The following is a 57,671-nucleotide window of genomic DNA, read 5'->3' as shown; positions in this document are numbered from 1 at the left end:
TCTGCATGATTTAATTGCAAATAGTGGTCCACATTTAGAAAGTTCTGGTTCAGGTCCGATTAAGAAAGTACAAGCTGGGGAAGTTGCTGCTGGTTTTGGGCTCCGCCATCAAGCGGTAGCGGCGAAAGAGGCTGGTGCACCAATTGATTTTATTGATCCAATTGAAGGGAACTTTTCACTAACTGAATCAATTGCTGTTGTGAATAAAGACGATAAAACAACGAAGCTTGCGATGGAAATGGCAGAAGTGATTATAAAAAATGCTAGAAAAGATTTAGTAACAAACTATCCTGTCGCACTTTATGAGGGTGAATCTGTTACTTCTATTAATAAGCCAGCACATATTAAGAAATTTGACCAACCATTAACAGTTGAACTATTAGAGCAACATCAACAATTTTTCAATTCAGTAAAATAGATCATGAGGGAGTGGAAGGAAATGAATACTTATAAACTTTTAACACCAGGTCCATTAACAACTACAAGTGCAGTTAAAGAGGAAATGCTCTTAGACCGATGTACTTGGGATCATGACTATAAAGAGATTACACAAAAAATTAGAGCACAGCTTCTTGAAATTGCGTCTGCTACAAAAGAGGAATATACCGTTGTTCTTATGCAAGGAAGCGGATCATTCGCTGTTGAATCTGTCATGACTACGTCTATAGGAATGAATGATAAAGTCCTTATTGTAACGAACGGTGCATATGGTGAACGCGTTGTGAAAATGGCCAAATATATTGGATTAAATCATATGGAATATCGTGTAGAATACAATGATTATCCAAATGAAAATGAAATAAGAGACATTTTAGAAGAAGATAGAAAGATTACACATATTGTTATGGTTCATTGTGAAACAACGACAGGAATTTTAAATCCGATTGAAATGATTGCAAAACTATCGAAGGAATATGGAAAAACGCTGATTATCGATGCGATGAGTAGCTTTGGTGGAATGGATATTAATGTATCTAAACTAGAAATCGACTATTTAATCAGCAGTGCAAATAAATGTATTCAAGGAGTTCCTGGGTTTGGGTTTGTTATTGCTAGATTAGAGAAACTTTTAGGTTGTGAAGGAAATGCGCGTAGTTTGTCATTAGATTTGTTTGATCAATGGAAGGAAATGGACAAGGATGGGAAATGGCGCTACACTTCTCCGACACATGTAGTAGCGGCATTTTCTAAAGCGATCGATGAATTAATTGAAGAAGGTGGTGTTTCAGCCCGATTTGCTCGCTATCAAAATAGTAATCGTATAGTAAGAGAAAAACTTGAAAAAATAGGGATTCATGCGTATATCTCGGCTGAAAAGCAATCACCAATTATTACAACATTCCTTTTTCCGAATGAGCGATTTAACTTTGAAGACTTTTATTCCTTTGTCAAAGAGAGAGGATATGTCATCTATCCAGGGAAGCTAACGGATGCAGATACATTCCGAATTGGAAATATTGGTGAAATTTATGAAGACGATATACAGGAATTATGCAATATTATCGAAGAATATATGAAAGTGGTGGCAAAATGAATAAAGTTGAAGGTGTAATTTTTGATTGGGCAGGGACAGCAGTTGATTTTGGATGTTTTGCACCGGTAAATGTGTTTATTGATATTTTTAAGAATGCTGGTATTGACGTGACGATGGAAGAAGCACGTGCTCCGATGGGGATGCTGAAAATTGATCATATTCGTGAGATGCTTTCGATGCCTAGAATTTCTGCATTATGGGAAGAGAAATACGGAAGAGCTTTTAACGAACAAGATGTGGAAAAATTGTATGCTAAATTTGAACCAGCACTTATGGCTTCCTTATCAGAGTATACAGATCCAATTCCGGAGGTCATTGAGACCGTACAAGTATTGAGAAATCAAGGGTTGAAAATTGGTTCGACAACAGGATATACAAAAACGATGATGGATGTCGTCGTTCCTAATGCTTTGAAAAAAGGCTATAGTCCGGATTTTTATGTTACACCTGATGAAACAAATTCTTATGGAAGACCATATCCTTATATGATTTATCGAAATATGGAGCAACTCAAGCTTTCGGCATCATGGAAGGTCGTAAAAGTAGGTGACACGACTTCTGATATTAAAGAAGGAGTTAATGCGGGCGTTTGGTCAGTTGGCGTTATTATTGGCAGCTCTGAAATGGGTTTAAGTTTAGATGAATTTAATGCTCTATCAGAATCAGAGCAAGAAGCCGCGATCTCCAAAACAGATCATTCCTTTAAGCAGAGTGGGGCAGACTTTACGATTCAATCGATGAGTGAATTTTCACAATTAATAGAGAAAATCAATCATCTTTTATCAGAAGGTAAGAGACCGAATGTAAGATGAACAAATTGATATTCACACTGAAATCCGTCTATGATAAGGTAGGCGGATTTTTTCATTTACAAAGGAAGAGGTAGACTGGGCATATGAAGTGTGGGATCAATTGGTGGAAGGGTTAACCAATTCTGATAATCATAAACGATCAAGATATGCACAATTCCTTTCTCATTTAGCAAAAAGTGATCCAGAGAAGAGGATACTACAAGATTTTCCTGCATTATGGGAAGTAACAAAAGATAAAAAATTTGTTACCGCAAGACATAGTTTGCAATCGATTTGGAAAGTAGGTCTTGCAGGACCTGAGCAAAAGGAAATGGTAATCAATCATCTTGTTAATCGCTTTATGAATTGCTTGGATGAGAAAAATTATACGTTAGTTCGTTTTGATATTATTCAAGGCCTAAGAAACCTTTATGATGAAGTAAAAGATGAAGAAATCAAACTAAAGGCATTAAGCTTAATTGAAGAAGTGGACGACCCTAAGTATCAAAAGAAATATGCAAAGGTATGGAAAAATCTATAAGTTTGCTAAGCAGATTTATTTGAAATGCTCGGGGAACAGGAATGCTATTGAAAAGGGAGACGAGAGTTCGGTGTTCAATCGTTTCCCTTTTCTTATTGTTTAGCGTAAAGTATAAAATTCTTGACTGCCTCTTGGGTCTACAGCCACTTTTGAATTGAAGGCAAAAAACACCTTCTATTCAAAAGCGTCTTATTTGCCCGAGGCTGATCAAGGCGCTTGCGCTTTTGTTCTGAATGTATTTCCCCTCAGTATTTATTCATTCAGTTTATGAGGTGAAATGGAAAGCGTCTCTTTATTGTTCACTTTAAGCATACAAGCTAGTGCCAAGAGCATACTCACTGCAGCAGCATAAAATAAAATTCCAAACCCAAATAAATCAATTAATAAACCTAAAGCTGGTGGGGAAATGATAGCTGCTAATGAGGAAGCGAAATAATATAAGCCGGTCCGTGTTCCAAAACTTTGTTCACTCCCCGTAGAAACGATAAATGGGTATGCATTGATATTAATACATGCCCAAAACATGCCGCCTGCTAAGAGAATAGCGCGTAAATAAAAGACTGATTCTACCCAATTTAAGAGAATAAATGAGAAAGCTAAACCAATGATACCGATCAATATCATTTTTTTCTTACCGAATTTTGCACCCAATAAGCCACATGGTATGGAAGATAGTACAAAACTTAAGGAAAAGAACGCTAGTGAGAATGCGGAGGCACTCTTTGATAAGCCAAGCTCATTTACCCCATACAAAGTAAATAAGGCTTCCATTCCTTGAATAGCAATAAACCAAAAGAAAATGGCAGCTAATAGGAAAACAGTTGTTGAATTTAATTCCCTTTTGTAGTCAATTTTTGGCGAAGTAGTCATCGAATAGGGGATTGCATCTCGGTTTTCCTTAATATTTGTAAAGATAACGAATAGAGCCACTAAGAAAACCGCTGAAACTACTAGAAATGGCAGTGATTCTTCTACACTATATAAATAGGAGCCTAAGGTAAATGCTAAAATTGCACCGCAGCCTCCCATGAAATTAATTACCCCGTTCGCTTTTGTTCGCTTCGTATCTGGAGTAATATCTGGCATTAAGGCAATTGTCGGTGATCGGAAAATAGCCATAGATAAGTTCATACATACCATTAAAATGATTAATGTAGCTAAACTGGTGTGGAATGGAATAAGGGTAAAGAATAGAGCGGCGATTGGCATACCAATTAACAAATAAGGCATTCGGCGACCAAAGCGTGTATTTGTACGGTCACTGCGGTTTCCGATGTAAGGTTGTAGAAAAAGGGCAATATAATTATCAATCGTCATCAGAAAGCCTATTAATGCCGTACTCGTAAGATAATGATCAAGAAAGAATGGTACAAATCCATTATATAATGACCATCCGATACTAATGCTGAAAAAGCCAAATCCTAACAACCATGTTTTTTTCATCAAAAATCTCCTTAAAATTGATTTTATAAATAAGTCGTATAGGAATTTTGTTAATGGATCAATCATCAGAATGAAAGTACTCACTTGCACCTGAAGAGCGATTATCCATGTAAAGGATATAACAGAATATAAAAATGGTGGCACTTATCAAGATATGAAAAAAGGTGACCCTATTATAGTATGCTGTTTTGCATGCTAATTTGCTTATATCCTTTTTCTTTCTGTTAATGTGGGATAAAACTCACGCTTTTATCTAATGATAATGATAATACCACTAAGAAAAGCGCAAGCGCCTTGTTTAGTTTGGGGTAAATAAGGCGCTCAGGAATAGAGGGTGTTCTCTGCCTGCAATTCCTGAGTGACTGTAGACCCAAGGGGCTAGACACTGGAGCTAGATAGGAAAATTAAGTCGACATTTTTGTGCTTTTTTACCATTTGAAAGTTGTTGCATGGATAACTAACTATCGATAGTAGTGTTGATTTATTTTGTGAACGGTTAATACATCGCTTACAAAACGGTTGACCAACTAATTAAATGGTGCTAAACTACTACTATAGTAATTAATTAGTTTATCAAACTAATTACTAAGTATTTCGAGATACAATAATAGATTCTAAGGTTTTATAAAGATCATTATTAAAGCAAGGTTACTTTGTAAGCGATTAATATATCGCTTGAGGAAACTGGAAAAGAAACCAACTAATTAAATTTCTATCCAATCGTGAAAGGGATTTTGAATAATTTAGATTAGATAGGTATTTTGTAAACGGTTAATAGAGCGTTTGCATTGGGAATCAACAAGCTTAATCAATTAATGATAAGGGTTATGAATGAAACAAACCTTATATCTAACTGTACAAGGAATAAATAATAAAGCTTTTCCCATTTATGAAAAGGGTTTCAGAAATGGGAAATCAGAATGATAAACACATTTACGGTGGATCATCCTCTTGTTGTTTTAGCGGAGAGTCACTAAATTACAATTTCAAAGTAATGGAGGGATAATAATGGGTATTGCAAATCTAAAAGCTACAGAACCAGTAGCTAAAAACCCGGAGTTTAGAAAGTTTGGTATGAAAGATAAACTTGGTTATATGTTTGGTGATTTTGGGAATGACTTCTTCTTCATCCTAGTAAGTTCATTCTTAATGGTTTATTATACAGACGTGTATGGCCTTAGTGCAGCGTTTGTAGGAATGCTCTTTTTAATTGCTAGATTATGGGATGCTGTTGCGGATATTACGTGGGGGCGTTTCATTGACACAAGAAAGTCTGGTAAGCATGGTAAATTTAAACCATGGATTTTCAGAATGTCATTTCCACTTGTTATTTCGGGTGTATTAATGTTTGTGCATATTCCAGGAATGTCTAATGGGTTTTATGCAGCATACGCATTTGTTACGTATATCATATGGGGGACTTTATATAGTACAGTAAATATTCCTTATGGTTCAATGGCATCTGTTATTACAAGCGATCCAGTTGAACGTACGACTTTATCAACGTTCAGAACAATGGGAGCAATGTTAGCGAGTTTAATTATTAATGCAGTTGGACCATTGATTGTATTTGTTGACAATAAGGCAGATGCAAACGGATTCTTAATGGCAGCGATTATGTTTGGTATCCTTTCAATCGCTTGTTATATGGCGTGTGTTAAATTATCAACTGAACGTATTGTGGCACCTGAACGTAAAGCGACAGATAAAAAAGGTGGCATGGGTACAACAGTCAAAGGTCTTATGAAAAACAAACCATTAATCTCAATTCTTTTTGCATCACTCCTTTTCATGATGTGTATGATGCTGATTGGTGCAGTTAACGTATATTTATTTAAAGATTATTTTGGTAACGCTACAGCATTAAGCTTAGTAGGGATCATCCAAACAGTTGCGACATTTGTTGCGATTCCATTAGTAAAACCACTTGTTTCGAAATTTGGTAAAAAAGAAATTGCATCAGTAGGGATGCTATTTGCAGCTCTTATCTATGGTCTTTTATACTTCTTACCAAACATCACGACAACTCAATTTATTATCGTCGGTGCTTTAGGAATGTTTGGAATGGCATTTTTCAATATCGTCGTTTGGGCATTTGTTACAGACGTAATTGATTACCACGAATATTTAACAGGTTTACGTGAAGATGGAACAGTTTATTCTGTTTATTCATTCGCACGTAAAGTAGGACAAGCACTTGCTGGTGGTATTGGTGGGTTTGCGATTGCTGCAGTTGGATATGATGCAACGCGTGAGGCACAAACTCAAGGTGCACTTGATGGGATTTATGCGCTAGGTACTTTAGTACCTGCAATCACCTACTTGATTGTTTTCCTAATTTTAGTATTCATCTATCCATTGACGAAGCAACGTCTTAACCAACTTACAAGTGATTTAGCTGAAAAAAGAAAAGGCAATAATTAAGTCCTTTGATTAATAAATTAAAAAGGGAGTTCAATTCGTAAATGAATTGGACTCCCTTTTTTTTCTTATAGCGTATAAGAAAAGCATCGGTCAATAACCGATGCCTTTTCTTGTCTTATATACAATGCTAACTATTGTGATTACGGATGTTACACATATCCTTTATGATTACCCTTATTTTTTCAATAACAAATACATAAAATACGGTGCACCAATCAATGCAACCATAAGACCAGCGGGAATGCCGTCTGGCTCAATTATATTACGTCCAATCGTATCTGCAAGTAATAATAACCATCCACCATTCAAAATGGCGACAGGAATAAATAACTGATTTCTAGGCCCTACAAGAGCCTTTGCAATATGTGGAGCCATTAGTCCGATAAATGAAATGCCTCCTGTGACGGAAACTGCAGAAGCAGCTAACGCGACAGCTGTTAGCAGTAATACGATCCGTTCCTTTTCGATTGATACACCTACGCCAATTGCTACAGGTTCGCTTAGCCCTAGAAGATTCAATCGATTGGCTTTGTATAAAGTAAAGGGAATGAGAATCGCTAACCATGGGAGGAGCGCCCAAATAAAGGGCCAATCGGCACCCCAAATATTCCCGGCTAACCATTTTGCTATAAAATCTACCTTTGAACGTTCAGCGGATGAAATAAGTACAATCATTAACCCAGAAAGCGCCATTGAAAAACCGACTCCAACTAGCACTAATGTTACTGGTTGAAGACCTTGATTTCTTTTATACGCAAAAATATAGATTAGGCACGCTGTTAGTAAAGCACCGATAAAAGCGACAAGTGGAAGGTAATAAACAAATGAAGCTGCATTATTTATAGGGACAAACAAAAAGAAAATTGCAATTGCAACTCCTGCTCCAGAGTTAATCCCAATAATACCAGGATCAGCTAAATCATTACGTGTGATTCCTTGTAAAATTGCGCCTGATAAAGCGAGTGCCATGCCTGCTAACAGGGTAATTATGATTCGTGGTAGCCGAATAGAAAATAGAACAAATTCCTCTTTAAACGTACCTTGTCCAAATAGGGTTGGAAGTAGTCTGTCATAAGAAAGTGATGAGTATCCCATTCCCGTCCCAATGATGATTGTAATTGTAATAAGTGCTAATAAACTAAATAGTATAAGCCGCTGTTTTTTTACTAAGGCTGGTTGAATCATGAGAATGCCTTTCCTCCTTTACGCACGATAAACAGGAAGAAGGGTAATCCTATTATCGAGACAATAGCTACCACAGGTGTTTCATATGGAGAATTGATTACTCGTCCAATTGTATCGGCAAATAGCATAAACGTGGCTCCAGATATTGCTGACATTGGGATAATGAACCGATAATCAGTTCCAACAATTCCACGAACAATATGAGGAACGAGTAAACCAACGAATGCCATATTTCCGACAAGGGCAACAGCAGCACCGGCGAGTAGTATGATAATGATAAAAAGAACTGTTTTTATCCGTGTTGTCTTTTGTCCTAATCCAACCGCGACTTCTTCACTTAAACTAAGGATAGTAAGTTGTCTTGAAAGGAATAGCGAAAGTACGATACCTATTGTAATAAATGGAACAATGACTTGAAGTTGATTCCAAGAAGTTCCGATCAATCCTCCTGCTGTCCACATTGATACATCTTTTGATATTTTGAAGTAAATACCGGTTCCCTCCGCGATTGCGTATAAGAAGGCAGAGACTGCAGCGCCAGCTAATACAATTCGAAGTGGAGAAAAGCCACCCTTTTTCATTGCACCAATCCCAAAAACCATCATTGTTCCGATAGCCGCCCCGATAAAGCAAGCGATCATAATTACGAAGTAATTCGCTGAAGGGATAAATACTAGCGTTATGGCCAGTGCTGCATTTGCGCCTGCAGTTAAGCCAAGTAAGCCTGGATCAGCAAGTGGATTTCTTGTAATTCCTTGCATAATCGCACCAGAAACCGCTAGTGCAGCCCCAACAAAAATCCCCGCAATTTCACGAGGTAAACGAATTTCACGGATGATTGAAATATTATCGCTCATAGCATCAGAAGTAAATGCGAGCCAGACATCTTTAATTGTGGTGTCTGCTGCCCCAAAAATCATTGCAGCAACAAACATACCAGCAAACACAAGTAATCCGACAATCAATTTAAATACAAATGGAATAGAATGTTGATTTTTTTTTGTCATCAGTCACTCATCTTTCTTTCGTAAAATATAGAAAAGAGGATGACACATAAGGAAATGTCACTCCAATCGGATAAATATAGATTGTTTCTCAGGGGGAGAAGCAATCTATATTTGGTTAGAGTGGAGATCCTTAGTGTCCTCCTCGTCAGTTTAATTACCTAGAAAGCTATCGATAAAGAAGTCTAGTTGGAAATCTAATGTAATTGGGTCATTAAAATAGAACTCTTTCATGTTTACTTCAAATACTTGATTGTTTTTTACAGCTGGAATATTTTTGTACGTATCTGTTTCTTGGAATGAATTATCTGTATCTTTGTCTTTACTAAAAATGACGTAGTCTCCAGCAAACTCAGGTAGAACTTCTAATGATAATGCATAGTATCCATCTTTTAATGCCGTTTCTTTTACTTTTTTAGGCATTGGTAATTTCATTTCTTGATATAAAATTTCTGTGCCACGACCCCAGTTGTCGCCATATACGTAAAGCTGTTTATCAAAGTTTTCAATGACTGAAACAGTGGAGTCTGCACCGATTTTTGCTTTAATATCCTCTCCGGCTGCATGGGCACGCTTTTTGAAATCGTCTACCCAAGCTTGAGCTTCTTCTTCTTTATTCAAAAGTTTCCCAATTTCTAAGTGCTGTGTTAAATAATCTACTTTTCCGTATGTATACGTTACCGTAGGAGCAATTTCATTTAATTTATCAATGTTTTTAATTGTTGATAATCCGATGATTAAATCTGGTTCTAATTCAATGATTTTTTCTAAGCTTTCGTCTGAAACTTCCTCAACATCTTTTAATGTTCCATCAAAACGTGGATTCATTTTCGACCATGAATCAACTCCAACGAGATTTACATCTAAAGCCATAACATTACCTGCGAAGGAAGAAAGAACGACAACACGCTGTGGGTCAGCGGGAACTTCGATAGGGCCATTTTCAGACTGATATGTAATCGTTTCTGATTTGCCTTTATCTTCTGTAGTGGATTTATTTTCATTTCCGGTTGATTCGTTGCCACAAGCACTAATAATTAGAAAGAATAGTAGGGTAAATGGGATTAATAGCTTTTTCATTTTTACTGTCTCCTTTTATTAAATTGTATGTCATACACATTGGTTTGTTTGTGCGGGGATCACGCCCGATTTCTGCATCAATTTGAAACACCTTTTTTAGCACATCATGTGTTATCACATTTTCACAGTTCCCAGCTTTTATGATTTCGCCCTCTTTTAGGGCGATAATATAGTCAGCGAAACGAGCAGCTTGGTTTAAATCATGGAGAACCATAACAATTGTACGTTCCTGTTCTATATTCAGTTGTTGCAAAAGCTCTAAAACTTCTAGTTGATGGGCCATATCTAAATAGGTTGTCGGTTCATCTAGAAAGATCATTTCCGTTTCTTGTGCAAGAGCCATTGCAATCCAAACACGTTGGCGTTGACCTCCGGAAAGGGCATCGACTGGACGGAACTTAAAGTCCTTTGTTCCTGTGACTTCAAGTGCCCAGTCAATGACTTCATAATCTCTTTTCGATAAGCGTCCAAACCCCTTTTGATAGGGAAAGCGGCCATATGATACAAGCTCACCGACTGTTAATCCACTTGCAGTTTCAGGTGTTTGCGGAAGAATTGCCATTTTTTTAGCAAGTAGCTTGGTACTTTCCTTTGAAATATTCTCTCCATCTAGAACGACTGCTCCAGATTGATAAGGAATGATCCGCGTGATTGCTTTCAATAATGTCGATTTTCCACAGCCATTTGAACCGATAATTGTGGTGATTTTTTTTGTGGGAATTTCTATATTTAGATCTTTCACAATTAAATGTTCTCCATAGCCAATGTTTAAGTTATCTGTATACAGGTGAGCCATTTTATAACCTCCAATCGCTAAAAAGTAAAGCATCCAAATTATTGATAACGATTATCATTTTCATATTATGCAACTAAATATAATTCTAACCTTTATTAATGTCAATCATTATTTTTGTTGTAAAACGGAAGAAAAGAGTGTATGTTTTAGTGAGAATGATAATCAATAACATTTTGATATCTAGGGGTGAACGAAAATGGATCAGCAGGAATTATTTGATGTGACAGTTATTGGAGGAGGTCCAGCAGGGCTTTATTCAACTTTTTATAGTGGACTTAGAGAAATGAAAACAAAGCTTATTGAGTATCAACCACAATTAGGTGGGAAAGTTCATGTCTATCCAGAGAAAATGATTTGGGATGTTGGTGGGTTAACGCCAATACCAGGGGAAAAATTAATTGAACAGCTCGTCGCACAAGGATTAACGTTCAACCCTGAAGTAGTGCTGAATGAAAAGGTTGAATCGATAACACGTAATGAAGAGAATCTATTTGTATTACATACTGCCTCTGGTCAAAAGCATTTTTCGAAAACAGTCATTGTGGCTGTGGGTGGAGGGATATTAAATCCTCAAAAGCTCGAGATAGAAGGTGCTGAAAGATTCGAAGTATCTAACTTAAATTACACAGTGAAGTCATTAAGACGTTTTAAGGATAAAACAGTCATCATTTCAGGTGGAGGGAACTCGGCAATCGATTGGGCAAATGAATTAGAGCCGATCGCCAAAAGAGTTTATTTAACATATAGAAAAGCTGAATTAGCAGGTCATGAAGCACAAGCGACACAGCTAATGGACAGTTCTGCTGTTTGTTTCTTTCAAACGACAATTACGAAATTAATTGCTAGTCCTAATCATGAAGTGATTGAAAAAGTGGAATTGACAAATCATGAAACAGGGGAGATTACGTACTTACCAATTGATGAAGTCATTATTAATCATGGGTATGAACGCGATACAACATTATTGAAAAATAGTGATTTGAATCTTGAAATGGTCGATGACTATTATATTTCAGGCAATCCGATGAGTGAAACGTCAATAGCTGGACTTTACGCTGCTGGTGATATTCTCATGCATGATGGCAAATTACATTTAATCGCTGGTGCTTTCCAAGATGCGGCCAACGCTGTAAACAAAGCAAAACAATTTATTCAGCCAGATGCATATAAAAGTGGTATGGTCTCTTCGCATAATGAAATCTTTAAAAAACGTAATAAGGAACTAGTGAAACAAATGATGAAGTAAACCTCTTCTTGTTCACTGTTGACTCATTAATTAAATACAGACGACTCAAAAGGGTCAGACTCCACAAGGAGTCTGACCCTTTGTTCTTGTTTAGCATAACTATAAAATTCTTGTACTGTGGATAAACGCATGACATCCAGCTCTAGAGCTTTTGTTCTTAAGTGTCTTTTAATCTCCTCAATTATTTGAATTTAAAGATTAATATTAGGATGAAAATTCATCTGCACGAATACATTAGGCAATTCCAAATTTATCTAATGTTAATGAAATGTAAATTATGTAAATTGAAGACGCTCTCTTTATGCCTTGTTTAACTTTGTGTAATGATTTTGTAAATATGGAATATATTGTGTCGATTTATGTTTAAATTGAGTTTGATTAAAGCAGGAGGTTGAGATATGAAGCAAGTTGAATTGATTGATATTTCAAAGTCATACGACAAGCAAACAAATGTATTAAATGAAATGAATCTATCGATTAACAAAGGAGAGTTCTTTGTATTAGTCGGTCCTTCTGGATGTGGGAAAAGTACTTTATTAAGAATGATTGCAGGGTTAGAAGAAATTACTGGGGGCGTGCTAAAGCTAAATGGTGAAGTAGCAAATCACTTACCTCCTAAAAATAGAAATTTATCTATGGTTTTTCAAAATTATGCGCTCTACCCTCATTTAACAGTGGAACAAAATATTCTTTTTGGACTAGATGTTAAGAAGGTTAATAAAAAGGAACAAAAGAGAAGGCTATTGGAAACGGCAGAAATGATTGGCTTAAGTGAATTATTAAAAAGGAAGCCAAAAGAATTATCTGGTGGTCAAAGACAAAGGGTGGCACTGGCTAGATCAGTAGTAAGTGAAGCACCGCTTTGCCTAATGGATGAGCCACTCTCAAATTTAGATGCAAAATTGCGTGCCCATATGCGTGTAGAGATTCGTAGATTACAAAGAAAATTGGGTCTGACAATGATCTATGTGACACACGATCAAGTAGAAGCAATGACAATGGGTGATAGAATTATGGTGCTAAATGATGGCAAAGTACAACAGGTTGGCGAACCTATTACTTTATATAATGAACCAGCAAATACATTTGTTGCTTCCTTTATTGGTTCTCCGAAGATGAATATGGGAAAAGCAGAGCTGTCAGTTGAAAATAAACAAATTATTGTAGAGAACAAGCTTACATTTCATTTAACTCAAACAGATATTCAACGTATTCCATCAACGAAAAAGACAACAATCGGTATTAGAGCGGAGCATATTTACCCAGCAAATGAACTCGACGCAACACATTACTTGGAAGTCGCTAGTGTAGAGCATTTAGGAAATGAAACGATGATTGTGTTTGAGGAAGTTGGTCATCAATTATGGAATGCTAAATGGCCTGGTCAATGGATGGTTAATCCAGGGGACAGAGTTCCTGTTACTATATCCGTTGAAAACTTGTGTTTCTTTGATGCAGACAATGGTCAACTATTACAACCAGCATATAAGGGGCAAGAGCAAGGGGTTGTTGCTCAATGAAAACAGAAGTAGCGGTGCAGTTTGAACAAAATGCGATTCAATTTGAGAAGATGAAAAAGCAACAGCGTAAAATGAATTTAGTAAAGGGCCTTATATTTTTATCACCTTCCATCATTTTATTTAGTATTTTCATATTTTATCCAATGATTCGTACAGTTTATCTAAGTTTCTTTTTAACAACTCAAGCAGGTGCAACAACCGCTTTTGTTGGGATGCAAAATTACATAGATATTTTCACATCACCTTTATTTCTAAAAAGCTTAACATCGACCTTTTTATTCGTTCTCTATACATTGCCAGGAACGATTATTATTAGCCTATTTTTGGCAGTGATTGCAAATGAAAAGTTAAAAGGAGTAGGATTTTTTCGGATGATCTTCTCATCATCTATGGGAATTTCCGTAGCTGCCGCTTCCGTATTTTGGCTGTTTTTATTTCACCCAAGTATTGGTTTTTTTAACAACATTTTAGCCGCTATTGGCTTTGATAAGATCGGCTGGCTAACAGATACATCATGGGCGCTACTCTCTGTGTCGTTATCTACAATTTGGATGAATCTTGGTTTTACATTTTTAATTTTGCTTGGTGGCTTACAGTCAATCGACTCCAACCTATATGAAAGTGCAGATATTGATGGTGCTGGCTATTTTTATAAATTACGTCGAATTACGATACCGATGCTTTCACCTACATTGTTCTTTGTTATCACTGTTTCAATTATTAACGCATTTCAAACCTTTGGCCAAATTGACATGTTAACAAAAGGCGGGCCAAGTAATGAAACAAATCTTATCGTTTACTCAATTTATCGTGAAGCATTTGTGAATTATCAGTATGGTTCGGCCAGTGCGCAAGCTGTCGTCTTGTTCATTATTATTTTAATTATGACTCTCGTTCAGTTCAAGGTAGGAGAAAGGAAGGTACATTATCAATGAGGATGTCACTTTCTTACAAAATCATACTCTATACATTGCTAACGATATCAGCATTTCTATTATTTCTACCTATTATTTTTGCCTTTTTGATGAGCTTTATGAATAGTCAGGATGCGATGATGGGTAAAATTATTCCTTCTGTTTGGACACTAGAGAACTATGTGAAGGCATTTGAACGCTTGCCCTTGCTAAAATTTTTATTTAACAGTTTAATCATTTCTCTGTTTATTATGATAGGTCAGTTAATCTTATCTAGTTTAGCAGCTTATGCATTTGTTTTCTTAAAGTTTAAAGGTAGGGATGTTCTGTTCTTTCTGTTTATTGCAACGATGATGATTCCATTTGAAGCATCAATCATTCCAAACTTTCAAACAATTAGAGGCATGAATTTAATCGATACCTATCCTGGATTAGCCTTGCCGTTTTTAGCAACAGCATTTGGTACATTTCTATTGAGACAAACGTTTAAACAAATTCCGAAAGAACTAAAAGAAGCAAGCGAAATTGCAGGTATGGGGCATTTTAAATTTTACTTAACTGTCGTATTACCTGTTGCTAAAACAAGCTTAGTTACTTTAGGTATTTATAGTTTCTTAACAGCTTGGAATATGTACTTGTGGCCGCTTTTATCAACAACAAATGATAATGTGCGAACAGTTCAAATTGGGTTAAAGCAATTACAATCACAAGAAACAGTCAATCAATGGGGCGTTGTAATGGCCGGTGCAATGGTTGTGGCCATCCCTACACTGATTTTATTATTCATAGGTCAGAAGAAACTCCAAAAAGGATTAGCTGAAGGTGCACTAAAATAACTTAGGGTTTAATAAATACCAATAGATTAAAAACAAAAGGAGACCATTACAGTTATGAAAAAATTAGTAACCTTATTTATGGCAAGTTTATTTTTGATTGTAGCAGGTTGTAGTTCAAATGAGGGAGCAAGTACTGATGGAACAACATCAGAAACTGGCGAAAAAACAGTTGTAACATTCTGGCATTCAATGAGTGGAGTCCCACAAGAAACATTAGATAGTATTGTGGAAGAGTATAATAACTCTCAAGATGAAGTTCAAGTAAATGCGGAATTCCAAGGAACGTATGAAGAGTCATTACCGAAGTTTCATAGTGTTGGAGGAACAGAAGACGCTCCTACCATGATTCAAGTACAAGAAATTGGCACAATGTCAATGATTAATAGCGGTAATGTTGAGCCAATTCAAAAATTTATCGATGCTGAAGATTATGATATGAGTGGACTTGAGGAAAACATCATTAACTATTACAAAGTTGACGATCAGTTCTATTCAATGCCTTTTAATTCATCTACACCAGTTATGTACTACAATAAAGATGCTTTTAAAGCAGCAGGGTTAGATCCTGAAAAAGCTCCAGAAACGTTTGAAGAAATTGAAGAAGCAAGTAAGAAAATTGTTGAAAGTAACGACCAAATGAAAGGTTTCGCTTTACAAGCATATGGTTGGTTATTTGAAGAATTATTAGCAAATCAAGGTGGATTGCTAATGAATAATGACAATGGTCGTTCTGAAACACCTACAGAAGTAGCTTTTGATAATGAAAAAGGTAAATCAATCTTTGAATGGGCAAAGAGAATGACTGATGATGGAACGTTTGCAAATTATGGAACGAATTCTGATAATATGGTATCAGGCTTCTTAGCAGGCGATGTTGCGATGTTCTTGCAATCTTCAGCATCTTCAAGAGATGTTATTGATAACGCTCCTTTTGAAGTAGGCGTAGCTTTCTTACCTTATCCTGAAGCTGAAGAACGTCAAGGTGTTGCTATTGGTGGCGCAAGCTTATGGATGTCGAAAGGTAAGGAAGAAGCAGAACAAAATGCAGCATGGGAATTCATGAAATATTTACAAACTCCAGAAGTACAAGCTAAATGGCATGTAGGTACAGGTTATTTCGCCATTAACCCTGCTGCTTATGATGAGCAAGTAGTAAAAGATGCTTATAAAGAAATGCCACAATTACAAGTGTCAGTTCAACAACTTCAAGCAACGAAACCATCTATTGCAACTCAAGGTGCTTTAATGGATATGATTCCTGAAGAACGCAAAATTATTGAAACAGCACTTGAAGAAGTCTACAACGGTGGAGATGTTGATGAAGCATTTAATAAAGCAGTTGAACAAGTGAACGAAGCAATTAAGAAATCGAATACTGCAAGAGGAGAATAATTTCAAAACACAATTAATAAAGTAAGGGGATAGAGAATAAAGCGATCATATGCTTTGTTCTCTATTCTTTTTATCACAGATTATGATAGATTATTTGGAAAAGTTGATAGACTCCAATGCAGAGTTGATAGATTTTACCGCATTTGGGGAAAATCCCCCCTGGTGAGTCCTTACAAAGCCCCACTAAGAAAGGAAGAGTAGATATGAAGCAAATAAAAATATTTGGCCATCGTGGAAGTATGGGAACTATGCCAGAAAACACCTTAATAGGATTTCGCCATGCGCTCGAATTGGGTGTAGACGGTATTGAACTTGATGTGCAATTGACGAAGGATCGTGAGTTAGTTGTCATTCACGATGAAACAATTGATCGAACGACAGATGGTACAGGGTATGTGAAAGATTATAATCTGCATGAGTTAAAGCAGTTTAGTGCAGGAATAAAGTTTTCAGATTTAGAATTGTTTGACGAACAAGTGTGGGGCAATGAGCGTATACCAACCTTAGAAGAAGTTTTAGAATTGATTACACCTTATCAAATTGAATTAAATATTGAATTAAAGACGAATGTTTTCGCTTATGATGGTATTGAGGAAAAAGTGTTAACCCTTGTGAAGAAATTTGGTTATGAAAAGAAAGTTGTTTATTCTTCCTTTCATTTACCTTCAATCCTAAAATTGAAAAGGATTGAACCAAGTGCAAAAATTGCCTGGTTAGTAGTCTATAATCTTAGCCGTCCATTTGAATATGTCAAAAGCTTAGGGTTAGAAGGGTTACATCTTTATAAGGATATCGTGTTACAGGATGTAAAGTATGGACAGAGTGTTGATGAGTATAGTATTCGGGTGTGGACAGTTAATGATCAGAAGGAAATTGAACAACTATTGGCCAGGAATACGATTGAAACCATAATGACTGATTTCCCAAAGGATGCGATTGCTTTAAGAAATCGTAGCTAGATTATGAATAAGAATTCTTTTGAAAAATACTTCCTTTATCCACATTAAAAGGAAGTGTTTTTTTAAAACCATAAAATAAGGGATGTATCAAGTGATTGCTGATGGAAGCTCTCCTATACCTATTAACGTTCGGGTATTACGAGTAATAGGACGCTAAATTTAAAAAATACATAACTTTCATATTAAAATCCGTATATTATCTTGAAATTGATTAAAAACCATGTATAATTACATCTATTAACGGCTTTGGCAGGTGAGACATATGTTTCCGATTGACTCGAATGAAACGAAGAAATTGCTTTCTCATATGTACAATGAAGTATCCAAGGAGTTATTTGGCTTTGGTACGACGCTATTAAAGGTTACGATTGAACAAAATGTGATAACGTTTCAAGCCAAACACCGACGTGCGTCACGCTCTGCTGCTTTGGAAGGAGAAGTCCCTGCTCTAAAGCTAGAGGTTGATTTCCATATGTCACTTCTTTATAAAAAGAAATTAAGACAAAAGCTTGAGGAACAGACAGATTGGGAAATTGAAGCTGTTTTAAGAGATTATGATGGAGCCACGCAACGAGCATTTACGAATATTGTTTTAAAGGAACAGTAAAATGATTGGATTTCTTCTTGGATCTATCTGAGAGGAACGCCACAATATAAACTACATGATCGAATTTATCTTTGTTTACAAAGAAAAGACAATCTTGAGTAGAATTTTGATTCTATTTAAGGTTGTCTTTTTTTTTTCATTTATATAGTCAAGATAGGAAATACTAACCACATCTAAAATATTGGAGGTTTAAAGAATGAAAAAATTATTAAATGTTTTTGTCGTAGTATCTTTGTTTTTATTAAGTGCATGTGCTTCAAATGATAATGCTACTAATAAAGAAAAACCTAAGGAACTGGTTGTTTCTACTTGGGGTTTTGCTGAGGATTTCTTCCGCGAAGAAGTTTATAAACCGTTTGAAGAGGAGCACAATGTAAAGATTGTTTTAGATATAGGGAATAATGCTGACCGATTAAATAAAGTACGTCAAGGTACTGCTGATGTCGATGTTATTTTCTTGTCTGACTACTATGCTCAACAAGGTATTGATGAAGGATTGTTTGAAACAATTGATCGCAGTAATATTCCAAATGTCGATAAAATTTATGATATTGCAAAAGCGCCACTAGGTGAAAAATATGGACCAGCTTATACCATTGGACAATTTGGTATTGCTTATAATCCTGATGAGGTTTCTCAACCGATCACGTCTTGGAAGGATCTTTGGAGAGAGGATTTAAAGGGGAAAATTACAATTCCGGGAATTACTTCAACAGCAGGACCGATGTTTTTAGATGTTGCTTCAAGAGTTAGTGGAAGTAATGAGTTTAATGAAGATCAAGCCTTCAATGAAATGAAAAAGATTTTGCCAAATGTTGTGAAGGAATATGGACAAACATCTGAGTTTGTTAATATGTTTGCACAAGGAGAAATCGCTGCAGGTCCAGTTATGGAAATGTACTTTAAAGATTTGCAGGAAGCTGTTCCGAATGCTAAGTTTGTTTCCCCTGAAGAGGGTGGATACGCAGTAATGAACACAGTGAATGTTGTAAAAGGTTCTGACCAAAAAGAATTAGCTGAAGAGTTCATTAATTTTATTTTAAGTAAAGAAGTTCAAGAAAAATCAGCGAAATCAAAAATTGATTCACCTGTTAATACAGAAGTAGAGCTTTCTGAAGAAGAAGCAAAAGGTATTACTTATGGAGAAGACACAGTGAGTAAACTATTGGTATTAGATATGGAATTTGTCAATAAAAACTCAAAAACATGGATTGATCGATGGAATCGTGAACTCGCACAGTAAGAAGAGGTGGGTATTATGAAAACAAAATTGATTCTTGATGTAGATACTGGAATAGATGACGCGATTGGGATCATTCTTGCTGTAAAGAGTCAACAGTTTGATATGTTGGGAATTACAACAGTGAATGGGAACGTATCGCTTGATTCTGCTACGCAAAATACGTTAAAAATACTCGAGCTTTTAGATGAAAAAGACATTTCAGTCATTAAAGGGGCAGCTGCCCCTATTCTTAGAAAAAGATTTTTTGAACATAAAATTCATGGTGCAGATGGTCTAGGTGGAGCCTTAAAGGATGTAAAGGTTACACAACAATGTGATGAAGGTTTTGCTCCTGATTTTATCATAAATTCCATTTTAAGTTTTCCTCATGAAGTAACGTTAGTGATGACAGGGCCGCTTACCAATTTGGCAATGGCTGTTAAAAAATGTCCACAGATTACTCAGTATGTAAAAGAGGTAATCTTTATGGGGGGAGTTGTACAAGGGTACGGTAATGTGACGCCAACAGCGGAGTATAACATTTATGTTGATCCAGAGGCTGCCAAAATTGTCTTACAAGCAGGGTTCGAATCGATTACACAAGTCGGACTTGATGTTACGAGAAAGGCTCTCCTAACTGAAGAGCATATTGAATTAATTGAAAACAAACAGCTTGCTGATTATATAAGAAAGAGTACGTTGGATTATCGACAACGCTATTTTGAACGTAATGGTGTTTGGGCATGTGCAATGCATGACCCACTTGCTGTCGGTGTTGCTCTGAAAAGTGAGCTTGTGAAGAGAGAAAAATTCTATGTGGATGTTGAAGCAAGAAGTGAACTTTGTGATGGACAGATGGTTTGCGACTTTCAAAATCGGCTGATGAAGCCAGAAAATGTATACGTTTGTCTGGACGTTAATGTGGAGGCGTTTTTTGACCTGTTTATTCGCATTATCAATTCATAAATAATTTCGAACAGGGGTTTAGAAGATGAAAAAACGTTATGTATACCTGTTGCTGTTACCGGGTGTTCTTTTTTTAACGATTTTTATGTTGATTCCAATCATCTTAACAATTGGAACAACATTTTTTAATGATAATGGCTTTACTCTTCAAGGATACCTTAATTTTTTCAAAGATCGGTATTTTGTTGACATTCTTCTTACGACGTTAAGAGTAAGTCTCGTAACAACAATTATATGTATATTGCTTGGATTCCCAGCAGCATATTATATTTCAAAACTTGGAACGAAAATGAAGGCTATTATGCTTTTATTAACAATTTTCCCATTATTAACAAGTTCGGTTGTTCGTTCGTTTAGTTGGATGATCATCATTGGGAAAAATGGTCTGCTTAATAATGTTTTACAATCTATTGGTTTAATTGAAGAACCACTTAATATTCTATATACACCTACTGCGATTATGATTGGATTGGTTCATTTATTTTTACCGTTAATCATCATAACGCTTGTAGGTGTAATGGAAAACATTGAATTTGATTTGTTAAAAGCAGCTGAAAGCCTAGGAGCGTCAAAATTGACTGTCTTTATGAAAGTGGTCCTTCCACTTTGTGTACCTGGCTTAGTAATTGGAAGCATTCTTGTTTTTGTAGGGAGCTTTACGGCTTATACAACGCCTGCATTGCTTGGCGGAAAACAACGTGTCATTTCGACGTTTCTTTATCAAAACGCCATCACGCTAAATGATTGGCAGGTTGCATCGATTGTTGCAACGATCATGATTATGGTAACGATCATTATTATTGCCATTATGAATGTATTGGCAAGAAAATTAAATCCGAAGGGGTAGAGGTGTATGCGGGAAAAAAATCGAGGATTGGCCCTGTTTACCTACCTAGTGTTTTTATTTTTACTAGGGCCTTTACTAATCATATCGATTACGTCTTTTGAAGGTGGAAGTATTTTGAAGTTTCCACCAGAGGAGTTTTCTTTTAGATGGTATATCAATATTTTTGATGTACAAATGTTCTTAACGACGTTTAAAACGTCAATTATTGTTTCACTTGCAGGCAATCTTTTTGCTCTTTTATTAGGTGTTCCAGCTGCTTATGCGTTAAGCAGATTTGAATTTAAAGGGAAAAAGATCGTAGATGCTATTTTTGTTTCACCAATTTTAATTCCTGGAATTGTGCTCGGCTTTTCGTTTTTGAGATATATTGTTGGAGTTTATCAGCTTCCAATTTATACAGCTCTATTTATCGGACATACAGTCATCATGCTTCCGTTCATTATCCGTGTCATTTCTTCTAGTTTGTCAAACTTTGACTTCTCAATTGAAGAAGCGGCCGAGAGCCTAGGTGCAGGAAAAATTAGAACGTTCTTTACAGTCGTTCTTCCGAATATAAAATCAGGAATTATCGCAGCTGTTATGATTGCCTTTTTGGAATCCTTCAATAATGTAGACATTTCCGTATTTATGACAGGTCCTGGTGTCAGTACATTCCCGATTCAAATGCTGACATACGTAGAAAATTATTTTGATCCTACGATTGCAGCTATTTCCGTACTACTCATGGTTATTACTGCATTCTTCATGTTTATGGTTGAAAGACTCATGGGTTTATCTTATTTTACAAAACGATAAAGGGGGTAATAGTGGATGGCTTTATTTACTTTACAAGACATATCTGTTGCTTACAATAAACAAAATATTTTAAAAGACTTTAATCTTGAAATTGAAAATGGAAAGCTAGTTTCGCTACTTGGACCGAGTGGCTGTGGAAAAACAACCACTCTACGCTTGATCGCAGGATTTTTACAAGCTAATTCAGGAAAGTTTTTATTTAAAGATAAAGATTATACGAAGGTGCCAGTAAACAAACGAAATTTTGGCTTTGTGTTTCAAAACTATGCATTATTCCCTCACTTGTCCATTTTCGATAACATCGCATTTGGTCTTCGACTTAGAAAAGTCTCAAAAGGTGAAATTGAAAAGCGTGTCATGAATGTATTAGAAATTGTTGGTCTAAAGGGATTTGAAAAAAGATTTCCAAAGGAACTTTCAGGAGGGCAGAAGCAGCGGGTTGCGATTGCAAGGGCCCTTGTTATTGAACCAGATATCCTGTTGTTTGATGAGCCTTTAAGTAATCTTGATGCAAACTTACGAGTGAATATGAGGGTAGAGATTCGCCGTATCCAACAAGAGCTAGGCATTACAACTGTGTACGTATCACATGATCAAGAGGAATGCTTTTCCATCTCTGATCAGGTAGCCATTATGAATAAAGGTATTATAGAACAACTTGATGAGCCAACGTCAATCTATAAATATCCAAAGACAAGATTTGTTGCCGACTTTATTGGGTTTAAAAACTTCATTGAATTTGATGAGCGGAAAGATTTTGAGGATCGAATTGAACTAAGCAAATCTAGTCATTTCTTCACAATCGAAAAAGATTCACAAATGGAGAACAAAACTGGGAAAACAGGTGCAATTCGACCTGACTATCTATTGCTTCGAGAAAAAGGGGACAATCCTGAGATGAAGAATAGTGTACTTGGGCGGATTAAGATTAGCACCTATCTTGGACGAAGCTTTCAGTACGTTGTCGAAACGTCACTAGGTGATTTCACGGTGAATAAGGAAATGATCGAACCTTATTACGCTGGTCAGGAAGTAATCCTTGAAATTCCGAAAGATCAAATGGTACTTGTTGACTAGCCTAGGAGGGTAATGATGAAAATTGATATGTTGATAACCGATGCCTATGTCTATAACAGCTATTTTAAAACATTTGATAAAGGCAACGTCGTAATAAAAGATGGTAAGTTTTTATATATTGGAGAACGGGGATTAGAGACCTTTCAGCCGGATGAGGTTATTGATGGTAAGGGGAAATATATGATTCCTGGTTTGATTGATATTCATTTACACATCGAAAGTACAATGGTGACACCATCTACGTTTTCCTACGGGTTAATTAAAAATGGTGTGACAACAATTGTGGCAGAACCTCATGAGATGGCTAATGTTTTCGGAATTACAGGTGTAAAGGAAATGATTAAGGCAAGTGAGGGCTGTGTCGTAGATATGTTTTATGCGATTCCAAGCTCAGTTCCTGCGACGTCGATGGAAACGACTGGCGGATCAATTGAAATCAGCGATATAGACGAGCTAATGAAAACAGAAGATATCAAATGCTTGGGAGAAATCATGAACTTCCATGATGTCATTTCTGACCCTGATTGTAAAACAAATCAAATTTTGTCCCATATCCGTACTCAGTATCCAGATCTTATTATTGAGGGACATGTTCCAAAGTTACTTGATTTAGACTTGCAAAGAATTGCATTTGCTGGCGTAAATTCGGATCATACCCATCAAACTGTAGAAGGAATGGAAGCTCGGATTTCTGCTGGGATGTTTCTTGAGATCCAAGAAAAGTCAATGACAACAGAAGTCATAGAGTATTTAAAAGAGAAACAAGTAGATGAGCATTTCTGTTTTGTTACGGATGATGTCATGGCAGACTCGTTTCAAAGAAGAGGACATCTTAATGTTCTTCTGAAGAAGGCAATTGAAATGGGGATGACACCTGAAAAGGCAATCTATGCGTGTACGTATACACCTGCACAACGGATGAGGATGTACGACAGGGGAGCAATTGCACCAGGTAAAATAGCAGATTTTTTACTTGTATCGAATTTGAAAAACTTTGACTTAGATATGGTGTACAAAAAAGGTGTGTGTGAGTTTGACTCCTCAAAGCCTTATATTCAGTCAGTACAACCAAAACAATTCCCTGCAGCATTTTACCAAAGCGTTGAGCTTGAAGAGCTTACAGAGGACGATTTTACAATGCACGTACCACTTGCAGATGATCGTTACACGTGCCGTATAATGAATGTACAAGACGGCTCAACATTCACGGAAGAAAGACACGACCAAGTTGATGTGAGGGATGGTAAGTTATGCTGGGAGGAAAGTCCATACGGTTTAATCGCGACCTTTGAACGATATGGAAAAAATCGCAACCATGCCCATGGATTAATCAGTGGAGATATTTTGCAGCGAGGTGCTGTTGCGACGACCTATTCCCATGATAATCACAATCTTCTAGTTATCGGTCACAATAAGCAAGATATGCTGCTTGCTGCAAATGAAGTGATAGGTAAACAGGGAGGAATCTGTTGTGTAGAGAACGGCCAAGTCCTATCTATGCTTCAGTTACCGGTAGGTGGGATTTTGTCTGAAGAACCATTAGATGTGATTTCAAAGCAAGTGGAGCAATTAACGACTTCACTTAAATCCTTAGGTTATAAACATTACAACGTCATCATGTCCTTGAGTACTCTTTCACTTCCTGTCAGTCCGGCTTTGAAAATTACAGATCATGGATTAATCAATGTGAATGAAGGTAAAATAGTGCCTTTAGTGGTTGAGCAGTGAAAAATTTAGTCATTGTGGCTAACTAGGTTCCACTGGACCAATCAACAGGGAAGATAATTTGGACTTCCACCGGTGGGGTCTTCCTGCTCAATAATAAGGAATAAATAACAGAAAAGCGGACATACCGTAACGGGTTGTGTCCGCTTTTTACTGTTCAAATGTGTATTATAGGCTAGCCTTGAGGCTGAGGTAGACGCTCTCGCTTAGGGTTCATAGCTGTTTCACTTTTACCACTTTCTTCTCCTGCTTTCACATTTTTAATAAAGAATGCAAGGATTGTGGCTAATAGGGATAGCCAGGTAGCTACAACAAATGCATCATTTATTCCTTGAATGGTAGCTTCATTTATAATGTATGCCATTTGTTGATTAGCATCAGAAGTAGCGTCAGCAGCTACCATTTCGTTTACGTGCTTTTGTGTCTGATTGGACATAACCGTGACAAGAAAGGCAGTACCAATTGCTCCAGAAACTTGTTTAAAGGTGTTAGACATAGCTGTTCCATGGGAATTTAATCGCTGTGGAAGCTGATTTAATCCCGCCGTCATAATTGGCATCATTAACATCGACATGCCGAACATGCGGGCAGTATAGTTTAGTAGCAATACCATATATGAAGTGGAGTCGGTAAGCACGCTAAATTCCCATGTAGTAATTGTTGTAATAGCCAAGCCAACGATCGAGAGCCATTTTGCACCCACTCGGTCAAAAATCCAACCAGTAATCGGAGACATAATGCCCATTAGAATTGCACCTGGTAATAACAATAACCCTGATTCGAGTGGGGAAAAGCCACGGATGCTTTGTAAATAAATTGGTACGAGAATCATTCCAGCAAACATCACCATTGTGATAATAATGTTAATAATGGTCGTAAGCGTAAACATATTATATTTAAACACGCCAAATTCAAGCATTGGATGATCTATGGTCATTTGTCGCCGTATAAATAAGGTGAGCGTAACAATTCCGATGATGAGCGAAGTAATAACTTCTGCACTAGTCCAACCAGCGCTTCCAGCACTACTAAAACCATATAATAAACCACCAAAACCTAATGTAGAAAGAATAACCCCAAGAATATCAAGTTTAGGATATGTTTGTTTCGTAACATTCTTCATAAGTACGATGCCGATGATGAAATCGATGACGGCAATTGGTAATACGATATAAAATAACACTCTCCATGAATAATTTTGAACAATCCAACCGGAAAGTGTTGGCCCGATAGCAGGTGCAAAGGTCAATGCTAATCCAATATACCCCATTGCCTGACCGCGTTTTGAGATCGGGAAAATTGTTAAAATGACAATCATTAATAATGGCATAAGGATTCCTGCCCCAGCAGCTTGGATGACCCTTCCAGATAATAATAGAGGAAAGGTTGGAGAAATTGCACAGATGAAGGTACCGAATGAAAATAACCCCATCGATGTCAAAAAAAGCACCCTAGTCGTAAATCGTTCGATCAAAAAGGCTGTTATCGGGATTAACACCCCATTAACAAGCATGTATGCTGTTGTCAGCCATTGTGCAGTATTAGCCGATATATTCAAATCAATCATCATTTGAGGTAATGCAACATTCATTAATGTCTGATTTAAAATTGCAACAAAGGCACCTAAGAGCATAACCGTCAGAATCGCGCCCTTTTTTATTTGCCTGTCTGTAATAGCTCCATCATTTGTCATTTCTAATGCCTCTCCTTTTCACTGTATCTTTTCAGGTATGGAACAGTACAACAGAAATAGCTATCCTATAACTTCGCTAGGTTTCTCCTCTATTTTGAACAATTTCCCCATAAATATGTTATCGGTTTGCATTAGATCTTAATTACTACGTTCGTAAGCGATGGAATGAATGAGAGTTTTCTTGTTACATATCTAAGATGAATAGCTGAGAATGAGGTTAAATTGTATATATGGTGTGGTAAGCATAGATTAATCCTCATACTTAAATGAATTGTTGGACTGTTCAATAGAAATAAATTGAGGACTGTGATCTCAAATGTTCCACGTGGAACATTATTACACTTCTTACGTAGAGAGAAAGGGGAGGTGGTAGTAATGTTAGCTAATCAGGAATAGGGAGTAGTGAGAAACGATGTTAGGATTAGGTTGCTAATCTTTAGATAGAGATAAAGGACCTTCTACCAATGGAAGTCTAGCCTAATAGAAAGCACTCCGTTTATGCTGGATTTTTCTGCTTGCTTACGATAATACTTTTTCAGTAGCAGAGCTATGGTTTTTACCAAGACTATTATTTGTGATTAAAATGGCAAAAGGTCTTGTTTAAAGGAGGGCTGCTTAAACAAAGAATGGGATCATAGAGATGATTTCAATAATAATAACTATATTTTAGTATAACTTTATATTGAGGGTTTTATTTCTAAAAAATGAATAAATTGCTATTTTGTTTGTTACCCTCATTTATTCAAAAGTGATCCTAATTATAGTAAGTAAAAAAAACACATAGATATTAAACAAATATTTCAGAAATATTACAATAAAATAAAAATTATGCTAGACGAAACAGGAAAATTGTTTTACAATACTTTTATTATTCAGAAAATGAACTAACAACAAACAATCAAGATGGTTCCATTATGTGGATATAACCTTATGATTTGTCACGGGTTAATTTTTCAGAAAAATCAATAAATAAAAAGGGGACAACTACTATGAAGAAAAAATTTGCTAAGCTTCTTCTTACGTCGACGTTATTGTCAGGAATACTAGCAGGATGTGCAGCTGGTGGTAATGATTCAGGTAGCTCATCAGATGATGCAATAAAAATTGGGGCTAACTTTGAACTTTCAGGTCCAGTAGCATCTTATGGACAATCGAATATGAAGGGTGTCGAGCTTGCTGTTGAGGAGATTAATGCTAACGGTGGAATAGATGGAAAACAGATTGAACTGATTAAAGTAGATAATAAGTCAGAAGCGGCAGAAGCAACAAATGCTGCGATTAAATTAACAAGTCAAGATAAAGTTACAGCAATTATTGGTGCATCAACTAGTGGAAACACAGTAGCACAAGCGCAAATCGCTAACGACAATCAAACAGTTCTTTTAACTCCTTCAGGGACTAGCCCGAATGTAACTGTAAATGACGATGGAAAAGTGAACGAATTCGTCTTCCGTACTTCATTTATTGATCCATTCCAAGGAACTGTTGCAGCTAACTTTGCAGCGAACGAATTAAAGGTGAAAAATGCAGCGGTGTTTGCTGACAATGCAAGTGATTATGCGAAGGGTCTTGCAGCTTCATTTAAAGAAACGTTTGAAGCCGCGGGTGGTACAATCGTAGCAGAAGAATCTTATGTTGCTAAGGACACAGACTTCCGTTCTACATTAACGCGTATTAAGGCACAAAATCCTGACTTCATTTTTATCCCTGGTTATTATGAAGAAGTAGGTCTAATTGTGAAACAAGCTCGTGAGATGGGTATTACTGTACCACTTATGGGTGGCGACGGTTGGGATTCACCGAAGCTAGTAGAATTGGCTGGTGCAGAGGCGTTAAATAACACATTCATCACAAACCATTATTCTGCTGAGGATCCAGATGAAACAATCCAAAACTTCGTAAAAATGTTCAAAGAGAAGAACAAAGATGCAGCACCTGATGCATTCAACGGTTTAGGATATGACACGGTTTACTTATTGAAAGATGCAATCGAGCGTGCTGGAAGTACTGATCCAGTGGCAATCAAGGATGCACTTGCAGAAACAAAAGATTTACGTCTTGTAACAGGTGTAGTAACAATTGATGAGAACCATCATCCAATTAAAACAACAACTGTTTTAGAGTATAAAGATGGAAAGACAGTCTTCAAGACTAAAATTAATCCTTAAGGATAAACTTAGAGAAATGGGGGGACTATCCTCCCATTTTCGTTTTGTTTTAAACCGTATTAATTTGAGTTCGAAAAGGAGTGAGGAAAGAAATGGAATGGGTACAGCAACTAATTAACGGTATTTCACTAGGGAGTATCTATGCATTGATAGCACTGGGCTATACAATGGTTTACGGAATCATAAAATTAATTAACTTTGCTCATGGCGATGTGTTTATGGTTGGTTCATTTATTGGCTTTTATGCCATTACTGCGTTTGGATTAGGCTTCATTCCTGCACTATTGCTATCAATGGTGGCTTGTGCAGCTTTTGGAGTACTTATTGAGAGAATCGCTTATAAACGTCTTCGAAATGCAACGAGAATTGCAGCTTTAATTACAGCGATTGGGGTTTCTCTTCTTATTGAATACGGAGTTATTTATGTCCGTGGAGCGCAACCAGAAGCATATCCAGCTGTTTTTAGTAACAAAACGTTTGATTTCTTTGGCGCACAAATTAGTAGTCAGTCATTATTAATTTTATGTACGTCTGTCGTGCTTATGATTATTTTGCAATTTATTGTACATCGAACAAAAATTGGGAAGGCGATGCGTGCCGTTTCTCATGATATCGATGCAGCCCGTTTAATGGGAATAAATGTTGATCGGACAATTTCTGCTACTTTTGCTATTGGTTCAGCTTTGGCAGGGGCAGCTGGTGTTATCTTTGGTATTTATTATACGAAGATTGAACCACTTATGGGCGTTATACCAGGATTAAAGGCATTTATTGCCGCTGTATTAGGTGGTATAGGAATTATTCCTGGAGCGATGGTTGGCGGACTTGTGCTTGGAGTTGCAGAAACAATCGTAAGTGCACTAGGGTTTTCTCTATGGAGAGACGCTGCAGCATTTATTATCCTAATTCTAATTCTTATCTTTAAACCATCAGGAATCTTTGGCAAAAATTCAAGAGAGAAAGTGTAGGTGAAACAACTATATGAAAAAATCAAAAGGTTTTTGGTTATTTTTAATCATTTCAATACTGGGGTATGGAATTACTCAGGTTCTAATTAGTGGTGGACTATTAAATCCTTACTATAGCAACATGTTAATTAATATCGCAATTAATATCATATTAGCTGTTAGCCTACATTTAGTTATCGGGATTACTGGTCAATTCTCAATTGGGCATGCTGGATTTTTAGCTGTAGGGGCTTATATTTCAGCAATCTTTACGATGAAGCTATTACTACCGTTTCCGGTAGCGTTGCTAGCCGGTGGACTTGTCGCAGCTATTGCTGGTTTAGTCGTTGGGATTCCAACCTTACGTTTACGAGGTGATTACTTAGCGATTGCAACTTTAGGCTTTGCTGAAATCATTCGAATTGTGTTCTTGAATATTGAATATGTCGGCGGTGCAGCAGGGATGCAGGTTTCCCATTTTACTACTTGGACGTATGCATTCATCTGCCTATTTATTACCGTCTTGGTTATTATGAACTTTACAAATTCAAGACATGGACGAGCAGCTATCGCCATTCGTGAAAATGAGATTGCTGCTGATGCAATGGGAATCAACACAACTTATTATAAAGTTATTGCTTTTACCATCGGTTCTTTCTTTGCCGGAGTTGCAGGAGGCCTGTATTCTCATAACTTTTATATCATTCAACCAACAAACTTCGGATTTTTAAAGTCCTTTGATATTTTAATTTATGTTGTTTTAGGTGGTCTTGGTAGTTTATCAGGAGCTGTGATTGCTGCTGCTTTACTAACGATTATTTCAACTTTTCTCCAGGATTTCCCAGAAACACGGATGATTATTTATAGTTTAGTACTAGTTATTGTGATGCTTTATCGTCCACAGGGATTAATGGGAACTCGCGAAATTACGGATGTATTTGGAAAGTGGAAAGGGAAGAAAGGAGGAAGCTCTTATGGGAAATAAGCCATTGCTTGAGGTTCAAGGTGCTGGCATTCAATTTGGTGGATTAAAGGCTGTTTCGGGATTTAATATGGAAATTCACCAAGGTGAGCTAATTGGACTGATCGGACCGAATGGAGCTGGGAAAACGACAAGCTTCAACTTGCTAACAGGAGTGTACGTACCAACTGAAGGTGAGATTCTGTTCAACGGGAAACGTCTTAATGGATTGGCCCCTTATCAAGTGACACGGAAAGGAATCAGTCGTACCTTCCAAAACATTCGCCTTTTTAATGAGCTTTCTGTTTTAGACAATGTAAAAGTAGCTTATCATTCATTAGCTAAGCATTCAATTTTCAGTTCAATCATCCGCCTTCCATCCCACTTTTCAGGGGAAAGGGAGATGGAGGAAAAATCAATTGAGTTCCTTAAAATTTTCCAACTTGATAAATATAAAGATGAAATGGCTAAAAATTTACCATATGGTCAGCAGCGAAGATTAGAAATCGCAAGAGCCCTTGCCGCTGGTCCTAAATTACTATTACTAGATGAGCCAGCAGCTGGAATGAATCCGCAAGAAACACATGAGCTTATGGAGTTAATTGCCTTTATACGGAAGGAATTCAACCTGACGATTCTCCTAATTGAACATGATATGAAATTAGTTATGGGAATATGTGAAAGAATCTATGTGTTAGACCACGGCCAACTTATTGCAGAAGGGACGCCAGACAAAATTAGAAATCATCCTAAGGTGATCGAGGCTTATCTAGGGGAGGAGGTTGACGGTGCCAATGCTGAAGGTTAATGAAATCGATGTATTTTACGGACATATCCAAGCGCTAAAGGGAGTTTCTTTAGAAGTAAATGAAGGAGAAATTGTGACGCTAATTGGAGCAAATGGTGCTGGAAAAAGCACGCTTCTAAAAACTCTTTCTGGGTTACTTAAGCCAAAGTCGGGGACAATTGAATACTTGGGTGGGTCTATCTCAGGTAAGCCTGCACAAACAATTGTAAAGGCAGGGATATCTCATGTACCTGAGGGGCGCAGGGTGTTTGCGAACATGTCAGTTGAGGAAAACCTCGAGCTAGGCGCCTATTTAAGGAAGGAAAAAAATGAGATCCGTAAAGATATAGAAAAGGTTTATGGACTTTTCCCAAGACTGCTTGAACGCAGAAAACAGTTATCAGGGACATTATCTGGTGGAGAACAACAAATGCTTGCGATGGGGAGAGCCATTATGGCAAAGCCGAAGCTCCTTTTGCTTGATGAGCCGTCAATGGGATTAGCACCTTTAATCGTAAAAACCATCTTCCAGATTATTGAGGAAATCAACCGTGAAGGAACAACAGTCTTGCTTGTTGAACAAAATGCCAACATGGCTCTATCTATAGCCAACCGTGCATATGTCATTGAGACAGGAAGTGTTGTTGCTTCAGGTTCAGCTGCAGAATTACAAGCCAGTGAAGAAATTAAGAAAGCTTATCTTGGCGGTTTGTAATCGCAGGGTCCTTTCTTAATCAAAAGATAGGTACACGAAGTTTCAATTATTTTATTCTAAACAAGAGCCTAACAATTGTGTTGGGCTCTTTTGATGTTTAGGGCAAAGCTTAAAAAATATTTTTTAAAATAGTAGTGAACGATTAAGAGTAACAAAACGTCATATCATTAGAGCAAATAGATAGGGGGATTGTCATCGATTGGATCAGGCGGAAGAAAGGAAACTTGTTAGAGAAGCAAAGGCTGGAAAAGACGAGGCTTTTACTAAACTGTTCCAGAATAACTATATGTTCATATACAAATATTTAATTAAGCTAACCCTTCATCCTGATCTGACAGAGGATCTTATTCAGGAAACAATGCTAAAGGCGTACATTCACCTCCAAAGCTTTAAGGGGGAAGCAAAATTTTCAACATGGCTTATTGCTATCGCATCTCGATTATTCATTGATCAACAGCGTAAGGAAAAAAGGGAGAGAAAACGTTACGAAAAGGTTAAGAATGACGTAAAACAAAAGATGAAATGGAATATCATGATAAATGGACAGGAATGGTCCATCTATCTAGAGATGTTTGCAGAGCTAGAACCGAATATTCGTACACCAATTTTGCTTAGGCATTACTATGGATTCACTTATTCAGAAATTGCAACGATGCTTAGTTTGAAAGAGGGAACAGTAAAGTCGCGTGTGCACAATGGTCTAAAGCGGATTCGAAAGGAGCTGCAATAATGAAAGAGAATAATGAAAGTGAATGGATTAGCAAGTTGATGGAGGATTTGCAAAAAGTAGAGGATATTCATAAAGTGGAAGTTCCACAGCAACATCATCTAATGAATACGTTAACTAACTTTAAAACAGAACGAAAAAAAGCATATAGACGAGAATTAGTTATATTTTTAATTACAGCACTTATTATTTTAGTTTCATACGCTGCAATTGCTTTTAAAATGACGACTGTTTTCATCTGGATTCAGGGTTTGACGATCCTATTTATACCGTTTATTTTTATGGCAGAAAAAAAACGTAGAAATAAGCGGAAAGAGGTGACGATGCTTTGACAATGGATTTCGAACTTGTAGTGGCTATTTTATTAGTAGCACCGATTTTGCTTGCTCAGAGCATTCTTTTATTTATAGATGCAAAGAAGAAAGGAGCGTACTCCTGGTTTTGGGGAATTTGGGGACTGATCCAGTTTCCATTACCGACGCTGTTTTATTATTTCATCGTGATTAGGCCTTATCGAAAAACGCTGAAATGAAGAAAATGCCTTTTCAAATAGATACAGAAGAAAAATGTAGAAATTAAGAGGTGATACTTGTGATAACTGTAACCAATGTTCATAAGCGCTTTGGCTCACAATCAGTTTTGTCAGGAATGAATTTCTCAGTAGGGAAAGGGAATATTGTTGGTCTTCTTGGTCCTAACGGTTCCGGAAAAACGACAATGATCCGGCTCTTGAACGGTGTGATCAAGCCTGAACAAGGAACGATGGAAATAAACGGCTTTAGCCCTGCGACCGATGGAAATGTGATCCGTCAAATGAGTGGCATTGTGACTGAAGGGGCGGGGCTGTATCATGAAATGAGCGGAACAGACAATCTGTTATTTTTCTCGGAAATATATGGGGTCAGGAAAGGAAGGGAAAGAGTTGATGAATTACTAAAAGAGTTTGATTTATATGATCATCGCCATAAGAAGGTAGGAACATACAGCACGGGGATGAAAAAGCGGCTTGCACTAGCGAAGGCATTGCTGCATAAACCGAAAATATTATTTCTGGACGAACCGACAAACGGTCTTGATCCTGATGGGATAAGGGATGTTTTAGGGTATCTAGCTAGATTGAATAAAAATGAACAGACTACGATTATTATTTGCTCACATGTTCTTCAGCAGCTAGAGGACATTTGTCACTCATATGTATTTATGGAGGAGGGAAGGGTATTAGCGGCAGGAACGCGACAACAGTTAGACGATGATTTTTTAACTAATGTGATGCTAAGAGTAGAAACAGGATTAAAATTGGATGATACATCCTATTTTGGACACCCTGTGGAACGAATAGGCGAAACATCGCTTCTCTTTACGCTATCTTCAAAAGGAGAAATATCACCATTATTAAGGGAGATATTAAAGGAAACGTGGATACATTCTACAATTATTGAAAATGTAAGCTTGGAATCCATCTATTTTGAAGTGAGGAGGAGAAATAATGAATAAAAGAATGGTACAGATCATTGCCAAAAAAGATATAAAATCAATTTTAGCGACAAAACAAATTTTGATTCCAATGTTGATTCTACCAACAATATTATGCGTGATTATGCCAGCCTTCGTCGTTTATCTCCTTCAAACGTATAATCTTTCATTGATAAATGGTCTCGATCAAATGGTGAATTTAATAGGTGAGATACCTGGGAAAGAAGGAGAAGTAATAAGAGGAATTTCTGATAGAAAGAGCCAAGAAATTTACTTATTTGTGAATTATATGCTTCCTCCATTATATTTACTTGTTCCTGTGATTACGTCAATGATGATAGCTGCTAACAGCTTTGTGGGAGAAAAGGAGAGAAGGACACTTGAAAGTTTATTGTTCGCACCAATAAATATCAAGGATTTATTTATTGGGAAAATGCTTGCGGCGTTTCTACCAGCCATGAGCATCTCGCTTGGGGGACTTTTGCTAAGTGCCCTTGTAATCAATTTTCTTACGTATGGGCAATTTAACAGCGTGCTCTTCCTAACAACAAATTGGCTAATGTTTGTATTTTGGATTGTTCCTTCGCTTACAGTATTAACTATTTTATTTAATATTCTTATCTCGGCACGTGTAAAAGGATTTCAGGAAGCACAACAAATTGGCGGAGTCACTGTTCTGCCGATAATTGGTTTGTTAATCGGTCAGGTGAGCGGATTGTTTTACCTCAATCCAATGATCATTCTATTAATTGGAATCCTTCTCATTACAATAAGTGTGTTTTTATTGATCAAAATTTCCAAAATGAATGAACGTCATATTCTGTTTGAAAAGCAGGTGTATTAAGCTAAAATAGCATATTTATAGAATCTAGCAAAAAACAAAAGAGTAGCAACTACTAGAGGTCTTTAGTAGTTGCTACTCTTTTAAATAGTAGAAGTATATTGAGTTTCCCTTTGCCTTATATCGATTTGATTAAATAACTCCCTGTGCAATCATAGCATCTGCTACTTTCGTAAACCCTGCAATATTAGCACCAACAACTAGGTTGCCTGGGTGACCATATTCTTCAGAAGCGATCACACTGTTACGATAGATATTTTTCATGATTTCGTGTAACTTAGCATCGACTTCTTCGAACGTCCAAGATAGTCTCATGCTGTTTTGTGCCATTTCTAATGAAGAAACGGCTACACCGCCTGCGTTAGCAGCTTTTGCAGGTCCGAAAAGAACTCCGTTGTTTAGGAATACGTCGATTGCTTCTAGTGTAGATGGCATGTTTGCCCCTTCACCAATTGCTTTTACGCCATTTGAAACAAGAGTTTTTGCTGATGCTTCATCAATTTCATTTTGTGTTGCGCAAGGTAAAGCAATGTCACAAGGAATAGACCAAATTCCTGAACAACCTTCGAAGTATTGTGCTTCTGGATGCTCGTTAACATATTCGCTGATACGTTTTTTCTCAACTTCTTTCAGGCGTTTTACTGTATCAAGGTTGATACCATTTTCGTCATAGATGTAACCGTTAGAGTCACTGCAAGCTACAACTTTAGCGCCTAATTGTGAAGCTTTTTCGATAGCATAAATAGATACATTACCAGAACCTGAAATAACAACCGTGCTTCCTTTGAATTCAAGTCCTTTGTCATTTAACATTTCTTGTACAAAGTAAACTGTACCATATCCAGTTGCCTCAGTACGTGCTAAGCTTCCGCCATATCCGATACCTTTACCAGTTAACACACCAGCTTCAAAGGCACCTTTGATTTTTTTGTATTGTCCGAACATGTAGCCGATTTCTCGTGCTCCCACCCCGATATCACCAGCAGGAACGTCAACATCTGGTCCGATATATTTGCAAAGCTCAGTCATAAAGCTTTGAGTAAAGCGCATGATTTCACCGTCAGATTTCCCTTTTGGATCAAAGTCAGAACCGCCTTTACCTCCTCCAATTGGTTGACCAGTTAGTGAATTTTTAAAGATTTGTTCAAAGCCTAAAAATTTAATGATGCTTGCATTAACAGACGGGTGAAAGCGTAATCCACCTTTAAATGGTCCGATAGCACTGTTGAATTGAACGCGGAACCCACGGTTTACTTGGACCTTACCTTGGTCATCTACCCAAGGTACTCTAAAACTAAGAACTCTTTCTGGTTCAACCATTCTTTCAAGAATGTTATGCTCCATATATTTTGGCTGTTTAGCAAAGATAGGTACAAGAGAATCAAAGATTTCTTTTACTGCTTGGTGAAACTCAACTTCATGTGGATTACGTTTCTTTACAGTTTCAAATACGTTATTGATATAATCTTTTGCAACTTGTGTGTCAGGGTGATTAGTTTTTTCCATTGTAACCATGTTTTATCACGTCTTCCTTTGCGAATAAATTTTTATATAATTCTCAATAAATTTGAATGCGAATAAAATTGATATTGTTTAATTAATTTCTGTAAAATTAAAAAATTTGGATAATGTGATTCTATACTGAAATAACTAGCTTAACAATGCCGATATTAGATGAAATTGATGCCGAATTGATATGGATGAAAATGGAAAACAAGAAATACTGTAAAATAAAGGGGGGGAGACGACTGTTGTTGTGTATTAGGATGATTTTAATTGTTGTGTAACTAAAAATAACGTTCGATGTGAAGTTTTATATAGTTTTTCGTTTGTTAATTTATTATTCTGATATAATATAAGGGTTTTTTGAAGTGATGTTATAATATGAGCGTAATTATGTTAAAAAACATAACAGATAAATCCCTTTTGATCATCGGATTTGTGATTTGTCCTTGTTTTTTCCATATGTAGGAAATATGAAAGTGGCAAGCAAAGTGAACAACTATGTCATAAAACGAAGTTCTACATTATATAGGTTGGGGAAACAATGGTGGTGGAGAGTGTTGTATCATCTTTTCAATCATCTGGTTTTACACAACCTTCTCGTTGAATAAGGCTACATGGTGATTTAAATGGAAGAAGGAGGAAATATGGAAAAACAAATTGCAGTTGTAACAGGCTCTTCTAGTGGTTTTGGTTTGTTAACATCTCTAGAACTAGCGAAAAGCGGATTTCGTGTAATTGCAACAATGCGTGACGTAAATAAAAGCATCAATTTAATGGATCATGCTAAAACTCTTGGGGTGGAGGAAAGGATACAAATAGTTGAATTAGATGTTTCCTCTAATGTCTCTATTAATAACTGGAAAAGCTATATGGAGGGGCTTGGGCGTATTGATGTTCTTGTCAATAATGCAGGATTTGCTGGTGCTGGATTTGTAGAGGAGGTTCCAATCGATGAATACCGAAGGCAATTTGAAACAAATGTATTTGGTGTAATTGCTGTCACTCAAGCTGTTCTCCCGCTGATGAGGCTACAACATAGTGGCAAGATTATAAATTTAAGTAGTATTAGTGGCAAAATTGGATTTCCAGGTTTATCGCCATACATAACATCCAAACATGCTATAGAAGGCTGGAGTGAATCACTTCGACTAGAAATGAAGCCCTTTGGCATTGAGGTTATTCTTGTTGAACCTGGTTCATATCAAACAAATATTTGGTCTACAGGAAAACAAGTGACTGAAGCTTCTTTGAAAGTGGATTCTCCTTACTATGAAACAATGAAAAAGCTTGAACACCATATTGAAAAGGGCATGAGTAATTTTTGGGATCCATCTGAGGTTGCCCGATTAATTGCAGTTATTGCTAAAAGGAAGAATACAAAGTTAAGATATATGGTTGGAAAAGGGGTAAAGGTAGCAGTTTTTCTAAAAATTATTCTTCCTTGGAAATGTTGGGAAAGACTATTTTTAAAACAATTAAAGGGATGAATGAATGTAAGGGTGTCATTTTTGATTTTAGCATTCATTTTTATTTTAGGGTGAAGCAGCATATATTTATGATTGCTTTTTAATTATAAAGTGAAGAGGTGTGTTTGCATATTTGTACACATGTATACAAATATGTGTTCTTTTGTGTGCGGAAAAGTATACTTGTAAACAAATGTGTATACATATTGGTGTGTATTGAGATTTTTGTGTACAAGTGTGTAACTATGTATATCTATTGAGTGGGATGAGTGTGTGTGTTTTAAAACTGATTTTTATCTGGCTACTTTGGAATGGATGATAGGAAAGAAAAAATAGTATTCTCTTACATTTTCAGTACTTTAGGCTTAATGGAACTACATTGAGTTCTTTTCGACAAAGTTTGACAGGCTAAGGACTAATTAACAGGGAGTAAGAGTATAGGGGAAAGGGATGATAGTTCTATCTGTTAGGTTAAATAGTAATGTTTACGTATATGTACGCATGTATACAAAGTGAGTACATATAGTGTGCATATATGTAAACAAGTATACAAAGTTGAATACAAGTTGTTTTACAGGGATGTATACAACTTTGTAATGGATGTATACATAAATGTGTTCGTGTATTCTTATTGAACACAACTAAAGTATTATTGACGATTATCTCTATCTGTTTTAACCTTAAGTAGAATTGAAAAGGTTCTATTATGTACCTTAATCATATTAAATGGAAGGAATGATTAGATGAGTATTACTAGGATTGCTGCGGTTGACGTAGGTAATGATAGTGTAAAGGCGTTATTTGGGAAAATGGATTATGAATTGTACATACCGAATGTAATTGCGAGAGATACAGAAGATAGACCAGTTATTGGAATAGAAGAATTGAATGAGAAAAATCCTTTAGATGGTATTCACATTAGAGTACATTCTCCTGCTTTAAAAAATAATAACGTCATTTACCGTATCGGGAATTTGGCAACAAAAAGTGACCATACCAATGAGTTAGATCCTGGTAGTAGTAAATCAGAGGAAGACCAAACGCTAGTAATGCTTTTTGCCTCATTAGCATTGGATGCAGTGAGAGCACAAAATTCCGAGATTTTCAAGAAGACAAATGATGTTATTGATGCAAATTATACTCTTGGAACAGGATTGCCTCTTCGTGAAGTGAAAGAAGGTAAAGATGTTGGTTATCGCTCACAATTATTAAGTTCTGTTCATCAAGTTGAGTTTTTAGTAACACCTAAATATCAAGGGCTAAAAGTTAATATTAAATTTGACGAAGTAAAGATTTATCCTGAAGGATTTGCAGCATATATCAATCTAGTGATGGATAAAGATTTAAATATTATTAATCGCGATCTAATCGATAAAAGAATCCTTATCCAAGATATTGGTGGATTATCGACAGATGTTGCTGTTATCAAAAATCGCAATGTTGATGATGATAAAGCCCAAGGTTTTAATCTCGGGGTATCTGAATCTTTAGAAGCAATTAGAGAAGAAATTCGAACTAAGCATGGCGTAGAATTAGATAGCCGTAGAGATGTTGTTGAGATCATCACACGGAAAAATGATAAGAACCATATCATGGTAAAAGGAAGTAGAACGAGTGTCCATGATATTACAGATCGTATTCTTTTAGAATTGGCCAAAAAGCAATACCGTCACCTACGCAACGTATGGAAGAAAAATTCCCAATCGGAAATCTGCTACTTTGTTGGTGGTGGTTCTATCGTATTAAAGGACTATATTAAAATGCTAAATAATAGTTTAGATGGCTACAATATAGAATTTTTTGAAGACGAAAAGGAAAGTATTTGGATGATGGCCAATGCTTATTATAAATTGATTTCCGATTTCGCTAGAAAGAATAATCTAAATACAACGTTTAAAAAGGTCGAGAAACAACCAGTACAAAAATAGGGTGGTTACATGAATAAAAAGGGATCGGTCAGTATACAGAGAGGACAAGCAATAACATTCCGTCTTCCTTCAGACACACCAGATCACATTATTAAACAGCTACAGAAGTTAAAGGAAACAGAGAGAAGGAACTTTTCTAGCAAAATGGCAGAGTTTATTTTAGAGGGGGTTAATAGCTCGTTATCGAGAGAAAGAGAAACGGTAACGCTTCCCTTACCTCAAAAAATAAGTAAGGATCAACGAGATTGGCTTAAACATTCACATTCTGAAGCTTTGTTAGGAAGTATTGTCTACCAACTGTTAGCCGATCCAATTCGGGCAACATCCATTTTAGCCGCTTTAAACAGCAATGCTCTAGATATTAATGACGCACTCTATTTACAAGAGGACGGACAAGCAGAAATAGGTATTAAGGGATATGCAAAAGATATCGAGCGGAGCCTTGAAGAAGAACAAGAGGCACAAGAAGAGATTTCTACACCGTTAGCCGATGATTTTGATCAAGATTTAATGAATTTTGACTTTGAGAAGGCTAAATTAGAACAAACTTCAGCAAGCGAAGAAGATCAGGAAAATGATGAGTTAGAAGACGTGGATGACCTACTTGGGGGATTTCTCGATAGTATGAATAAATAAGGCGAGTTATTTTTATTAGTAGGATGGTTTGTTATCATCTACTTCTCCCTGAGGTTAGATGAGGGTGTATTTCTACTTGAAAGTGTTTCAAGTGTTATGAATAATACCGATACATCTATAAATATCAACAAAAAAAGGAGCCAGCTAACAAAGAATAGCTGGCTCCTTTTTTTGTCGTTTAGGAAAGTATAAAATTCTTGTACTGTGGATAAGCGCACGACGTCCAGCTCCTAGCCCCTCGAGGTCATAAACCAATCAGGAATAGAAGGTAAAAAACACCTTCTATTCCTGATCGTCTTATGCTATGCCTGAGGCTGATCAAGGCGCTTGCGCTTTTGTTCTTGGCACAAGTTATTTTTAAAATTTTACGATATCTTTAATAATTTCATACGAACGAAGGCGTGCCTTGTGGTCGAATATTTGAGAAGTAACCATAAACTCATCAGCTTGGGTATCGTTTAAGAATGCCTGAAGCTTTTCTTTAATTGTCTTCGGGCTTCCGATAATAGAACCACCTAATTGTTGTTGAAGGGCTGCCTTTTCATGTTCACTCATAAGCCCGTCGAGATTTTCGACAGGTGGTTGTAACGGTTCTTCCTTATTTCGTATTAAATTAAGAAATTGCTGTTGTAAGGAAGTCGCTAGAAGTTTAGCCTCTTCATCTGTTTCAGCCGCTATGACGTTGATACCTAGCATTGCGTAAGGTTTTTGAAGTACTTCAGAAGGTTTAAAGTAGCGACGATATAATTCAAGAGCTTGCATTGTATGGTTAGGCGAAAAGTGACTCGCAAAGGAAAATGGTAATCCTAGTTGTGCAGCTAATTGTGCACTAAATCCACTTGAGCCTAATAACCAAATTGGAATATTTAAGCCTTCACCCGGAAATGCTCTTACATGCCGTCTTGCTGAAGTCGAAGCTGGATTAAAATAGGCACGCAGTTCCGCTAATTGTTCAGGGAAATCGTGCCCATCACTCCTCTGACCACGTCTAAGAGCATGCGCAGTAAGTTGATCTGTGCCTGGTGCGCGTCCTAGGCCAAGGTCTATGCGCCCAGGGAATAGAGATTCAAGAGTCCCGAACTGCTCAGCAATGACCAAAGGCGCATGGTTAGGCAGCATGATTCCACCGGAGCCTACCCGTATGTGTGTTGTATTCGCGGCCACATGCCCAATAACAACAGATGTCGCCGAACTAGCTACGGATGGTATGTTATGATGCTCAGCAAGCCAATATCGGTTGTAACCCCATTTTTCAACATGCTGTGCAAGATCAACCGTATTCTTAAAGGAATCAGTGATTGTACTACCGACAGTAATTGGCGCAAGGTCAAGGACAGAAAACTTAATAGTATGCAATTGCTTTTGTTCCGTATCTATAGACATGCATTCATCCTCTTTCTATAAGTAATAAGCCATAAACTATTATGTGAAACTGATCGTATCTTTACAGGTGGTAATTTTCTACCTGTTAAGAACGGGATGCAGCATCTTATATGGAACTCGTCTGATTGTGATAACTAAACGCATCTCTATCTTATCAATTCCAAATTCGGAATCAAAATAAAAGCACTTGGAGATAATGGGAGCCACTAGGGATAGTGGAAAGTACAAGGATTCGATAAGGCCGACAAACCATAGAGAGAAAATACTTTTTTTCTATAAAGAAAAAGGGATCGAATTTATCTCTCGTCCCATAAATGAAGATAGAATGAATGGTGTTTTTTGTGAGAGTAAACCTCAAATGATCGGAATCGTCTCAAATTAAACTGATGTATTCTTCACAGCAGCTACTAAATCGTTTTTTTGCTCTGGAACGCGAATAAGAATGAGGATACCAACAATAAATAAAACGATAAGACTGAATACACCACTAGTTGAATTGCCAGTTAATTGAGTGGTTACTCCAACTAAAAGAGGCCCCATAATGGACGCGAATTTTCCGAAAATGTTGTAAAAGCCAAAAAATTCATTGGATCTTTCTTTTGGAATAAGCTTAGCGAAATAGGATCGGCTTAATGCTTGTATACCTCCTTGTGATGTAGCAACGAGCATTGCTAAAATCCAGAAATCTAAGGTTGAATTTAAAAAGAAGGCATAAATGCAAACAATCATATAAATGACAATCCCAACATAGAGCATTGTCTTCCCTGTAAATCTCTCAGATAATCTACCATAAAAAATGGCGAATGGCGCAGCAACAACTTGTGTAACGAACAAAATAATAAGTAGATTTGTCGAACTAATTCCTAAGTCAGTTCCAAAAGCTGTAGACATGGTTATGATTGTTCCTACACCGTCAATATAGAAAAAATAGGCGAGCAAGAATAAGAATAATGCTCGATAGTGACGGATTTCCTTTATTGTTTTACCAAGACGCTTAAAGCTAGTTACAATAGGCTTTGATTCTCGTTCAATGTAATAACGTTGATGGACATTCTTTAACATTGGAATCGTGAATACTCCCCACCAAACAGCCGTAATAATGAAAGCCATCTGACTTGCCATTGTTGTGGAGAGGGGAATCATTTCAGTTTGTGCCAAAAGGATAATGGCGATGCTAATAATAAATGGAATTGTACTACCGATGTAACCTAAGCTATACCCACGGGAGGAAATCCTGTCCATTCGTTTCTCTGTCGTGATATCGACTAAAAATGCATCATAGAACACATTAGCACCTGCCGAGCCAACAGCAGCTAAGGTATAACCTATTAGTAAGAGTAGCCATTGATCACTTGGAATAAATGCTAGTAATCCTGTGAACGTAACACCTAGACCAAAGAAGAAGATGAAAAAACGTTTCTTAAAACCCTGGTAGTCTGCAATTGTACCTAAAATAGGACCGAGCATTGCTAAGATGAATGTTGCGATTGCAATGGTATAACCTAAATACGCAGTAGAATTTGCGGGGGTAACGCCGGCATTTGTTGCAGCTGCCTTATAAAATAATGGAAAAACAGCAGTTGAAACAATAATCGAATAAGCAGAGTTTGCCCAATCATAGAAAACCCAACTATTTTCCTCTTTCGTAAAAGGCTTCATACGTAGTCCCTCCCTAGTAAACCATCTATTTAATTGTACAAGAAAAAGAGAAAGCAAAATGGCGCTGGCCAAAAGTTAACATACAATTTACATTATTAACAATTACATGTGCTTCAGTTTACAAGGAAGGTCCTTTCTAACAAATGGAAAAGGTGAGGAAAGAGGGGAATTGGGTGAAAAGGATCATTCAAATAAGATTAAAATACAGCAGTTTGTGTATGAGTCAGAATATGCAAAGGTTTATTCATAGTGAAAATGAGGGTATTAGTTTCCGGTACCCTCATTTAACTCAATTTCCATCACACTTGACACATCGCTAAATCCAAGCCTTTTATATAGTTGCTTTGCAGGGTTATCGGCATAAACATTTAGTTGAATTTTTTGAAACCCTTGTTTTTTAAATTCATCGAAGGCACGAATCATTAATTGTTTGCCCACACCCTTCTTTCTGTATAAAGGAAAAACATAAAGAGAAAGGATACTACCAGTATTTTGTGTGTTTAAAGGGTTGAAGTCGGGTCCTATTAAAACCCAGCCAACAATCATCGTTTTGTCAATGGCAACGAGATAATAGGCGCCATTGTTTAAGTATGGGACAAAGACATTCAGTCCTAATTGGGGATTATTCTTCACAAAGCCCATCGAACTTTCGCTCATTACATTTAGAGTCATCTCAAGAAGCATATTTGTTTCAATTGGGCTTGATTTTCTAATTATCAAGTAAGACACCTCGATCTCCTGTGGAAGATAATTAATCATTAACCTATTGTATGGTGAGATGTCTTATACGTGTATAAAAGTGAACGTTAAATTTAGGGTGTTTGCGCTTTTGTTCTTCCGGTTGCAATATTTCAATTTTATAAATTGGTACGACAGACATGAAGAAGTTCAAAGTATGTCTAAAAACCATTTTGGAAATAATAAACAGGAATGAGGAGATAATCTGTAATCACTCTAAGAACAGCTACTTACTGAAAATAGGGTCTTCTAATATGTTATACTTATATAAGATGAGAAAGGAAGTGTCCTGTTTGAAAAACTCAAACAACCTGTTCAAAGACGGTGACGTTGTAAGTATTCAGAAAACTGGTGAGATGGTTACAATTTCTAAATGCCAATATGTCAAACATATGAAAAAGTACTCCTATACAGTTTCTGAACATCCAAGTACATTTTATTTCGAAGAAGAGCTTCAAAAGCCACAAGAGATCTAATATCGTAAAACATAACAATTAACAGAAGAGAAATAGCCTTAATTATATTTAGAAAAACTATAAAAAGAGACCACTTCGAAGTGGTCTCTTTTTGTGTGGAGTAAAACAATGAATAGTGTACGAATCGTCATCTTCCATTGATGGGAGCCTATTGGGTAATCTCTAAAAGATTTTTATCTCAAATAAGAAAAGGAATATGTAAAGTTTACTGGAATGACAGCTTAAAATTACGTGATAGTCATGCAAATAAGCCTGTTATGAAGATATACCTAGTAAACAAAGAGCATAGTGGAATTATGAGGTGCAAATGACTCAAAATTACTTGGGGGGATTTGTGATCATATGACCGTAGACATTTACAATTACTGAGGATAAAGTTTGGTTTTCATTTACAATTCAGATTAGGACTGTATTTACCATAGTAGATATGATATTGGTATATATAGGGAAAATAGAGTTTTTGCACAGGAAAAACGGTAAAAGGGTACTCAAAGTTAAGATAGATGAATACCGACTTAAAACAAATGATAGGGAGTGTTGTATATGTCTGGAATTATCCGCGTTACCCCAGCAGAGCTAATTAATATGTCAAATCGTTATTCAAGTGAAAGCAGTCAAGTAGGAGAACAGGTTTCTCGCCTTGATACGATGATTAGACAATTAGAGGATATGTGGGAAGGTGAATCTAGCCGAGCGTTCAGTGAGCAATACCAATCATTAAGACCATCTTTTATCCAAATGCAACAATTGTTAGATGATATTGCTACGCAGTTGACAAGCACGTCTAGAGCACTTGAAGATGCTGACCAACAAATCGCTAGCCAAATCAGAGGATAATCAAAGTTAAGTTTAAGAGATGAAGGAGCGCCCTTTTGCACAGAAAGCGCTCCTTCCTTATGAGGTGAATCAGCGTGTACATAGAAATCACAATTGATTTAAAAAACTATCAGAAGGAAAGCTTCGATATAAGACTCTCAAACTATCACTCGATAAAAAAGATGATTGATATCGTGTGGCAGGCTAAGAGTATGGGCGGCCGGAGAACGGAAGGCTCTTGGGTAAGAGTAATCAATAAACATAAGATTATTCAAGGAAATAAACGATTAATCGATGCTGGCATTACAACTGGGGACAGAATCGAAATATTATAAAGGAGATAAAGGAAATGTCATCACAAAGCGATATCTCATACTTGGCAGAAAAACTAGAAGCTATGATAAAGCGTGAAGGAAAAACCATCACATTTACGTTTCAAAAAGAGAAAATAAAATTAGAAGATCCTACCGAAATTTCCTTTTTAAAAGAGCTAAACCCTAAAATTAAAACGGAAATTCAAATGATGGATGATGAATTATCCATTCTTCATACAATCCCTAACACTTACACTTTTCTCCCCCTAATGAAGCAGATTGATGAGCGAGATCAGCTAATGATTGCATATAAAATTATTCAAAAGGCTGAAGTCCACACCTTAACAAGAGTTCATTTACTTGTATGCCCAGAAAACATTGTCCTTGATCAAGGTCTAAATCCAACCTTTCTTCATTATGGAGTAAAGGAAAGTCTTCCGCCATATGAAAAAGATTCTGATCAATTAATAAGAGAAGTAAAAGCGACAATTGCAGCAATTGTGGACAGTCAATTCTCCTTTGAACAATATGTTCACTATTTTGAAACGTTAAAGCTCTCTGATTTTACAAAGCGGATTTGTCGCGCTGAGAACTTTGTGGAGTTATTGAGCATCATTGAAGAACGAATCCAACAAGTGAATGAAGAAAAGTCACTTCTAATGACAGTCAACAAGAAGACGTGGAAAATGAATCGCTATGTGCTACTTGGAGTTACGATCTGTTTAATACCAGCGTTTGTTTACTCACTTTACTCTTTGTTTTTTCTCCAACCAAAACAAACAAGCTTTATTTATGCACAGGAGAAGTTTCTTAATAAAGAATATAGTGAGGTGGTGACTGTCCTTCAGCCCTACGATATAAAAGAAATGCCAAATGTAACCAGGTACGCATTATCTATGTCATATATCATAAATGAATCTTTGGCAGAGAAGCAAAAGGAAGTTATTCAAAATACAGTGACTTTGCAATCGGATCCTCTCTATTTTGAATATTGGATTCTTATTGGACGTGGTAATGCTGATGAAGCTCTTGATATAGCAAGGTACTTAGAAGATAGGCCATTAATTCAATATGGACTTATTCATTATAAGGAACAAGTGAAAGCAGACGATGGTCTAGATAGGGAAGAGAGACAACGAATATTAGCTGAAATTGAAGCGGAATCAAATGAGTATCTTCAGGAGATGAAGGAACAACAAGCAGAACAGCCTGTCTCAGGGCAATCGAAGGAAGAGACAAGCTCATCGACGGTAGATGATGCTAACAAGCAAAAGGTAGAGAGTAAAACAGACATCTCTCCTGATGTTCCAGCTAGTACTCAAGCGAAGCAACCAGCTTTAGACGGAGAAACGTCTCCTAACTAACATTCACATACAAGAGAAACTAAACAATTATAGGTGGTGATAATATGTCTATCTTATGGGTGTTTTACCGTGAATCATATCAGCAAGTGGCACTGAAAACAAGCTATAAACAAGAGATTACAATTGGAACAGATGTGCATCACACAATTACCATCCAAGCGGATTCTCCCTTTGAAAAATTGCTTATAGTAAATTACCGAGACGATTCATTTTGGCTTGATCAAGGGGAAGAGCGCGTTCAAATATTTGAGGAAAGTAAACTGTATCCGATAACCTTTGGCGAAGAAAAGCTGACGGTTATGATGACTTCAGCTCCTAAAGTGACAAAAACATTTTATATTGAACATATGAACGAAGTGACATTTTCAATCAATGATCAGTATGCGACCATTTTAAAGACTGCTGAAGCATTCTGTGAGCAGGATTCCTTTATCCTTTATAGAGGAAGAACGAGATGGGAGATTTCAACTGGTGATCATGAGCGCCTATACAAAAATGGACAACTCATTAATGAAACATCACAACTGAATATTGGTGATCAACTGTTTTGGCCGTTCATGAATATTACCCTTATTGAGGAAGATCTCATACAAATTGAAAGCTTACTAGATTTTGAGACGAGTCTTTCGGAGACGATTAGCCCTCAATCTGAAATGCAGAAGAAATATCCAGTGTATCGACGTACACCTAGAATGGTCTACGATTTACCTGACGAAAAGGTGCAGTTTTCATTTCCTTCGCAAGATTCAGAGGGCTCAAATCGAAGCTTATGGCTTATTATCATGCCGCCGCTCGTTATGCTGCTTGTGATGGGGCTCGTAGCTATTCTTGTGCCAAGAGGAATTTTTATCATTGTTTCGTTAGTCATGTTTATGACAACACTCGTTACCTCGACAGTTCAATATTTTAAAGATAAAGGCAATCAAAAAAGATCCAAAGAGCGTCGAAAACGAATTTATACACACTATTTAGAAACAAAGAGACAAGAGCTCCAAATCCTTGCTGATAAACAAAGGGATGTTCTAACGTTTCATTTTCCAGCCTTTGAACGTATGAAATATTTAACGGATCAGCTTTCCGACAGGCTTTGGGAGCGAACACTTGAAAGTCCTGATTTTCTACAATTTCGACTTGGAATTGGAGCTGTTCGCGCAAGCTATACAATCTCATCAACTTCATCTGATATGTCAAACAGGGAAATGGATGACTTATTAGAGGACTCTCAATTACTTGAAAAGACATATAAGAACTTAGAAAAATTGCCAATAACGGCAAATCTATCAGAGGGTGCGATTGGGTTAATTGGAAAGGATGCTGTCTTAAAAAATGAGTTGCACCAGCTCATTGGTCAGCTTGCTTTCTTTCATAGCTACCATGATTTACGGTTTGTGTTTATTTTCGATGAACAGGAATACAGGGAATGGGAATGGATGAAGTGGCTTCCTCATTTCCAATTACCAAATTCCTTTGCGAAGGGGTTTATTTACAACGAAAAAACACGTGATCAATTGCTTTATTCACTTTATGAAATGGTACGTGAACGTGATCAAGAGGAAGAGAAAGAGAAGATACGATTTACGCCTCATTATGTATTCGTGATTACAAACCACCAGCTCATATCAGACCATGTGATATTGGAATATTTAGAGGGGGATCATCAGCATCTTGGTATTTCTGTCATTTTTGCTGCAGAAGCGAAGGAAAGCTTATCTGATAACATCCATACCCTCGTTAGATATATTAATGATGAGCAAGGTGACATATTAATTCAAGAGAAAAAGGCTGTACGAATTCCTTTTGGATTGGACTCACATAACAGAGAGAGTAATGAAAATTATGCACGGATGCTTCGCACTCTTGATCATCAAATTGGGATGACGAATTCGATTCCTACAGGTGTGTCTTTTCTAGAAATGATGAATGTGAAAAGTGTTGATCAGCTTCCGATTAAACAAAATTGGCTTTCTAGGGAATCGTCAAAATCGTTAGCTGTCCCAATTGGCTTAAAAGGAAAGGAAGAGGCGGTTGAGCTGAATTTGCACGAAAAGGCACATGGGCCACACGGCTTATTAGCTGGTACGACGGGGTCTGGGAAAAGTGAATTTTTGCAAACATACATCCTATCGCTTGCTGTTCACTTTCATCCACATGAGGTTGCCTTTTTATTAATCGACTATAAGGGCGGAGGAATGGCGCAACCATTTAAAAATATGCCTCATCTCTTAGGGACGATCACAAATATTGAAGGAAGCAAAAACTTCAGTATGCGGGCATTAGCTTCAATCAAAAGTGAATTAAAGCGGCGCCAACGTTTATTTGATCACTATAGTGTTTCACATATTCATGACTATACAAAGCTATTTAAACAAGGGAAAGCGGAAAAGCCTTTACCACACTTATTTTTGATTTCGGATGAATTTGCTGAGCTAAAAACGGAAGAGCCAGAATTTATTAAGGAATTAGTTAGTGCAGCACGTATCGGGAGAAGTCTTGGTGTTCATTTAATCCTTGCGACACAAAAGCCTGGTGGAATCATCGATAATCAAATTTGGAGTAATGCCCGCTTTCGTGTTGCCTTGAAGGTACAAAATACGGAGGATAGTCGAGAAATCCTAAAAAATGGTGATGCTGCATCAATCACAGTTACCGGTCGTGGTTACTTGCAGGTTGGAAACAATGAAGTGTATGAGCTTTTCCAATCAGCTTGGAGTGGCGCCCCATACCATGAAGAAGAATCCTATGACATGGAAGATGAAGTTGCGATTGTCACAGATTTAGGGTTAATTCCTTTATCAGAGGTTTCATCATTGGATCAGAGGCAGAAGGAGACAGAAAGTGAAATTGGTGTCATTGTCGATAAAATTGAGCAGCTTCAACAACAAATGCAGCTTGAGAAGCTCCCAAGCCCGTGGTTACCACCACTTCCTGATCGTCTATATCGAAAATCTACTGGGCATCGTGATAAACCGAGCATTCTATTTGCGATGATTGATGAACCGGAAAAACAAAGTCAATCCGCTTATACGTATGACGTAATCGAGGATGGAAACATTGGGATTTTTGGTTCCTCTGGTTATGGAAAAACACATACAATCATGACACTGCTACTGGGAATGGCGAATCAATTTACACCGGAAGAGGTTCATTATTATGTCATGGACTTTGGCAATGGAGGGTTATTACCATTGAAGCAGCTTCCTCATACAGCTGATTACTTTTTGCTTGATCAAGAAAGAAAGATCGAAAAGTTTATGAGGAGATTACGAGATGAAGTAGCGAGACGGAAACAGCTTTTCCAAAAGCAAGAGGTAAGCTCAATTAAAATGTATAACGGCTTAAGTGCGGAGCAATTGCCGTTCGTATTTCTTGTTATTGATAATTTTGATCTCGTTAAGGAAGAGATGCTTGATCTTGAACAGCAATTAAATCAATTTGCTCGTGATGGAGTGTCATTAGGAATTTACATGATTTTAACAGCTACGCGCATCAATTCTGTTCGCCAATCTTTAATGAACAACTTAAAAACAAAAATTGTCCACTATTTAATGGATCAATCAGAGGCGTTTACAATATTAGGAAGGTTGGCGTTTTCTCCTGAAGCAATGCCAGGAAGAGCAATCGTGAAAAAAGATACAGCCTACTTTGCTCAAGTTTTTCTCCCAGCAGAAGGAAAGGACGATTTTGAGCAAATGATGAACATAAAGGAAGAAATTGAATGTATTAAGGTAGTCTATGCAGATGTTAAGAGGCCAGATCCTGTGCCAATGCTGCCTACAGAACTAACGATTGTCAACTTTGCTTCCTATATTGAGAAGAAGAATGGTCTGCTCCCAATTGGTCTTGATGAAGAGAATGTGACGCCGGTTTATGTAAACTTCCAGAAGACAAAGCATTGTCTCGTACTAGGACAGGCTCAAAAGGGAAAAACAAACTCATTAAAAGTGCTAATTCATACAGCACTTGAACAAGAAGTCGAACATATTGCTGTTTTTGATTCAATCGATCGCGGTTTATCTGCTTTTGTAGGTGAAGAAAAATTGGTCTATCTCGAAGGAAAAGACCATGTCATGTCATGGCTGGATAAAATAGAGACCGTATTTATTGCAAGAGAAGAACAGTATCACAGACAAATACAGCAGGGCAACCAAGTGCCGCAATTTCTACCAGTCTTGTTTGTTGTCGATGGCTATTCGCGTTTCCTTCAAGGTCTCGATAATCAGGCGCAAGATCGAATCGCCCGATACATGAAAAGCTATAGCCATCTAGGCTTTAATATGATTGTCTCTGGCAACAACAATGAATTAACAAAAGGATATGATCCATTAACAATTGAAATGAAACAAATTCGTCAAGCGGTTATTTTAATGAAAAAATCTGAACAAACATTATTTACTCTTACCTATGATCGAAAAGAGCCAGAGATTCAACCGGGATTTGGCTATTATGTTGAAAACGGAAAAGAGCAAAACATCCAGATTCCGCTTGCGAATGTCGAAAGGAAGGTGCACGTATGACTGAAAAGGCAAGTATTTTTAAGCTTATACTAGTCATCGTTTTAATTGTGATCACACCTCTTCTTTTCTTCCGTACTGTCGGTGACAACCCGATGAGGGTAATAAAGGAAAATGCCACCAAATCCATTGCCATTATCAATGAGGATATCGGAACGCAAGAAGTGGATGAAGAGATTCGGTTTGGTCAGGATGTCGCGTCAATCTTGGCAGAAGGTTCAAACTTTGAATGGACTGTCGTAGGGAGAAGTGCCGGTGAAAATGGGCTACGCAGCTTGAAGTACGACGCAATCGTCTATCTCCCATCGGATTTCTCGCAAAATATTATGACGTATGATGAGACAAATCCAGTTAAAACAAATTTTCAATTTAAGATACAAAGCCAGCTCAATGCAGTAAATAAAGAAAAGGTGTTAGTGGAGATTGAGAAGGCAACAAAACGGGTGAATCAAAAAATATCGTCACTTTATTGGAAGTATGTTTCAGCAGATATGGAGAATATTCGTGAAGAATTTGATGAAATACTGCGAAATGAAATAACTTTCCAAGAAACAATGACTTCATTTTACACACCAAGCTCAAAAAACCTTGCAGGGCATATAGATGGACAGAAGGAAATGCTCATAAATTTGCAAGCTTCCATCCAACAGGTTGATGAAAGTGCTCCTGAACAAACGGAAACACTGAAGGCTTATGAACAAAATCTAGCAAGCTTTGTGGAATACGTGGAGCAATATAAGGAATATCAAAAGAAACAACAAACACTACTAGCTGAAATTCAGGCGCAATCAGTTCAATCAGTTAATAAAGCAACTGAAAATCAACAGCCTTTATTCGTCCAATCAACAAATCTATTTGAAGATCAGGGCAATCTGTTTTTAGAAAACATGTCGAAGCTTGATTCACGTATGGTAAGCACTCAACAGGTTTTTGGACAGCTTGCGGAACAACGATATAGTCAAGTAGCTAGACAGATCAACGACTTTTATCAGCTTCAAGAAAAGACGCTTGATTTTTATCAGCAACTTAAAGATACGACAGTTCTTAATGATGTAGAGGTCGAGCTTGTCGCATTAAGTGACCGGCTTAGTGTAGGGGAGGAAGAGGAGAAACCTACTGAACCAACTGATCCTATTGAGCTACCAAGTGAATCAGAGGAAGAGGATCAACAAGTAGATGTTGTACCTTCCGAACAAGATGGTAATCTACCGGATAATAATACCGAAAATACTGGGGAGGATACTTCGGATCCAGGAAAACCCGGAAATTCCGGAAATCCAGAAAAACCATTTGTTGATTTAGAGAATGAAAAGACAGCATTAGCATCCATTTCAGAGGATCTTACAAAATTAAAAGATGGACTTGCTAGTATGGAAGATCCGCTACCTGTGGAGCTTGAGCAAGTATTATTGAGCTTAGACGGAATTAATGATCGTATTCTTGCTCTTCAATCATCATTAAGTGCGAAGGAAACGGGAGAGAGAAATCCGCTTGAGGACGATTTAGCCGTACTTAACGAAGAATTAGATAAATTAAAGGGTGACTTTGATCAGCTTAAAGAGATTAATGAAGGGCTAGAAAAGACAATTCTCGAAAAAGATGAACAAATTCAAATGCTAGAAGATGTCAAATTAACGCTAGAGGATAACGTTAAAAGGCTCGAAGGAATAAATGCTGGATTAGAAGTAGAGTTAAATCTCTATAAAGACTATGAAGTGAATATAAAAGACGAAATTGAGAAAAAGGAGCAATCAATTTTAGCATCTAATGCTCTTTCCCAAACGAGAAAGGATCTTTTAACTTCTACCTTTTCCAAGGAAATAATGAGTAAAGATCTGTTAGAGATGATGTATTACTACTCGTATCTAGATCGCTATCAATCAACATTAAACAGTATGCTTGTAGAAAACAAAGCAAAAGCAGTTGTTCTAGGTAATGAAGCATTACAACAAGAAGCGAAAAAAATCGTCGAAATAAGTAGCGAGGAGAAAACAGGGTGGAATCAGATTGGTGAAGATATGCCAACAACCCAAGATGCTTTATACACACTCGAAGATGGTTTTACTGTTTTCATGGCTGAATATCGGCAAACTGTCGATGCGCAGCAAGCTACACTAGTTGAAAGTCTTGAGGCAATTGAACTGGAAGCGACAGAAATTCTAAATCAAATCAGTCAGCCGGGACAGCTGCTCACAGTTGTCGAACCAATACCAACCGTTGAAGGCGAGGAAATGATTTTAGGCTCTGGAAGAATTAGTGAACAAATGGTATCAATTCATACATGGCTAGATTCGATTAGTGAAAGTCAAAGCAGCATCATCGATTATACCGGAGAGCTACAAGGACGAGTAAATAATGTTCAAACGGATGCAGACCAGTTGAATAATAAATGGTCAACAAATGTTGCAACAACGGGGCTAATTAGGGATGACGTATATAATGTGCTTGGAAATACATTTGTAGATGGTCAGTCAAATGGTTATGTCTATGACTTCTTAACGAACCCACTTAAGATTAGTGGTGATATTCCAGAAGAAACACAAAGTGCGAACGTCAAAAATATCCCACCAGTGGTTATTCTGTTTATCGTTCTAATTTGCAGCTTACTTATCGGCTATGCGAGTTATTATTTCAAACAGCCACCACTTTGGATTCAGGCCATCTTGTTTGTCCTACTCAATGTGATTGTTGGATTAGTCATTAGTTTATATGGGTTAGATATTTACCCGTTACGTGAAGAAAGTGCTGTTGAGTGGACTGTATTTACAATTCTTCTTCTTACGGCAGGTTCAGCTTTAATAAGAGTGGCGTTTAGTATCCATCATTTGGTTGGGTTATTTGTAACGGTAGGCATGGTCATTTTCTATGTAACGCCATTACTTGCACTAACCACACCAAACTTTAGCTTTACTGACCCAATGTCTGAGGTATATATGTCCATTCAATATGGCTCAGAATCGTTATTTACACAGGCAACGGTTATCCTTGGAATCATTATCGTAGGACTTGGTGGCTTACAATACTTCATTGGCAGATCAAGCATGGTTTCAGTTGAAAAGGAATCAGGAACGTATGAAGCGTAAGCGAGCTATAGCTGTTTCGATCATCTTGTTGATGATAAACCTATTCCATCTTACGGTTGCAGGCGTTGTCCATGCGGAAACGTCAAAGATTGATGAGCTCGTTCCAAATGATTATCAAAAGAACGAATTCAAATCAAATAAAAGCTTGCTTAACAACACTACGCAAACAAATCAGCTTAAAGACATTCCTGAAGAAATAAAAGAGATCACCTTTGAAGAAGTTGAACGTTCGAAAGATGAGGCAATAAAGGCAGAATTATTCTTAGGCGAGTCAACCGATCAAAATACAATTAAGGCAAAAGCAGTGGACATGCAGCTATTTTTATCAGCAGAAGCACCAACGATGAAGCAAAAGGAAGAGGATTCATCCTCCTCTTCTAGCTTGTCGTTAACAATTCTTATCTGGGCATTAGTCGGAATTTGTATCCTGTTGTTAATTGTTGTGTTAGTTGTTTGGGGTAAGTCCTTAGCAAAGCAAAAATCTCCTCAAAACGTCTAGAGAGGTGGAAATGATGAGTTTATCAAGTACTTTGTATTCTCTTCAGAGAACAATTTCGTCACAAGCGAATGATATCAATGAAAAAATTGAAAGGCTAAATCAAGCTAAAAATGATATTGGTCGTGAACAAGATCTTCTTCTTCAAGAAATTAAGAAAATCAAACAGCCAGATTTAGGAAGAGAATGGACTGGGAAAAGAGCAGACGATTATGACAATGAACGTGAAGATGCGTACGCTGTCATGCAAAAGATTGGAGAAATTGATTATTCTAGTTATCAACGTTTAATAGAAAGTAAGATAAATAGCCTAGAAATAGAACAAAGCTTCTTAAATATCACAAGAGCCATTGCTTATGAAGCTGGTCAATTAGTCGATAAAGGTGAAGATGCCATTGATGAGCTTTCAGATAAAATTAGCGATTTGAAAAGGCGGTTATTTTAATGGTCGAAATTAAATTAAATTATGATGCCGTGATGAAAGAGTTGAATGAGGTTAAGTCAGCATTAGCTAATGTAACAATTGCGACATCACAATCTAGTAGCCTTGGGGAAAATCGTTTGGATTTCACGACCTATTGGCTAGAACGTGAAGCAAGAATCCATCAACTCATTAATGAGTATGTTGAGGTAGTTGAGAAAAACGTGGAAGACACAAAGGCAAATGTACGTTCATTAAAGGAGCAGGATGAAGCCATTACTAGGTAAACTCGTGACTAGCGTGCCTGTATGGGAGAAGACAGAAGCGTAGTTGCACTTATACTAAAGATTTTAAATTGGCCACTACGTCGAATTCATTTCCCTGTTGCTAATTTATACCTTCTGATCGTACAAGAAACTAAAGGAAAGGGCAGACGGCGACTGTGAAAGTATATGAAGCAAAAACATTAATTGATTCAATGGAAGCTAGGTCCAAGCAGTACAATGAATTGCGGGAAAAGCTAGAACAATTAAAACGAACATGCAATGACGTCGTTAATCTAGACGACCGCCTGAAAGGGAAAGGAGCCGACGCCATTAAAGGCTTCTACCAAGCACAAATCGATGTGATTGAAGCTTGGCTCCGTCTCATTGATCGAAACATCGCATTTTTTAACGGAATTGCAGGGAACGCAGCAGACATGGATCTATCAGGAAATACAATTGTCCATGTTCCGTTTCTAGATGATGAACTAACACATCATGAAAGGAACAATAGGGAAATGGTGTCCAGCCAACAGGATGAACTGCAAAGAATCTTCAATCGAATTGACGACCTTGTCCCTCTTAACGTCTTCTCAAAAGACCGATTTGATGACCATATGGGAAAGGCAGAAAAAGACCGAAAAGATACAGCGGATGCAGTTGACAAGCTAGACAATGAACTAAAATCAGAGTACATCTTATCTGAAGGCGATGAACAATATGTCATGGCACTCTTCCAACAACTAATGGAAGCATCTCGCCAAGGAAATACCATCACACCGATCCATTTCAACGCAGAAGCATACAAAGCAAGTGACGTCTACAAGCTGAAAGATCAAGCCGAAAAGCAAACAAAAGAATACCTCTCGTTCAAAGATGAACAAGAAAAATTTAGAGAACAACTAAAGAAACAAGAAGAGCTCGAAAACCGTCCATGGTACGAAAAAACCTGGGACGGAATCAAGACATTCACAGGCGAACTAACAGGCTACTACGATTATATCCGCGCATCAGAAGGAGTTGACCCAGTCACTGGCGAAACTCTAACAGCAGGACAACGTGTAGCTTCAGGAGCTATGGCAGCCGCCGGTTTCATCCCAGTTGTTGGCTGGGCGGGCCGTATCGCAAAAGGCGGAAGCGCCATCTACAAAACAGCCAAAGGTATGCACGCCGCCGACCAAGCGCTGGACGTCTATAGAACGAGCAAAACCTTCTCAAACCTAGAAAAAGCGGAGATGGGCATCTATGGGCTTGTATCTGCCAATGGGTTTAGTGAGTATTTGACGGGCAAGGATATGTTTGGGAATGCGTTGACAGAAGAACAGCAGCAGAATAGTCTTTATCAGGCGCTTGGGTTGTTGGCTGTTGGTGGTGGGGCTTATTATGTTAATAAGT

General features: G+C 37.2%; 51 protein-coding genes (1 of these 51 running past the window's edge). 41 read left to right on the top strand and 10 right to left on the bottom strand.

Going from position 1 to position 57,671, the window contains the following annotated elements; all coding sequences use genetic code 11:
• The 4 genes in view from K9V48_RS07455 to K9V48_RS07440 are tightly spaced (at most 46 nt apart) and all read left to right on the top strand, a layout consistent with a single transcriptional unit that may run on beyond the window.
• Window positions 1-418: the end of an extracellular solute-binding protein gene (locus K9V48_RS07455; RefSeq protein ID WP_224138125.1), read on the top strand. It extends 575 nt beyond the left edge of the window; only the last 418 of its 993 coding nucleotides appear in the window; its start codon lies off the left edge, out of view; it ends in the stop codon at window positions 416-418.
• Between the two features lie 21 nt (window positions 419-439).
• Window positions 440-1,534 carry a 2-aminoethylphosphonate--pyruvate transaminase gene (gene phnW, locus K9V48_RS07450; protein WP_224138076.1) on the top strand — a complete coding sequence of 365 codons (1,095 nt, stop codon included), beginning with the start codon at window positions 440-442 and terminating at the stop codon, window positions 1,532-1,534.
• Window positions 1,531-2,346 carry a phosphonoacetaldehyde hydrolase gene (gene phnX, locus K9V48_RS07445; RefSeq protein ID WP_224138075.1) on the top strand — a complete coding sequence of 272 codons (816 nt, stop codon included), beginning with the start codon at window positions 1,531-1,533 and terminating at the stop codon, window positions 2,344-2,346. The genes phnW and phnX overlap by 4 nt, the downstream gene beginning before the upstream one ends.
• Before the next feature lie 46 nt (window positions 2,347-2,392).
• Window positions 2,393-2,866 carry a hypothetical protein gene (locus K9V48_RS07440; protein WP_224138124.1) on the top strand — a complete coding sequence of 158 codons (474 nt, stop codon included), beginning with the start codon at window positions 2,393-2,395 and terminating at the stop codon, window positions 2,864-2,866.
• A 252-nt stretch (window positions 2,867-3,118) separates the two neighbouring features.
• On the opposite strand, the gene K9V48_RS07435 is transcribed toward K9V48_RS07440, so the two are convergent.
• Window positions 3,119-4,309 carry an SLC45 family MFS transporter gene (locus tag K9V48_RS07435; protein ID WP_224138074.1) on the bottom strand — a complete coding sequence of 397 codons (1,191 nt, stop codon included), beginning with the start codon at window positions 4,307-4,309 and terminating at the stop codon, window positions 3,119-3,121.
• Between the two features lie 1,008 nt (window positions 4,310-5,317).
• On the opposite strand from K9V48_RS07435, the gene K9V48_RS07430 reads away from it, so the two are divergent.
• Window positions 5,318-6,733: an MFS transporter gene (locus K9V48_RS07430; protein ID WP_224138073.1), complete on the top strand. Its 1,416-nt coding sequence runs from the start codon at window positions 5,318-5,320 to the stop codon at window positions 6,731-6,733.
• A 174-nt stretch (window positions 6,734-6,907) separates the two neighbouring features.
• Here the strand turns inward: K9V48_RS07430 and K9V48_RS07425 are convergent, their stop codons facing one another.
• The 4 genes from K9V48_RS07425 to K9V48_RS07410 form a co-directional block, all read right to left on the bottom strand.
• Complete coding sequence (locus K9V48_RS07425; protein ID WP_224138072.1) at window positions 6,908-7,918, bottom strand: FecCD family ABC transporter permease; 1,011 nt, start codon at window positions 7,916-7,918, stop codon at window positions 6,908-6,910.
• Window positions 7,915-8,925 (bottom strand): FecCD family ABC transporter permease, encoded by a 1,011-nt coding sequence (locus K9V48_RS07420; RefSeq protein WP_224138071.1) that lies wholly within the window; start codon window positions 8,923-8,925, stop codon window positions 7,915-7,917. Before K9V48_RS07420 ends, K9V48_RS07425 begins: the two co-directional genes overlap by 4 nt.
• 150 nt (window positions 8,926-9,075) lie before the next feature.
• Window positions 9,076-10,002, bottom strand: coding sequence for an iron-hydroxamate ABC transporter substrate-binding protein (locus tag K9V48_RS07415; RefSeq protein WP_224138070.1), 927 nt, complete (start codon window positions 10,000-10,002; stop codon window positions 9,076-9,078).
• Window positions 9,953-10,798, bottom strand: a complete 846-nt coding sequence (locus K9V48_RS07410) for an ABC transporter ATP-binding protein (RefSeq protein WP_224138069.1) — start codon at window positions 10,796-10,798, stop codon at window positions 9,953-9,955. Before K9V48_RS07410 ends, K9V48_RS07415 begins: the two co-directional genes overlap by 50 nt.
• Window positions 10,799-10,994: 196 nt before the next feature.
• Here K9V48_RS07410 and K9V48_RS07405 point away from each other — a divergent pair, with 196 nt between their 5' ends.
• From K9V48_RS07405 to K9V48_RS07345, 13 genes are all read left to right on the top strand, one after another.
• Entirely contained in the window at window positions 10,995-12,044 is a 1,050-nt protein-coding gene (locus tag K9V48_RS07405) for an NAD(P)/FAD-dependent oxidoreductase (protein WP_224138068.1), read from the top strand.
• Window positions 12,045-12,442: 398 nt separating this feature from the next.
• Window positions 12,443-13,564 carry an ABC transporter ATP-binding protein gene (locus K9V48_RS07400; protein WP_224138067.1) on the top strand — a complete coding sequence of 374 codons (1,122 nt, stop codon included), beginning with the start codon at window positions 12,443-12,445 and terminating at the stop codon, window positions 13,562-13,564.
• 50 nt (window positions 13,565-13,614) lie between these two features.
• Window positions 13,615-14,499, top strand: a complete 885-nt coding sequence (locus K9V48_RS07395) for a carbohydrate ABC transporter permease (protein ID WP_224138122.1) — start codon at window positions 13,615-13,617, stop codon at window positions 14,497-14,499.
• Window positions 14,500-14,501: 2 nt separating this feature from the next.
• The gene (locus tag K9V48_RS07390) at window positions 14,502-15,314 is read left to right on the top strand and encodes a carbohydrate ABC transporter permease (protein WP_438803875.1); all 813 of its coding nucleotides are present in this window, start codon (window positions 14,502-14,504) and stop codon (window positions 15,312-15,314) included.
• 54 nt (window positions 15,315-15,368) lie between these two features.
• Window positions 15,369-16,706: an ABC transporter substrate-binding protein gene (locus K9V48_RS07385; protein ID WP_224138065.1), complete on the top strand. Its 1,338-nt coding sequence runs from the start codon at window positions 15,369-15,371 to the stop codon at window positions 16,704-16,706.
• A 203-nt stretch (window positions 16,707-16,909) separates the two neighbouring features.
• Window positions 16,910-17,665, top strand: a complete 756-nt coding sequence (locus tag K9V48_RS07380; RefSeq protein ID WP_224138064.1) for a glycerophosphodiester phosphodiesterase — start codon at window positions 16,910-16,912, stop codon at window positions 17,663-17,665.
• Window positions 17,666-17,927: 262 nt separating this feature from the next.
• Complete coding sequence (locus K9V48_RS07375) at window positions 17,928-18,272, top strand: DUF2294 domain-containing protein (RefSeq protein WP_224138063.1); 345 nt, start codon at window positions 17,928-17,930, stop codon at window positions 18,270-18,272.
• Window positions 18,273-18,468: 196 nt separating this feature from the next.
• The gene (locus tag K9V48_RS07370; RefSeq protein WP_224138062.1) at window positions 18,469-19,515 is read left to right on the top strand and encodes an ABC transporter substrate-binding protein; all 1,047 of its coding nucleotides are present in this window, start codon (window positions 18,469-18,471) and stop codon (window positions 19,513-19,515) included.
• A gap of 15 nt (window positions 19,516-19,530) precedes the next feature.
• A complete protein-coding gene (locus K9V48_RS07365) occupies window positions 19,531-20,460 on the top strand; it encodes a nucleoside hydrolase (RefSeq protein WP_224138061.1) in 930 nt (309 codons plus the stop codon).
• A gap of 25 nt (window positions 20,461-20,485) precedes the next feature.
• On the top strand, window positions 20,486-21,307 hold the full coding sequence (locus K9V48_RS07360) for an ABC transporter permease (protein ID WP_224138060.1): 822 nt from the start codon (window positions 20,486-20,488) through the stop codon (window positions 21,305-21,307).
• A gap of 6 nt (window positions 21,308-21,313) precedes the next feature.
• On the top strand, window positions 21,314-22,102 hold the full coding sequence (locus K9V48_RS07355) for an ABC transporter permease (protein ID WP_224138059.1): 789 nt from the start codon (window positions 21,314-21,316) through the stop codon (window positions 22,100-22,102).
• Between the two features lie 15 nt (window positions 22,103-22,117).
• On the top strand, window positions 22,118-23,179 hold the full coding sequence (locus K9V48_RS07350) for an ABC transporter ATP-binding protein (RefSeq protein ID WP_224138058.1): 1,062 nt from the start codon (window positions 22,118-22,120) through the stop codon (window positions 23,177-23,179).
• Between the two features lie 15 nt (window positions 23,180-23,194).
• Complete coding sequence (locus K9V48_RS07345) at window positions 23,195-24,907, top strand: adenine deaminase C-terminal domain-containing protein (protein WP_224138057.1); 1,713 nt, start codon at window positions 23,195-23,197, stop codon at window positions 24,905-24,907.
• Between the two features lie 172 nt (window positions 24,908-25,079).
• Here K9V48_RS07345 and K9V48_RS07340 read toward each other — a convergent pair whose 3' ends face one another.
• Window positions 25,080-26,537, bottom strand: coding sequence for a DHA2 family efflux MFS transporter permease subunit (locus K9V48_RS07340; RefSeq protein ID WP_438803874.1), 1,458 nt, complete (start codon window positions 26,535-26,537; stop codon window positions 25,080-25,082).
• Window positions 26,538-27,586: 1,049 nt separating this feature from the next.
• Here K9V48_RS07340 and K9V48_RS07335 point away from each other — a divergent pair.
• The 10 genes from K9V48_RS07335 to K9V48_RS07290 all read left to right on the top strand — a co-directional run bounded on the left by K9V48_RS07335 (window position 27,587) and on the right by K9V48_RS07290 (window position 35,219).
• Window positions 27,587-28,765, top strand: coding sequence for an ABC transporter substrate-binding protein (locus K9V48_RS07335; protein WP_224138055.1), 1,179 nt, complete (start codon window positions 27,587-27,589; stop codon window positions 28,763-28,765).
• A 92-nt stretch (window positions 28,766-28,857) separates the two neighbouring features.
• Window positions 28,858-29,733 carry a branched-chain amino acid ABC transporter permease gene (locus K9V48_RS07330; protein ID WP_224138054.1) on the top strand — a complete coding sequence of 292 codons (876 nt, stop codon included), beginning with the start codon at window positions 28,858-28,860 and terminating at the stop codon, window positions 29,731-29,733.
• 13 nt (window positions 29,734-29,746) lie between these two features.
• Window positions 29,747-30,697 (top strand): branched-chain amino acid ABC transporter permease, encoded by a 951-nt coding sequence (locus K9V48_RS07325; protein WP_224138053.1) that lies wholly within the window; start codon window positions 29,747-29,749, stop codon window positions 30,695-30,697.
• Window positions 30,687-31,481 (top strand): ABC transporter ATP-binding protein, encoded by a 795-nt coding sequence (locus K9V48_RS07320; RefSeq protein ID WP_224138052.1) that lies wholly within the window; start codon window positions 30,687-30,689, stop codon window positions 31,479-31,481. The genes K9V48_RS07325 and K9V48_RS07320 overlap by 11 nt, the downstream gene beginning before the upstream one ends.
• A complete protein-coding gene (locus K9V48_RS07315) occupies window positions 31,468-32,175 on the top strand; it encodes an ABC transporter ATP-binding protein (protein WP_224138120.1) in 708 nt (235 codons plus the stop codon). Before K9V48_RS07320 ends, K9V48_RS07315 begins: the two co-directional genes overlap by 14 nt.
• Window positions 32,176-32,374: 199 nt before the next feature.
• Entirely contained in the window at window positions 32,375-32,905 is a 531-nt protein-coding gene (gene sigY / locus K9V48_RS07310; protein ID WP_224138051.1) for an RNA polymerase sigma factor SigY, read from the top strand.
• On the top strand, window positions 32,905-33,234 hold the full coding sequence (locus K9V48_RS07305) for a YxlC family protein (protein ID WP_224138050.1): 330 nt from the start codon (window positions 32,905-32,907) through the stop codon (window positions 33,232-33,234). Before sigY ends, K9V48_RS07305 begins: the two co-directional genes overlap by 1 nt.
• 2 nt (window positions 33,235-33,236) lie before the next feature.
• Window positions 33,237-33,434: a transcriptional regulator gene (locus tag K9V48_RS07300; RefSeq protein WP_224138118.1), complete on the top strand. Its 198-nt coding sequence runs from the start codon at window positions 33,237-33,239 to the stop codon at window positions 33,432-33,434.
• 59 nt (window positions 33,435-33,493) lie between these two features.
• The gene (locus tag K9V48_RS07295) at window positions 33,494-34,396 is read left to right on the top strand and encodes an ABC transporter ATP-binding protein (RefSeq protein WP_224138049.1); all 903 of its coding nucleotides are present in this window, start codon (window positions 33,494-33,496) and stop codon (window positions 34,394-34,396) included.
• On the top strand, window positions 34,389-35,219 hold the full coding sequence (locus K9V48_RS07290) for an ABC transporter permease subunit (RefSeq protein WP_224138048.1): 831 nt from the start codon (window positions 34,389-34,391) through the stop codon (window positions 35,217-35,219). Before K9V48_RS07295 ends, K9V48_RS07290 begins: the two co-directional genes overlap by 8 nt.
• A 129-nt stretch (window positions 35,220-35,348) precedes the next feature.
• Here the strand turns inward: K9V48_RS07290 and gdhA are convergent, their stop codons facing one another.
• Window positions 35,349-36,722, bottom strand: coding sequence for an NADP-specific glutamate dehydrogenase (gene gdhA / locus K9V48_RS07285; RefSeq protein ID WP_438803873.1), 1,374 nt, complete (start codon window positions 36,720-36,722; stop codon window positions 35,349-35,351).
• A gap of 644 nt (window positions 36,723-37,366) precedes the next feature.
• On the opposite strand from gdhA, the gene K9V48_RS07280 reads away from it, so the two are divergent.
• From K9V48_RS07280 to K9V48_RS07270, 3 genes are all read left to right on the top strand, one after another.
• Entirely contained in the window at window positions 37,367-38,209 is an 843-nt protein-coding gene (locus K9V48_RS07280; RefSeq protein ID WP_224138046.1) for an oxidoreductase, read from the top strand.
• A gap of 722 nt (window positions 38,210-38,931) precedes the next feature.
• Entirely contained in the window at window positions 38,932-40,116 is a 1,185-nt protein-coding gene (locus tag K9V48_RS07275) for a ParM/StbA family protein (RefSeq protein ID WP_224138045.1), read from the top strand.
• A gap of 9 nt (window positions 40,117-40,125) precedes the next feature.
• Complete coding sequence (locus K9V48_RS07270; protein ID WP_224138044.1) at window positions 40,126-40,752, top strand: hypothetical protein; 627 nt, start codon at window positions 40,126-40,128, stop codon at window positions 40,750-40,752.
• Between the two features lie 357 nt (window positions 40,753-41,109).
• On the opposite strand, the gene K9V48_RS07265 is transcribed toward K9V48_RS07270, so the two are convergent.
• From K9V48_RS07265 to K9V48_RS07255, 3 genes are all read right to left on the bottom strand, one after another.
• Window positions 41,110-42,135 carry an LLM class flavin-dependent oxidoreductase gene (locus K9V48_RS07265; RefSeq protein WP_224138043.1) on the bottom strand — a complete coding sequence of 342 codons (1,026 nt, stop codon included), beginning with the start codon at window positions 42,133-42,135 and terminating at the stop codon, window positions 41,110-41,112.
• A 378-nt stretch (window positions 42,136-42,513) separates the two neighbouring features.
• Entirely contained in the window at window positions 42,514-43,794 is a 1,281-nt protein-coding gene (locus tag K9V48_RS07260; RefSeq protein ID WP_224138042.1) for an MFS transporter, read from the bottom strand.
• Window positions 43,795-44,058: 264 nt separating this feature from the next.
• Window positions 44,059-44,523 (bottom strand): GNAT family N-acetyltransferase, encoded by a 465-nt coding sequence (locus tag K9V48_RS07255; protein ID WP_224138041.1) that lies wholly within the window; start codon window positions 44,521-44,523, stop codon window positions 44,059-44,061.
• A gap of 302 nt (window positions 44,524-44,825) precedes the next feature.
• Here K9V48_RS07255 and K9V48_RS07250 point away from each other — a divergent pair, with 302 nt between their 5' ends.
• From K9V48_RS07250 to K9V48_RS07205, 10 genes are all read left to right on the top strand, one after another.
• Window positions 44,826-45,008 carry a hypothetical protein gene (locus K9V48_RS07250; protein ID WP_224138040.1) on the top strand — a complete coding sequence of 61 codons (183 nt, stop codon included), beginning with the start codon at window positions 44,826-44,828 and terminating at the stop codon, window positions 45,006-45,008.
• A 543-nt stretch (window positions 45,009-45,551) separates the two neighbouring features.
• Entirely contained in the window at window positions 45,552-45,845 is a 294-nt protein-coding gene (locus K9V48_RS07245; RefSeq protein WP_111617156.1) for a WXG100 family type VII secretion target, read from the top strand.
• Window positions 45,846-45,919: 74 nt separating this feature from the next.
• The gene (gene yukD / locus K9V48_RS07240; protein WP_224138039.1) at window positions 45,920-46,159 is read left to right on the top strand and encodes an ESX secretion system protein YukD; all 240 of its coding nucleotides are present in this window, start codon (window positions 45,920-45,922) and stop codon (window positions 46,157-46,159) included.
• A gap of 14 nt (window positions 46,160-46,173) precedes the next feature.
• The gene (essB, locus tag K9V48_RS07235; RefSeq protein WP_224138038.1) at window positions 46,174-47,502 is read left to right on the top strand and encodes a type VII secretion protein EssB; all 1,329 of its coding nucleotides are present in this window, start codon (window positions 46,174-46,176) and stop codon (window positions 47,500-47,502) included.
• A 44-nt stretch (window positions 47,503-47,546) separates the two neighbouring features.
• Window positions 47,547-52,016: a type VII secretion protein EssC gene (gene essC, locus K9V48_RS07230; protein WP_224138037.1), complete on the top strand. Its 4,470-nt coding sequence runs from the start codon at window positions 47,547-47,549 to the stop codon at window positions 52,014-52,016.
• The gene (esaA, locus tag K9V48_RS07225; RefSeq protein ID WP_224138036.1) at window positions 52,013-55,096 is read left to right on the top strand and encodes a type VII secretion protein EsaA; all 3,084 of its coding nucleotides are present in this window, start codon (window positions 52,013-52,015) and stop codon (window positions 55,094-55,096) included. Before essC ends, esaA begins: the two co-directional genes overlap by 4 nt.
• Entirely contained in the window at window positions 55,086-55,595 is a 510-nt protein-coding gene (gene essA, locus K9V48_RS07220) for a type VII secretion protein EssA (protein ID WP_224138035.1), read from the top strand. The genes esaA and essA overlap by 11 nt, the downstream gene beginning before the upstream one ends.
• A gap of 13 nt (window positions 55,596-55,608) precedes the next feature.
• A complete protein-coding gene (locus tag K9V48_RS07215; protein ID WP_224138034.1) occupies window positions 55,609-56,037 on the top strand; it encodes a YwqH-like family protein in 429 nt (142 codons plus the stop codon).
• On the top strand, window positions 56,037-56,300 hold the full coding sequence (locus tag K9V48_RS07210; protein ID WP_224138033.1) for a YwqI/YxiC family protein: 264 nt from the start codon (window positions 56,037-56,039) through the stop codon (window positions 56,298-56,300). The genes K9V48_RS07215 and K9V48_RS07210 overlap by 1 nt, the downstream gene beginning before the upstream one ends.
• 155 nt (window positions 56,301-56,455) lie before the next feature.
• On the top strand, window positions 56,456-57,671 hold a 1,216-nt coding region (locus K9V48_RS07205), incomplete at its 3' end, for a ribonuclease YeeF family protein (protein ID WP_224138032.1).

The sequence above is a fragment of the Metabacillus rhizolycopersici genome (assembly GCF_020075705.1).
Note: the sequence above shows the minus strand (reverse complement) of the source record. Positions and strands in the feature narration are given on the sequence as shown.

What these genes read in the sequence shown, in the direction of transcription:
- K9V48_RS07260 (WP_224138042.1), bottom strand. Translation starts at nt 43,794, where the DNA reads ATGAAGCCTTTTACGAAAGAGGAAAATAGTTGGGTTTTCTATGATTGG.
- K9V48_RS07360 (WP_224138060.1), top strand. Translation starts at nt 20,486, where the DNA reads ATGAAAAAACGTTATGTATACCTGTTGCTGTTACCGGGTGTTCTTTTT.
- K9V48_RS07300 (WP_224138118.1), top strand. Translation starts at nt 33,237, where the DNA reads ATGGATTTCGAACTTGTAGTGGCTATTTTATTAGTAGCACCGATTTTG.
- phnX (WP_224138075.1), top strand. Translation starts at nt 1,531, where the DNA reads ATGAATAAAGTTGAAGGTGTAATTTTTGATTGGGCAGGGACAGCAGTT.
- K9V48_RS07330 (WP_224138054.1), top strand. Translation starts at nt 28,858, where the DNA reads ATGGAATGGGTACAGCAACTAATTAACGGTATTTCACTAGGGAGTATC.
- K9V48_RS07380 (WP_224138064.1), top strand. Translation starts at nt 16,910, where the DNA reads ATGAAGCAAATAAAAATATTTGGCCATCGTGGAAGTATGGGAACTATG.
- K9V48_RS07375 (WP_224138063.1), top strand. Translation starts at nt 17,928, where the DNA reads ATGTTTCCGATTGACTCGAATGAAACGAAGAAATTGCTTTCTCATATG.
- K9V48_RS07415 (WP_224138070.1), bottom strand. Translation starts at nt 10,002, where the DNA reads ATGAAAAAGCTATTAATCCCATTTACCCTACTATTCTTTCTAATTATT.
- K9V48_RS07345 (WP_224138057.1), top strand. Translation starts at nt 23,195, where the DNA reads ATGAAAATTGATATGTTGATAACCGATGCCTATGTCTATAACAGCTAT.
- K9V48_RS07350 (WP_224138058.1), top strand. Translation starts at nt 22,118, where the DNA reads ATGGCTTTATTTACTTTACAAGACATATCTGTTGCTTACAATAAACAA.
- K9V48_RS07435 (WP_224138074.1), bottom strand. Translation starts at nt 4,309, where the DNA reads ATGAAAAAAACATGGTTGTTAGGATTTGGCTTTTTCAGCATTAGTATC.
- K9V48_RS07210 (WP_224138033.1), top strand. Translation starts at nt 56,037, where the DNA reads ATGGTCGAAATTAAATTAAATTATGATGCCGTGATGAAAGAGTTGAAT.
- K9V48_RS07425 (WP_224138072.1), bottom strand. Translation starts at nt 7,918, where the DNA reads ATGATTCAACCAGCCTTAGTAAAAAAACAGCGGCTTATACTATTTAGT.
- K9V48_RS07215 (WP_224138034.1), top strand. Translation starts at nt 55,609, where the DNA reads ATGAGTTTATCAAGTACTTTGTATTCTCTTCAGAGAACAATTTCGTCA.
- K9V48_RS07430 (WP_224138073.1), top strand. Translation starts at nt 5,318, where the DNA reads ATGGGTATTGCAAATCTAAAAGCTACAGAACCAGTAGCTAAAAACCCG.
- K9V48_RS07275 (WP_224138045.1), top strand. Translation starts at nt 38,932, where the DNA reads ATGAGTATTACTAGGATTGCTGCGGTTGACGTAGGTAATGATAGTGTA.
- K9V48_RS07265 (WP_224138043.1), bottom strand. Translation starts at nt 42,135, where the DNA reads ATGTCTATAGATACGGAACAAAAGCAATTGCATACTATTAAGTTTTCT.
- K9V48_RS07410 (WP_224138069.1), bottom strand. Translation starts at nt 10,798, where the DNA reads ATGGCTCACCTGTATACAGATAACTTAAACATTGGCTATGGAGAACAT.
- K9V48_RS07280 (WP_224138046.1), top strand. Translation starts at nt 37,367, where the DNA reads ATGGAAAAACAAATTGCAGTTGTAACAGGCTCTTCTAGTGGTTTTGGT.
- K9V48_RS07320 (WP_224138052.1), top strand. Translation starts at nt 30,687, where the DNA reads ATGGGAAATAAGCCATTGCTTGAGGTTCAAGGTGCTGGCATTCAATTT.
- K9V48_RS07245 (WP_111617156.1), top strand. Translation starts at nt 45,552, where the DNA reads ATGTCTGGAATTATCCGCGTTACCCCAGCAGAGCTAATTAATATGTCA.
- essC (WP_224138037.1), top strand. Translation starts at nt 47,547, where the DNA reads ATGTCTATCTTATGGGTGTTTTACCGTGAATCATATCAGCAAGTGGCA.
- essA (WP_224138035.1), top strand. Translation starts at nt 55,086, where the DNA reads ATGAAGCGTAAGCGAGCTATAGCTGTTTCGATCATCTTGTTGATGATA.
- K9V48_RS07405 (WP_224138068.1), top strand. Translation starts at nt 10,995, where the DNA reads ATGGATCAGCAGGAATTATTTGATGTGACAGTTATTGGAGGAGGTCCA.
- K9V48_RS07365 (WP_224138061.1), top strand. Translation starts at nt 19,531, where the DNA reads ATGAAAACAAAATTGATTCTTGATGTAGATACTGGAATAGATGACGCG.
- essB (WP_224138038.1), top strand. Translation starts at nt 46,174, where the DNA reads ATGTCATCACAAAGCGATATCTCATACTTGGCAGAAAAACTAGAAGCT.
- esaA (WP_224138036.1), top strand. Translation starts at nt 52,013, where the DNA reads ATGACTGAAAAGGCAAGTATTTTTAAGCTTATACTAGTCATCGTTTTA.
- K9V48_RS07325 (WP_224138053.1), top strand. Translation starts at nt 29,747, where the DNA reads ATGAAAAAATCAAAAGGTTTTTGGTTATTTTTAATCATTTCAATACTG.
- K9V48_RS07395 (WP_224138122.1), top strand. Translation starts at nt 13,615, where the DNA reads ATGAAAAAGCAACAGCGTAAAATGAATTTAGTAAAGGGCCTTATATTT.
- K9V48_RS07420 (WP_224138071.1), bottom strand. Translation starts at nt 8,925, where the DNA reads ATGACAAAAAAAAATCAACATTCTATTCCATTTGTATTTAAATTGATT.
- K9V48_RS07305 (WP_224138050.1), top strand. Translation starts at nt 32,905, where the DNA reads ATGAAAGAGAATAATGAAAGTGAATGGATTAGCAAGTTGATGGAGGAT.
- K9V48_RS07335 (WP_224138055.1), top strand. Translation starts at nt 27,587, where the DNA reads ATGAAGAAAAAATTTGCTAAGCTTCTTCTTACGTCGACGTTATTGTCA.
- K9V48_RS07340 (WP_438803874.1), bottom strand. Translation starts at nt 26,537, where the DNA reads ATGCTCTTAGGTGCCTTTGTTGCAATTTTAAATCAGACATTAATGAAT.
- K9V48_RS07355 (WP_224138059.1), top strand. Translation starts at nt 21,314, where the DNA reads ATGCGGGAAAAAAATCGAGGATTGGCCCTGTTTACCTACCTAGTGTTT.
- K9V48_RS07390 (WP_438803875.1), top strand. Translation starts at nt 14,502, where the DNA reads ATGTCACTTTCTTACAAAATCATACTCTATACATTGCTAACGATATCA.
- K9V48_RS07315 (WP_224138120.1), top strand. Translation starts at nt 31,468, where the DNA reads ATGCTGAAGGTTAATGAAATCGATGTATTTTACGGACATATCCAAGCG.
- K9V48_RS07385 (WP_224138065.1), top strand. Translation starts at nt 15,369, where the DNA reads ATGAAAAAATTAGTAACCTTATTTATGGCAAGTTTATTTTTGATTGTA.
- K9V48_RS07290 (WP_224138048.1), top strand. Translation starts at nt 34,389, where the DNA reads ATGAATAAAAGAATGGTACAGATCATTGCCAAAAAAGATATAAAATCA.
- phnW (WP_224138076.1), top strand. Translation starts at nt 440, where the DNA reads ATGAATACTTATAAACTTTTAACACCAGGTCCATTAACAACTACAAGT.
- K9V48_RS07370 (WP_224138062.1), top strand. Translation starts at nt 18,469, where the DNA reads ATGAAAAAATTATTAAATGTTTTTGTCGTAGTATCTTTGTTTTTATTA.
- K9V48_RS07400 (WP_224138067.1), top strand. Translation starts at nt 12,443, where the DNA reads ATGAAGCAAGTTGAATTGATTGATATTTCAAAGTCATACGACAAGCAA.
- gdhA (WP_438803873.1), bottom strand. Translation starts at nt 36,722, where the DNA reads ATGGAAAAAACTAATCACCCTGACACACAAGTTGCAAAAGATTATATC.
- K9V48_RS07270 (WP_224138044.1), top strand. Translation starts at nt 40,126, where the DNA reads ATGAATAAAAAGGGATCGGTCAGTATACAGAGAGGACAAGCAATAACA.